General features: G+C 69.6%; 55 protein-coding genes and 1 pseudogene (1 of these 56 only partly in view). 22 read left to right on the top strand and 34 right to left on the bottom strand.

The features are described from left to right. A protein-coding gene (locus tag ABZ215_RS19030; protein WP_354950502.1) for a hypothetical protein crosses the window boundary here: on the top strand, positions 1-223 show its end. Its footprint begins 569 nt before the window's first position; the window shows 223 of its 792 coding nt (coding positions 570-792); its start codon lies beyond the left edge, outside the window; the stop codon is at positions 221-223. After that, positions 220-2,319, top strand: coding sequence for a cell division protein FtsK (locus tag ABZ215_RS19025; protein WP_354950500.1), 2,100 nt, complete (start codon positions 220-222; stop codon positions 2,317-2,319). The genes ABZ215_RS19030 and ABZ215_RS19025 overlap by 4 nt, the downstream gene beginning before the upstream one ends. A gap of 25 nt (positions 2,320-2,344) precedes the next feature. On the opposite strand, the gene ABZ215_RS19020 is transcribed toward ABZ215_RS19025, so the two are convergent. After that, a complete protein-coding gene (locus tag ABZ215_RS19020; protein WP_354950498.1) occupies positions 2,345-2,728 on the bottom strand; it encodes a winged helix-turn-helix domain-containing protein in 384 nt (127 codons plus the stop codon). Continuing rightward, positions 2,721-3,092, bottom strand: coding sequence for a hypothetical protein (locus ABZ215_RS19015; RefSeq protein WP_354950496.1), 372 nt, complete (start codon positions 3,090-3,092; stop codon positions 2,721-2,723). Before ABZ215_RS19015 ends, ABZ215_RS19020 begins: the two co-directional genes overlap by 8 nt. 211 nt (positions 3,093-3,303) lie before the next feature. Between ABZ215_RS19015 and ABZ215_RS19010 the strand changes: the two genes are divergently transcribed. Then, the gene (locus ABZ215_RS19010; protein WP_354950494.1) at positions 3,304-4,431 is read left to right on the top strand and encodes a hypothetical protein; all 1,128 of its coding nucleotides are present in this window, start codon (positions 3,304-3,306) and stop codon (positions 4,429-4,431) included. A gap of 155 nt (positions 4,432-4,586) precedes the next feature. Then, on the top strand, positions 4,587-4,841 hold the full coding sequence (locus ABZ215_RS19005; RefSeq protein WP_354950492.1) for an SDR family oxidoreductase: 255 nt from the start codon (positions 4,587-4,589) through the stop codon (positions 4,839-4,841). Between the two features lie 156 nt (positions 4,842-4,997). Here the strand turns inward: ABZ215_RS19005 and ABZ215_RS19000 are convergent, their stop codons facing one another. After that, complete coding sequence (locus ABZ215_RS19000) at positions 4,998-5,747, bottom strand: hypothetical protein (RefSeq protein WP_354950490.1); 750 nt, start codon at positions 5,745-5,747, stop codon at positions 4,998-5,000. 249 nt (positions 5,748-5,996) lie between these two features. Beyond that, the gene (locus tag ABZ215_RS18995; RefSeq protein ID WP_354950488.1) at positions 5,997-6,359 is read right to left on the bottom strand and encodes an FCD domain-containing protein; all 363 of its coding nucleotides are present in this window, start codon (positions 6,357-6,359) and stop codon (positions 5,997-5,999) included. A 178-nt stretch (positions 6,360-6,537) separates the two neighbouring features. Between ABZ215_RS18995 and ABZ215_RS18990 the strand changes: the two genes are divergently transcribed. The 3 genes from ABZ215_RS18990 to ABZ215_RS18980 are packed head-to-tail and all read left to right on the top strand — an operon-like array spanning position 6,538 to position 8,989. Next, entirely contained in the window at positions 6,538-7,485 is a 948-nt protein-coding gene (locus ABZ215_RS18990) for a hypothetical protein (protein WP_354950486.1), read from the top strand. A gap of 12 nt (positions 7,486-7,497) precedes the next feature. Beyond that, a complete protein-coding gene (locus ABZ215_RS18985) occupies positions 7,498-8,346 on the top strand; it encodes an amidohydrolase family protein (protein ID WP_354950484.1) in 849 nt (282 codons plus the stop codon). Between the two features lie 4 nt (positions 8,347-8,350). Beyond that, complete coding sequence (locus ABZ215_RS18980; RefSeq protein ID WP_354950482.1) at positions 8,351-8,989, top strand: GntR family transcriptional regulator; 639 nt, start codon at positions 8,351-8,353, stop codon at positions 8,987-8,989. A gap of 306 nt (positions 8,990-9,295) precedes the next feature. On the opposite strand, the gene ABZ215_RS18975 is transcribed toward ABZ215_RS18980, so the two are convergent. From ABZ215_RS18975 to ABZ215_RS18965, 3 genes are all read right to left on the bottom strand, one after another. After that, complete coding sequence (locus ABZ215_RS18975; RefSeq protein WP_354950480.1) at positions 9,296-10,126, bottom strand: alpha/beta hydrolase; 831 nt, start codon at positions 10,124-10,126, stop codon at positions 9,296-9,298. Between the two features lie 98 nt (positions 10,127-10,224). Then, complete coding sequence (locus tag ABZ215_RS18970) at positions 10,225-11,415, bottom strand: FAD-dependent monooxygenase (RefSeq protein WP_354950478.1); 1,191 nt, start codon at positions 11,413-11,415, stop codon at positions 10,225-10,227. Beyond that, the gene (locus tag ABZ215_RS18965) at positions 11,408-12,442 is read right to left on the bottom strand and encodes an amidohydrolase family protein (protein ID WP_354950476.1); all 1,035 of its coding nucleotides are present in this window, start codon (positions 12,440-12,442) and stop codon (positions 11,408-11,410) included. The genes ABZ215_RS18970 and ABZ215_RS18965 overlap by 8 nt, the downstream gene beginning before the upstream one ends. Positions 12,443-12,620: 178 nt before the next feature. Here ABZ215_RS18965 and ABZ215_RS18960 point away from each other — a divergent pair, with 178 nt between their 5' ends. Continuing rightward, a complete protein-coding gene (locus ABZ215_RS18960) occupies positions 12,621-13,430 on the top strand; it encodes an IclR family transcriptional regulator (RefSeq protein ID WP_354950474.1) in 810 nt (269 codons plus the stop codon). Positions 13,431-13,454: 24 nt separating this feature from the next. On the opposite strand, the gene ABZ215_RS18955 is transcribed toward ABZ215_RS18960, so the two are convergent. From ABZ215_RS18955 to ABZ215_RS18945, 3 genes are read right to left on the bottom strand one after another with little or no spacing between them, the layout of a single operon-like run. Continuing rightward, positions 13,455-14,519, bottom strand: coding sequence for an extradiol ring-cleavage dioxygenase (locus tag ABZ215_RS18955; RefSeq protein WP_354950472.1), 1,065 nt, complete (start codon positions 14,517-14,519; stop codon positions 13,455-13,457). Between the two features lie 29 nt (positions 14,520-14,548). Further along, positions 14,549-15,745, bottom strand: coding sequence for an FAD-dependent oxidoreductase (locus tag ABZ215_RS18950; RefSeq protein ID WP_354950470.1), 1,197 nt, complete (start codon positions 15,743-15,745; stop codon positions 14,549-14,551). Between the two features lie 25 nt (positions 15,746-15,770). Beyond that, positions 15,771-16,100 (bottom strand): non-heme iron oxygenase ferredoxin subunit, encoded by a 330-nt coding sequence (locus ABZ215_RS18945; protein WP_354950468.1) that lies wholly within the window; start codon positions 16,098-16,100, stop codon positions 15,771-15,773. A gap of 229 nt (positions 16,101-16,329) precedes the next feature. On the opposite strand from ABZ215_RS18945, the gene ABZ215_RS18940 reads away from it, so the two are divergent. Continuing rightward, positions 16,330-17,646 carry an aromatic ring-hydroxylating dioxygenase subunit alpha gene (locus ABZ215_RS18940; RefSeq protein WP_354950466.1) on the top strand — a complete coding sequence of 439 codons (1,317 nt, stop codon included), beginning with the start codon at positions 16,330-16,332 and terminating at the stop codon, positions 17,644-17,646. A gap of 72 nt (positions 17,647-17,718) precedes the next feature. On the opposite strand, the gene ABZ215_RS18935 is transcribed toward ABZ215_RS18940, so the two are convergent. The 19 genes from ABZ215_RS18935 to ABZ215_RS18845 form a co-directional block, all read right to left on the bottom strand. Next, positions 17,719-18,381: a dienelactone hydrolase family protein gene (locus tag ABZ215_RS18935; RefSeq protein ID WP_354950465.1), complete on the bottom strand. Its 663-nt coding sequence runs from the start codon at positions 18,379-18,381 to the stop codon at positions 17,719-17,721. 10 nt (positions 18,382-18,391) lie between these two features. Continuing rightward, positions 18,392-19,195 (bottom strand): SDR family oxidoreductase, encoded by an 804-nt coding sequence (locus ABZ215_RS18930; RefSeq protein WP_354950464.1) that lies wholly within the window; start codon positions 19,193-19,195, stop codon positions 18,392-18,394. After that, a complete protein-coding gene (locus ABZ215_RS18925; RefSeq protein ID WP_354950462.1) occupies positions 19,192-19,710 on the bottom strand; it encodes an aromatic-ring-hydroxylating dioxygenase subunit beta in 519 nt (172 codons plus the stop codon). The genes ABZ215_RS18930 and ABZ215_RS18925 overlap by 4 nt, the downstream gene beginning before the upstream one ends. 497 nt (positions 19,711-20,207) lie before the next feature. Then, positions 20,208-21,653 carry an aldehyde dehydrogenase gene (locus ABZ215_RS18920; protein WP_354950460.1) on the bottom strand — a complete coding sequence of 482 codons (1,446 nt, stop codon included), beginning with the start codon at positions 21,651-21,653 and terminating at the stop codon, positions 20,208-20,210. 32 nt (positions 21,654-21,685) lie between these two features. Continuing rightward, complete coding sequence (locus ABZ215_RS18915) at positions 21,686-21,886, bottom strand: hypothetical protein (protein WP_354950458.1); 201 nt, start codon at positions 21,884-21,886, stop codon at positions 21,686-21,688. A gap of 9 nt (positions 21,887-21,895) precedes the next feature. After that, the gene (locus ABZ215_RS18910; protein ID WP_354950528.1) at positions 21,896-23,113 is read right to left on the bottom strand and encodes a peptidyl-prolyl cis-trans isomerase; all 1,218 of its coding nucleotides are present in this window, start codon (positions 23,111-23,113) and stop codon (positions 21,896-21,898) included. Between the two features lie 2 nt (positions 23,114-23,115). Beyond that, positions 23,116-25,467, bottom strand: coding sequence for an RND transporter (locus tag ABZ215_RS18905; protein WP_354950456.1), 2,352 nt, complete (start codon positions 25,465-25,467; stop codon positions 23,116-23,118). Beyond that, positions 25,464-26,762, bottom strand: a complete 1,299-nt coding sequence (locus tag ABZ215_RS18900; RefSeq protein ID WP_354950454.1) for an MlaD family protein — start codon at positions 26,760-26,762, stop codon at positions 25,464-25,466. The genes ABZ215_RS18905 and ABZ215_RS18900 overlap by 4 nt, the downstream gene beginning before the upstream one ends. A gap of 10 nt (positions 26,763-26,772) precedes the next feature. Then, the gene (locus ABZ215_RS18895; protein ID WP_354950453.1) at positions 26,773-28,053 is read right to left on the bottom strand and encodes an MlaD family protein; all 1,281 of its coding nucleotides are present in this window, start codon (positions 28,051-28,053) and stop codon (positions 26,773-26,775) included. Beyond that, on the bottom strand, positions 28,050-29,399 hold the full coding sequence (locus ABZ215_RS18890; protein ID WP_354950452.1) for an MlaD family protein: 1,350 nt from the start codon (positions 29,397-29,399) through the stop codon (positions 28,050-28,052). The genes ABZ215_RS18895 and ABZ215_RS18890 overlap by 4 nt, the downstream gene beginning before the upstream one ends. Beyond that, a complete protein-coding gene (locus ABZ215_RS18885) occupies positions 29,396-30,649 on the bottom strand; it encodes an MlaD family protein (protein WP_354950526.1) in 1,254 nt (417 codons plus the stop codon). Before ABZ215_RS18885 ends, ABZ215_RS18890 begins: the two co-directional genes overlap by 4 nt. 48 nt (positions 30,650-30,697) lie before the next feature. Continuing rightward, positions 30,698-32,071: an MlaD family protein gene (locus ABZ215_RS18880; protein WP_354950451.1), complete on the bottom strand. Its 1,374-nt coding sequence runs from the start codon at positions 32,069-32,071 to the stop codon at positions 30,698-30,700. Between the two features lie 23 nt (positions 32,072-32,094). Further along, positions 32,095-33,321: an MlaD family protein gene (locus ABZ215_RS18875; protein WP_354950450.1), complete on the bottom strand. Its 1,227-nt coding sequence runs from the start codon at positions 33,319-33,321 to the stop codon at positions 32,095-32,097. 4 nt (positions 33,322-33,325) lie between these two features. Next, a complete protein-coding gene (locus ABZ215_RS18870) occupies positions 33,326-34,132 on the bottom strand; it encodes an ABC transporter ATP-binding protein (RefSeq protein ID WP_354950524.1) in 807 nt (268 codons plus the stop codon). A gap of 97 nt (positions 34,133-34,229) precedes the next feature. After that, the gene (locus ABZ215_RS18865; RefSeq protein WP_354950449.1) at positions 34,230-35,093 is read right to left on the bottom strand and encodes an ABC transporter permease; all 864 of its coding nucleotides are present in this window, start codon (positions 35,091-35,093) and stop codon (positions 34,230-34,232) included. Positions 35,094-35,101: 8 nt separating this feature from the next. After that, the gene (locus ABZ215_RS18860; protein ID WP_354950448.1) at positions 35,102-35,947 is read right to left on the bottom strand and encodes an ABC transporter permease; all 846 of its coding nucleotides are present in this window, start codon (positions 35,945-35,947) and stop codon (positions 35,102-35,104) included. Then, on the bottom strand, positions 35,944-36,345 hold the full coding sequence (locus tag ABZ215_RS18855) for a hypothetical protein (RefSeq protein WP_354950447.1): 402 nt from the start codon (positions 36,343-36,345) through the stop codon (positions 35,944-35,946). The genes ABZ215_RS18860 and ABZ215_RS18855 overlap by 4 nt, the downstream gene beginning before the upstream one ends. A gap of 17 nt (positions 36,346-36,362) precedes the next feature. Continuing rightward, positions 36,363-36,929, bottom strand: a complete 567-nt coding sequence (locus tag ABZ215_RS18850) for a sigma-70 family RNA polymerase sigma factor (RefSeq protein ID WP_354950446.1) — start codon at positions 36,927-36,929, stop codon at positions 36,363-36,365. A 4-nt stretch (positions 36,930-36,933) separates the two neighbouring features. Further along, entirely contained in the window at positions 36,934-38,040 is a 1,107-nt protein-coding gene (locus tag ABZ215_RS18845; RefSeq protein ID WP_354950445.1) for an NDMA-dependent alcohol dehydrogenase, read from the bottom strand. Between the two features lie 242 nt (positions 38,041-38,282). On the opposite strand from ABZ215_RS18845, the gene ABZ215_RS18840 reads away from it, so the two are divergent. Together ABZ215_RS18840 and ABZ215_RS18835 are read left to right on the top strand one after the other, a co-directional pair. Beyond that, positions 38,283-39,590 carry a cytochrome P450 gene (locus tag ABZ215_RS18840; RefSeq protein ID WP_354950444.1) on the top strand — a complete coding sequence of 436 codons (1,308 nt, stop codon included), beginning with the start codon at positions 38,283-38,285 and terminating at the stop codon, positions 39,588-39,590. Positions 39,591-39,838: 248 nt separating this feature from the next. Then, positions 39,839-40,125: pseudogene (locus ABZ215_RS18835) on the top strand (hypothetical protein); the annotation flags it as partial. Positions 40,126-40,194: 69 nt separating this feature from the next. Here the strand turns inward: ABZ215_RS18835 and ABZ215_RS18830 are convergent. From ABZ215_RS18830 to ABZ215_RS18820, 3 genes are all read right to left on the bottom strand, one after another. Continuing rightward, entirely contained in the window at positions 40,195-41,412 is a 1,218-nt protein-coding gene (locus tag ABZ215_RS18830) for an FAD-dependent oxidoreductase (RefSeq protein WP_354950443.1), read from the bottom strand. After that, positions 41,412-41,606 (bottom strand): ferredoxin, encoded by a 195-nt coding sequence (locus ABZ215_RS18825; protein WP_354950442.1) that lies wholly within the window; start codon positions 41,604-41,606, stop codon positions 41,412-41,414. The genes ABZ215_RS18830 and ABZ215_RS18825 overlap by 1 nt, the downstream gene beginning before the upstream one ends. 138 nt (positions 41,607-41,744) lie before the next feature. Next, positions 41,745-42,977, bottom strand: a complete 1,233-nt coding sequence (locus tag ABZ215_RS18820; protein ID WP_354950441.1) for a LuxR C-terminal-related transcriptional regulator — start codon at positions 42,975-42,977, stop codon at positions 41,745-41,747. A 501-nt stretch (positions 42,978-43,478) separates the two neighbouring features. Here ABZ215_RS18820 and ABZ215_RS18815 point away from each other — a divergent pair. Continuing rightward, positions 43,479-44,192, top strand: coding sequence for an FCD domain-containing protein (locus tag ABZ215_RS18815; protein WP_354950440.1), 714 nt, complete (start codon positions 43,479-43,481; stop codon positions 44,190-44,192). Positions 44,193-44,296: 104 nt separating this feature from the next. Here the strand turns inward: ABZ215_RS18815 and ABZ215_RS18810 are convergent, their stop codons facing one another. Then, positions 44,297-44,503, bottom strand: a complete 207-nt coding sequence (locus ABZ215_RS18810; protein WP_354950439.1) for a hypothetical protein — start codon at positions 44,501-44,503, stop codon at positions 44,297-44,299. Continuing rightward, positions 44,500-44,802 carry an NmrA family NAD(P)-binding protein gene (locus ABZ215_RS18805; protein WP_354950522.1) on the bottom strand — a complete coding sequence of 101 codons (303 nt, stop codon included), beginning with the start codon at positions 44,800-44,802 and terminating at the stop codon, positions 44,500-44,502. The genes ABZ215_RS18810 and ABZ215_RS18805 overlap by 4 nt, the downstream gene beginning before the upstream one ends. A 208-nt stretch (positions 44,803-45,010) precedes the next feature. Here ABZ215_RS18805 and ABZ215_RS18800 point away from each other — a divergent pair, with 208 nt between their 5' ends. From ABZ215_RS18800 to ABZ215_RS18755, 10 genes are all read left to right on the top strand, one after another. Next, the gene (locus ABZ215_RS18800) at positions 45,011-45,505 is read left to right on the top strand and encodes a hypothetical protein (RefSeq protein ID WP_354950438.1); all 495 of its coding nucleotides are present in this window, start codon (positions 45,011-45,013) and stop codon (positions 45,503-45,505) included. 581 nt (positions 45,506-46,086) lie between these two features. Then, the gene (locus ABZ215_RS18795) at positions 46,087-47,181 is read left to right on the top strand and encodes a LuxR C-terminal-related transcriptional regulator (protein ID WP_354950437.1); all 1,095 of its coding nucleotides are present in this window, start codon (positions 46,087-46,089) and stop codon (positions 47,179-47,181) included. A 121-nt stretch (positions 47,182-47,302) separates the two neighbouring features. After that, positions 47,303-48,628: a cytochrome P450 gene (locus ABZ215_RS18790; RefSeq protein WP_354950436.1), complete on the top strand. Its 1,326-nt coding sequence runs from the start codon at positions 47,303-47,305 to the stop codon at positions 48,626-48,628. Continuing rightward, entirely contained in the window at positions 48,625-49,833 is a 1,209-nt protein-coding gene (locus ABZ215_RS18785; RefSeq protein ID WP_354950435.1) for an FAD-dependent oxidoreductase, read from the top strand. The genes ABZ215_RS18790 and ABZ215_RS18785 overlap by 4 nt, the downstream gene beginning before the upstream one ends. Before the next feature lie 15 nt (positions 49,834-49,848). After that, the gene (locus ABZ215_RS18780; RefSeq protein WP_354950434.1) at positions 49,849-50,166 is read left to right on the top strand and encodes a 2Fe-2S iron-sulfur cluster-binding protein; all 318 of its coding nucleotides are present in this window, start codon (positions 49,849-49,851) and stop codon (positions 50,164-50,166) included. Positions 50,167-50,196: 30 nt separating this feature from the next. Next, positions 50,197-51,309, top strand: coding sequence for an NAD(P)-dependent alcohol dehydrogenase (locus ABZ215_RS18775; protein ID WP_354950433.1), 1,113 nt, complete (start codon positions 50,197-50,199; stop codon positions 51,307-51,309). Beyond that, positions 51,306-52,760 (top strand): aldehyde dehydrogenase, encoded by a 1,455-nt coding sequence (locus tag ABZ215_RS18770; RefSeq protein ID WP_354950432.1) that lies wholly within the window; start codon positions 51,306-51,308, stop codon positions 52,758-52,760. Before ABZ215_RS18775 ends, ABZ215_RS18770 begins: the two co-directional genes overlap by 4 nt. A 156-nt stretch (positions 52,761-52,916) precedes the next feature. Further along, positions 52,917-53,711: an enoyl-CoA hydratase-related protein gene (locus ABZ215_RS18765; protein ID WP_354950431.1), complete on the top strand. Its 795-nt coding sequence runs from the start codon at positions 52,917-52,919 to the stop codon at positions 53,709-53,711. 15 nt (positions 53,712-53,726) lie between these two features. Next, positions 53,727-54,863, top strand: a complete 1,137-nt coding sequence (locus ABZ215_RS18760; protein WP_354950430.1) for an acyl-CoA dehydrogenase family protein — start codon at positions 53,727-53,729, stop codon at positions 54,861-54,863. A 14-nt stretch (positions 54,864-54,877) separates the two neighbouring features. Beyond that, positions 54,878-55,777 (top strand): SDR family oxidoreductase, encoded by a 900-nt coding sequence (locus ABZ215_RS18755; RefSeq protein ID WP_354950429.1) that lies wholly within the window; start codon positions 54,878-54,880, stop codon positions 55,775-55,777. Positions 55,778-55,863 lie beyond the last annotated feature (86 nt).

Genomic DNA, 55,863 nt, shown 5'->3' with positions numbered 1-55,863 from the left:
CGAGCGGCGCCCCCGCACCGTTCACAAGCCGTCCTCCGCGCCGCGTCCGAAACGGACTTCGAGCAAGCACCGGAAGTCCTTTGACGACTATCTCGAGCAGGCCCGAGCAGCGTGGACACCCGACGTGACGATCAGTCCGGCATGGATCCGGGAGGTGACGGGCTGTTCGCGCGGCCTGTCGCCCCAGCTCGCCAACGCTCTGGCTCGTGAGGTGCGGCCATGAACGATCAGCAGCGTTCACAAGCGGTCGAGAAGGCCGAGCCCGTGTACGACGCCGAACTGGTCGACGACACGCTGCCCCAACCGCGGCCGCGTTCACGGTGGCATCGGCTCAGGCGCTGGTGGCTGATCTCGCCACGGGTCCCCGCGACACTCAAGTCCAAGGCGCAGGCCCGTCAAGCGCTGAAAGATCTGATCGTCGCACTGCTGAAGTCCCCTTGGCGCTACGTGGGCGCCGTCGTTCGAGGTGCCATCGCTGGCCTGCGGTGGTGGCGGCGGTGGGTCACGGTGCGCGAGTACCGGGAAGCCGCTGAGCACCAGGAGAAGCTGGCGGACAAGTTCATCGAGATCCGCGCGCTGACTCTCTTCCGCTGGCGCGTGACCGGGGCGGTGATCGCCACCGCGATGCTGGCCGGCTTGGCGATCGTGCTGATCTGGGGTCCGGGTCCGCTCTGGCTCACGATGGCTGCCGGCTCTGTGGGGCTCGCGGTCCTCGGCCGGAGGAAGGAGGGCAGCCCTGGTCGCAAACCAGCGCTTGCCGGTCCGCGGACCCTGACCTGGACGATGGATCCGCAGGTTCTGGTCGACGCCTTCCGCGACGCCAAGCTGATCGGCAAGGATGAGATGCTGCGATTGGTCGAGCGGGCCACCCGGGTCGGCGACGGCTGGGCCGTCACGGTCGACCTTCCCGCCACTCGCAAGGCCGCCGACGTGATCAAGAATCGAGAGGCCCTGGCGTCGGCGCTGGCGGTGGACGAGGTCCAGCTGATCGTCGAACGTGTCCGCGGCAACGGCGGGCACGCGGGCCGGGTAGCGCTGTGGGTCGCCGACACGGACCCCTACGCCTCCCCTCCCCTGCGAACACCGCTGCTGCAAGCGGAGCGATGGGACGCCTGGCAGCCAGTCCCGTTCGGACGCGACGCCCGCAACCGGCGGATCGACCTGCCGCTGGTGTGGACCTCGCTGCTGGTCGGAGCCATCCCTCGCCAGGGCAAGACGTTCGCCGCCCGCCTCGCCGCCGCCGGTCTGATCCTCGACCCGTGGACGCGCCTGTACATCGCGGACTTCAAGGCCGGCAAGGACTGGGACGCCGCCGCGCAGGTCGCCCACCGCTTCATGTCCGGAGACGAACCCGAGCACGTCCTCGCGCTCAAGAACTGGCTGGTCGAACTGGTCGGCGAGGTCCAGGGTCGGTACCGGCGAATGCGGCAGCTCGACGACGAGATCTGCCCCGAATCGAAGATCACCCGGGTGATCTCCCGCGATCCCGCGCTCGACATGCCGATCACCGCGATCTTCATCGACGAGGTTCAAGTTCCGCTGGAGGATCGCACCCCGGTTGACGTGCAGGGCAAGAAGCTCACGGCCGGTGAGTACGTCGGCGAACTGCTGACGTGGCTGGCGAAGAAGGGACCTGCCGCGGGCATAGTGCTGGTCCTGGCCACCCAGCGGCCGGACTCGAAAACCATCCCGTCCGGGCTGCGTGCCGTCCTCGGCTCTCGCTTCGCGCTGCGGGTCATGGACTGGCGGGACAGCAACATCGTGCTCGGCGAACAGATGAACACCCGAGGCTACGACAGCAGCAGGCTGCTCCCCTCGCACAAAGGTGTCGGGATCCTGCGACCCGACGGCGAAACGCAGTCCTCTGGAGACACCCTGGCCATGACCGTTCGGACCTACTACATGCCGAACGAGGACTGGCAGGCCATCTGCCGCCGGGGCAGGACGCTGCGCGAACAGGCCGGCACGTTGACCGGCCACGCTGCGGGACAGGACGCGATCCCGATCCTCGACTACGCGCGCGTAGCCCGCGCGGTCGGAGGCGCGCAGCCCCGGCCGCAAGCCGAGCTGCCCGAGCCTCTCGCCGCCGTCGTCGAGTACCTCGGTCGCGATCTGGACGAGCGCGACTTCGTCCCGACGGCCGAACTGGTCGAGGCACTGGACGTGGAACCGACTGCGTTCGGGCGCCAGATGGGCGAGCTCGGGTGCCCGCCGGAACGAGGACGGGTCACGGATGACAGCGGGACCGTCCGGCAGGTCCGCGGCTACACCACTCGCGCGATCCGCGCGGCAATCGAGTCGTGGAACGAGGACACCTGACCCGTCTCGGCAACCCGTCACGGTGTCACACCGCTCGTGACGGGTTGCCACCCCCATTGACCTGCTCAAACTGTCCATGTGACGGCTGTGACGGCACCTGCCCAACCTCGTCACCACGAACAGAATCCTGCCGATCCTCGCGGAGAACAGCCTCGCCCCGAGAACCCGACACGAACGTCCCCTTCGACGGCACCGTTACCACGAGACCGCGCTCGCGGAGCAGCTCGGTGGCATGCCGGGCTGTGCCCAGCGACACGCCGTACATCTGAGCGAACCGCCGCTCCGAGGGCAGCGGGGCCTCCGGAGGGAGTCGTCCGGCCTCGATCAGCCGAGCGACGTAGTCCGCCAACTGCTGATACAGGTACCCGGGCGGACAAGCTGAGGGATCGAACGGCTCGAGCTCAGCCATCTCGGTTGTCCTCGTGGTCAGCCTTGCGATCCGGTCTGGCAACCAGCTCGAGGACGGAAGCGAGCTGAGTGGAGAACGACTCCAGTCGCGACTCGATCGCTGCCAGCCTCGCCAAGATCCCCGGGCCGAGCTGGTCCAACCCCGGGCTCTCGACTCTTGGAGCCTTCACCAGGCACGGCTCGCAGGGCATGCCGGCGATCTGATCCAGCAACTCCAGCTCGCCCGGCCCGAACCGTGCTCCACAGCAGGCATGCAAGTAAGCAGGACTCCCGGGTTCCTGCGGCAACGGAATCAAATGCGCCACCCGCTCGCGTTCTCCCACCGAACCCGCGACCGGCCTCGCCAAGAGCAACTCAGTGGGCATGTCCACCTCCCCTCCAGCAACTCCCTTCGAGCTGATGAGATCGCTGGATGAATATCAGCTCGATCAGGAGAAACAGCTGTGCCAAACTCGATATCAGCTTTGCATCAGCTGATCGGCGGCAGGGTGCTATCAGGAGGCCACTAGCGGGCCATATCGCGCCAAGGCGCGGCAGGAGGACGAAATGAGAGCGCATCGCGAACCGGCTCGGACGGTGCTCGAACTGAAGATTCGAGAACGCGGCGAGACACTGACGGAGTTCCTCGACTACGCCAGCCGGTTCGCCCGGCGAACAGGCGAGAGCGGCACCCTCAGCGAGCGCAACCTCAAGCGGCTGATCAGCGGTCGCAAAAGCGATGGATCGCCGATCGGCCTCCCCCGGCCGGCGACCGCCCGGCTGCTCGAACGGATCTTCGACCTCCCCATCGAACAGCTGCTGTCACCACGCGACGAGGGCCACCTTCCCGAGAGCGGCACCGAGGACGAACTACGGCAACGCCTCCGATCGTCCAGCCGAGTCGACCCCCAGGTGATCGCCATCCTCAAACGACAGCTCGACGAGATCCGCCGGCTCGACCGCCAACTTGGCGCAATCGTGGTCCGCGACGAGGTGAGTATCAAGGTCGGCCAGGTCTCCCGGCTGCTCACCCACAGCCTGTCACCAAGCACACGACAGCAACTCGCCGGTTTGCTCGCCGAGCTGTGCACCCTGCTCGGCTGGCAGACCCTCGACACCGGCAACCCCGACCACGCCTGGCGACACTACGAGCAGGCCAAAACGGCAGCCCTGGAGTCGAACGATCCCCAACGGCTCGCACACGCATCAGCCGAGCAAGCCTTCGCGCTGCTGGACATCGGCGAGATCGACGCTGCCGTCGATACCCTCGCCGCCGCCCGGCGTACCGCCGAGCGCACCGCGAGCCGCCACCTCCGCGCCTGGCTCGCAGCCGCACATGGGGAGGCCTTGGCCCGCAGTTCCGATCGCTCACGGGCCCTTCGAGCGTTCGACCAAGCCGCGACACTCCTGCCGCCAAGCGACAACGAGCCCGCAGAACCGTACCTCGCCCTCGACGACGTCCACCTCGCCCGATGGCGCGGTCACGCTCTCGCGCAGGTGGGGGAACCCGAAGCAGTCCAGGTGCTCACCTCGGCGCTCGGCAGACTGGACCCAACGTTCGCCCGAGCCGAAATCGGCCTCCGCGTCGACCTCGGCTTCGCTCTGCTGAAGCACGATGAACGCGAAGAGGCCGCCAATCACCTCGGAAGGGCCGCTTCCATGGCGGCGAGCATTGGCTCAGAACGCCAAATCAGCAGGATCCGGAAGGCTCAGCTGACCCCCTGACCCCCAGCCAAGACGCTGAGCTGGGGAAACAGAGAATCGCCTGCACAAAGGTGGGGCAGTTTCGGCACGTTACGGACAGCTGACCGAACAACAGGAACATCCGCGGCTCCATATTCGCTCCTCGCACCGCCTGGCCCGAAGGGACCGACACCGCCGTGACCACCTCCTTCACCAGCGGCCCCGGCCAGCTCGCCTACGTCGCCTGCAAGGGCGCACTGATCGGCATGACCCGCGTGATGGCGCGCGAGCTCGGCGAACACCACATCACCATCAACGCGGTCATGCCCCCGCAGGTCGCGACCCCCGGCACACGCGCCCGCTCCGGCGAACCAGGTCTTCGCAGGAGCACGTCACCCCTGACGACTTCGCCGGTCTGGTCGCGTTCCTCGACTCCCCCGACGCCGCACTGATGACCGGCCAATGCCTCGTCAACGACGGCGGCGGCCTCCAACACCAGAGCTGTTGCGTCACGTATCTAGGACGAGCCGGCACCGACATCGCAGACGAAGTTCCCCTTGGACGGAATGGTGACGACGAGCCGCCCGATTCCCTGATGCCGCAGGTTGTCACACACCGCGGCCAGCGCGGATTCCGCGATGGCGCAGGAAAACACCGCGGTCACCGTGCCTTCCCGCGGCAGGGAGACGATCGCGGTGTGGCCCGGCGGTGGTGATGGCGCCGCGCACTGCGGTGAGCAACCCACGGTCGCGCTCGCCCCGCCGGAGCACGTCCCTGGGCACCTCCCAGCGAGCACGGACGACGATCGGCACGTACAGCGCGCCGCGCGTGAGCCCGAGTGCCTCGGCGCGCGCCAGGGCTTCGCTGTCGTCGGTGATACGCCCGGCACGCAGATCGTCCAGCAGCCCGCCGTGTGCCTGCCCTACGAGAACATCACGTTCCTGCTGGATCATGCGCTGAAGTCGCAGGGACTGGGCCACGCGTTCGAGGACCATCGTGACGCGCGCGCGATCCCGCACGCGCTCGGGCAGCACGAGCCGCGCCCACCGTTCCGGGCCGAGCCCCACCTCGACGGACGCCCACCCCTCGGCCGCCGGATCCGCCTCCTGCCGTCCCGACCGCTCCGCCCACTGGGCGACCAGGGCGCGGTGGGCATGCCCGCCGGGCAGAGGGCGAGGACATGCGAGCTGAGACGCCTGGGTGACGATGTCCGTGGACGAGGCGCACGCGATGTTCAGCGAGGTGAACACCTCATGTGTGGTCCGGGCGAATTCGACCTCCGCGTAGCGCTCGGCGACGATCCGCTGAAGAACCTCCTGGGTGACCTCGACGAAGCGGATCGCCTTCGACACGGTCACGGCCGGAACGCCCGCGACTCGACGCTGTGGTTGTCCTCCTGCCGCACCGGTGGCGGCCGCCAAGAGGGGCGCCGGGCAGTCACGAGTTGATCTCCGCCACAGGGGTGACGTTCGGGACCAATTCACCCTGCGCGACGTGCTCGACCCGTTGCTCAGCAGAGCGGCCTGATCGTGCAGGTACTCACCCGGCACAGCTCGTCCGAGGCCTTCGTCGCCGGTGATCGGCCGATCATGCCCGATGGTCCGGTGTCAGCGAGGGGCGTCCGGGTGGCGTTCCTTGAGCGTGGACAGCAGCTTCTGCACGCTCCACATGCTGCGTTCGACGTGGGCGCGCATGGCGCGTTCGGCGTCGGCGGGTTCGCGCGCCGCCACGGCCGCCAGGATCTCGTGGTGCTCGGCGATGGTGGCGTCGTGGAAGGCGCCGCTCTCCGGCAGCAGTGCCAGCGCGGGGTGGCAGCACTGACGTGACTCCTCGATGCCGCGTACGAGGAACGGGTTGCCGCTGATGTGGGCCAAGGCGAGGTGGAACACCGCGTCGCTGCGCATGAACGACGCGTCGTCCGGCGCGCTCTGCAGCTCGTCGTGTGCGGCCTGGAGCGTCGCGAGCTCCACAGCCGTCGGGTTCCAGGCGCTGCGCGGGCCCCATTACCGCGGCTGCCCGCTACGCCTACGAGCAGGAGGTGCTGCCGCGGCGGGTCGAGTTCGACGAGCTGGTGGAGGCCACCTGCTCGGCGCTCGGGGTGTCCGCGGACCGGCTCGGCTGAAGTTCTTCGACGCAGAAAGGCAAGAGATGGACAAGCTTTCCGTGGTCCTCGGGGAGTATGCGCACGCCAGTGACCTCGCCGTGGACGGCTGTCAGGTGCAGCCGATCGAGGTGAAACCAGTGATCGGGGCGTACCGGCGGATGATCCGGGACCTGGAGTTCGACGTGTGCGAGTTGGCGCCGACGTCGTATCTGATGGCGTTGCAGGCCGGGGTGCCGTTGACGGCGATCCCGGTGTTCCTCAACCGCCGGTTCCACCATGCCGACGTGCAGTGCGGCGCGGCTTCGGGTATCCGGTTCCCGGCGGATCTGGCGGGCAAGCGGGTCGGTGTGCGCGCCTACACGGTCACGACCGGGGTGTGGGTGCGGGGCATCCTGCGTGACGAGTACGGCGTCGACCCCGCCGCGATCACGTGGGTGACCGATGACGATGACCACGTCGAGGGCCGGGCCCCGTCCAACGTCGAGCGCGTGACAGACGGGCGGTCGTTGGGCGAGTTGTTGCGTGCCGGGGAGGTCGACGCGGCGTTCAGCGGCAACGCCGGCACCGGCCGCGCGGGTGCACCGCGGGCGGGTTGGGCGGCCCCGGCGGAACAACCCGAGGGCGAGGTGTACCCGCTGTTCCCCGACCACGAGGTCCTCGCCACCGACTGGTACCTGCGGACCGGGATCTATCCGCTGCACTCGGTGATCGCGCTGCGGCGCGAGCTGGTCGAGCGTGACCCTGCGCTGCCCAGCAAGCTGTACGCGGCGTTCGTGGACGCCAAGCGGCGGCAGATCGAGGCAGATCCGGAATGGACGGCGCTGCCGCGGCTGGGCAAGCAGGCCAGGCAGATCGGCGGCGACCCGATCCCCTACGGCCTGGCCGCCAACGAGGCCAGTATCCGGGCGCTAGTGAAGTTCTCCCGCGACCAGGGCCTGCTCGACACCGAACCCAAGGCCATCTTCGCCGACGGCGACTACCCCGACGCCTGAAAGGACAACGCAATGGACATCATCGACACGCATTGCCATGTGATTTCGGGAGACCTGGAACGTTACCCGCGGGCTCCGCTGGGCGGGACGCAGTCGGGCTGGGCCTCGACGCGGCCGGTCACCGCCGAGGGCATGGTGCGGGCCATGGACGAGGCCGGAATCAGTCGGTCCGTGCTGGTGCAGGCCACCACCGCCTACGGCTACGACAACTCCTACGTCCTCGACAGCCGCGCGGCCCGGCCGGACCGGTTCATCGCGGTCGGCACAGTGGACCCGCTGCGGCCGGACGCCGCCGACCACCTCGAAACCGTGATCGCTGAACTGGCCGGGGTGCGGTTGTTCACCAGTGGCAGCACGGTGCCGACGCAGGGCGAGTGGTTCGCCGCGCCCGAGTCGTTCCCGTTCTGGGAGAAGGCCGCCGCGCTCGGGGTGACGGTGTGCCTGCAGATGCGGCTCGGCCCGGCGACCGCGCAGCTGCACGCGCTGCTGGACCGGTTCCCCACGGTGCGAGTGCTGCTCGACCACATGGGCTACCCGGACATCGCGGCCTCCCCCGCGGTCGCCGGGGAGGAGGTGGCGAAGCTGGCCGTCCACCCCGGACTACACCTGAAGCTGACGCACCGCAACCTGGAGCGGCTGGCAGACGCGGGCACGGAGGCGGCAGCGTTCCTGGACCCGGTGCTCGCGGCGTTCGGGGCGGAGCGGATCGCGTGGGGCTCCAACCTGCCCGCCGCGGAACAGTCGATGCCTGAACTCGTGGCCCTGGCCCAGGACGTGCTCGCCGAAGTCCCGGAACCGGACCGGCGCGAGCTCTTCGCCGGCACCGCGCGGCGGCTGTATCCGAGTCTGGGTTTTGGCTGAGAAGGTGACCGCGGCCGGTCAGGTCTACGAGGACTTGCGCGGTCTGTTGCTGTCCGGTTCGTTCGAGCCGGGCACGCGGCTCACCGAGGCCGACCTGACCCGCAAGTTCACCGTGTCGCGGGGGACGATCCGGTCGGTGCTGGTGCGGCTGGTGCAGGAGGGCTACGTCACCAGCGAGGTCAACCGGGGAGTGCGGACGCGCAGCTTCACGCTGGAGGAGGCCGCAGACATCCTGGAGGCGCGGGAGACCCTGGAGGCGGCGCTGGCCGGCAAGGCCGCCGAACGCGCCACCGGCGAGGAGATCGCCGAGCTGCGCCGCACGCTGGCCGAGATGGAGCGGGCGCAGGAGCGGGGTGAGGGCGCCCGGTACTCGCAGTGCAACCGGCGCTTCCACCAGCAGGTCAAGGAGGCGGCGCACCAGGCCACGCTGGCGCGCACCTACGACACGCTGCTGTACCCGCTGGTGATGCGGCAGTACCGCAACATCTCGGCACGCCACCCGCGGGCCGGGTCACTGCACGAGCACCAGGCGATCCTCCTGGCGATCGCCACCCGCAACCCGGAGGCAGCCACCGCGGCGATGCGCCACCACGTCGGCTCCGCCCGGCGAGCCCTGCGCCTGGACGAGGAACGCGGACGTTGACCCGCGTGGGTGGGAGGATGCGGTCCCTCCCACCCACGTCGGATGGTTACCCACAACTTGATCCTCGGGTACCCGACGATCTCGGTAACCTCACCGAAGATGAGGAGGAACTCCGGCCGGCGTGCTCGGCGCCGTACCCGGGCGTCCTCTCGTCGCCGTTAGGCTGGGCGACCTCCAAACGCCGAAACCCGGCGTCCGGCGCCGTCTCCCGGCGGGACACCGATGTTCTCCGGCCGCAGCCGAGCGCGCGGGCGCTCACAGGAAGTCCGCACGCCGATTCCTGTGAGCGTCGCCCGGCCGTTCCGCTCAGACCGCGCCGAGCCCGAGGAAGTCGGCGACCACGCGGTTGAATTCGTCGGCGCGCTCGATCTGGGTCCAGTGCCCGCACCGGGAGAAGACGTGCAGGTCGCCGTGTGGGAGCAGGCTCAGCATGTTCCAGGAGATCTCGACCGGGACCACCTTGTCCTCGCGCCCGTGCACCAGCAACGTGGGCACGGTGACGGCCTTGACCTGGTCTTCGGTGATGCCGAGCTCACTGCCGGCGTGGTCGGGGTGGAAGAACATCGTGCGGTATGCCTCGAACGCGCCAGGGGCGGCGCTCGCCTCGTACCGGATCCGGACCAGGTCGTCGGTGATCATGGCCTTGTCGACCGCGAAGTAGTTCTTGAGCAGGTGTTCCATCGCCTCGAGCGAGGGTTCGTAGGCGCGCAGCGCCTTGAGGCCCTCGGTCGGGGTCATCCCCACGCCCGGCGAGCCCATCAGTACGAGACGGTCGAGCCGGCTCTGGTCGTCCTCGGCCATCTGCAACGCGATCCGGCCGCCGAGCGAGTTGCCGACGACGGAAACCTTCTCGATGCCGAGTGCGTCCAGGAAGTTCCAGGCGTGATCGGTCCACGTCCGCAACGAGTAGCGCACATCGGCCGGGCGCTCGGTGTCGCCGAAGCCGACCAGGTCGGGCGCGACGACGCGGGCCGTGCGAGCCAGCGCCGGGATCGCGTGGCGCCAGTTCGCCCAGGCCGAGACTCCGGGGCCGGACCCGTGCAGCATCAGCACCGGCTTGCCCTCCCCCAGATCGTGGTAGCGGGTCGAGATCCCCTTGGCGTCGAGGTAGGCGCCCGCTTCCAGGCTGGCAGTCATCGCTCGTCTCCTTGCGTTCGCGGCGTTTGGGCCGAAGTTAGAGACCTCGACCGGGACGGACAACCCTCGGTTCCAGCGGCTAGAAACCCGTGCCGCCGCTAGCGGGCCGACGGTGGGACGAGTTCGCGGTCTTCCAGTTCGCTGTTGAGCAGCAACACATCCCGAAGCTCGTCAGTGTCCACACTGGTCCGCCGGTAGGACTCCAGCTCGGTCTCGAGCCGCTCGGCATCGCTGATCTGCGAGACGAGGTGCTTGCGCGCCGCGCCGATCGGCGAAACATGCTGGTGGAACATGCGCCGCCGGTCCTCCGCGTAGGCGTCGAGCACGCTCTCGGGCGCCCGTTCGGCGAGCACGGCCGTCAACGCCTCGATGAGGCGGAAGGCGTCGAAGAAGGCACTGGTGGGGCTGTGCCCGATCATGCGGTTGGTCACGTGCGCGGCGTCGCCGGCGAGCAGGACGCGGCCCAGGCGGTACCGTTCGGCACTGCGCTCGTGCATGCGCGCGGCGTGCCAATCGACGATCCGGAACGGCGCTTCGCCGAGCACGGCGCTCAGCACACGGGGAATGCGCACACCCGATCCCTCCTCGTGCCGCGTCAGCGGCTCCGCGAAGGTGTAGCGCCACCGGCGGTCGTTCACCTTCTGCACGACCGCGCCGTGGCGGTCGTCCACCTGCAGTGTGGTGCTCGCGTACCCGAGTGCCGCGAAGTCGGCCTCGACCAGCGCGACCACCGAGCGTTCCGGCCAGGTGTAACCCGGGAAGCCGAGTCCGAGGAGCCGGCGCACCGTGCTGCTCGTGCCGTCGGCGCCCACCACCCACCGAACCCGCACGCGGCGCGCGCCGTCCGCGGTGCCGATTCCCAGGTCCACCCCCGTGGCGTCCTGGACGAGGCCGGTCACGCGGACGTCGCGCTCGACACTCGCGGTCGCCTCGCGCGCGAGGTGGTGCTCGAGGATGCCGCAGAGACGGCTGTGCTCGAGGTGCAGGGTGAAGGGGAAGGGGGTGACCCCGCGCAGTGCCGCCCCGAGGTCGAAGTCGATGCGCTCGCCGGTCCGGAGCACGAACAGGCACCACCTGGGGTCCGCGAAGCCGCTACGGAGGGCGTCGTCGAGGATCCCCAGGCGGTCGAGTCCTGGCAGCACCGACCAGTCGTGCGCGCAGTTCGCGGACGCGATGTCGTCCCGGCCGGTGTCCAGCACGAGAACCTCGATGCCGGCACGGGCCAGTCCGAGAGCGATCAGCAGCCCGGCGGGGTCGGCCCCCACCACGGCCACCTGGACGTCATCCATTCGCAGTTCCCGCCCCGAGGAACGCCATCCCGTTGTCGGCATGGATGCGCGCGGCCTGTCCAGGATCGAGGGCCTCCGCCGAGGCGAGGAAGCCGCGGGCTCCTTCCAGCTGTCCCGGGATGAACGGGTAATCGGTTCCCAACATGACGCGGTCCGGGCCGAACCGGTGGGTCAGCAGGGACAGGTGGCCCGGATCGAACACCAGCGAGTCGACCCAGACGGACCGCACCAGCTGGTCCAGCCTGGCCGGATCGGCGCCGTCGAAGATCTTCGCGCCCAGGCGGAGCCGGGGGTAAGCCCAGCCGAACGTCCCGCAGCCGTGGGCCAGCGCCACCCGCAGGCCCGGGAACCGTTCCAGCACGCCACCGAAGACCAGAGCGGTCGCGGCGATCGCGGTGTCGGTGGTCATGCCGAGGCCGAAATCGTACGGTTGCCCGGCACGCCGGACCACCCCGCCGCCGCCGTCCGTCGGGTGCACGAACAGCGCGGCGCCCAGCGACTGCGCGGCCTCGTAGAACGGTTCGAGCTTCGGGGAGTCCAGATCCTCGCCCGCTATCCGCGTGCCGATCTCCACCCCGGCCAACCCCAGTTCGACGATCACCCGACGCAGTTCCTCGACGGCGGCGCCGACGTGCGGCAGCGGCACGGCTCCGAGTCCGGCGAGCCGGCCGCGTGAACGGCCGACAGCGGCGGCGATGGAGTCGTTGGTCGCTCGCGCGCAGGCGACGCCCACGGTCTCGTCGGCCCAGTCCGCGAGCATCACCGGGACCGGGGAGATCAGCTGCAGCCCGATCCCCGCGGCGTCGAGTTCGGCGATGCGCTCGTCGACGTCCCACAGGACTGAGCGCACGGTCCGGAACAGCAAGTCACCGAGCATGATGCGTCCGGTGCCTTCCGAACCCGGTACCAGGACGGGCCAGCGCTGGTCCGTGACGCCGGACAACGCCCGAACCAGGTCCGTGCCGAAGTAATGGGCATGGGTGTCGACGCCGGCGCCGAACGCCGGGCGGTCGGTGGTCTCCTGCATGTCGTGTCCGGCCCCCACCGCGAAAGGAATGTGCTGGCAGACCGGACGCTAGCCTCCAGCACCGGCAGTGGGCACCCGTCGTTCCGGGGGCCGGAACCACGGGACCGTTCGCCCCGGGACTCGAACCAGGATGTGGGGTATACAAGGATGCACCACCGGAACGTGGCAGAGGTGAACAATGTCGTCCGCCGACCCCAAGTCCCGCGACACCGCCGCGGGCGAGACGCCGTCGATCCTGACGAAGGCGTTCGAGCTGCTGCGTGCCTTCAACCCCCACGAACGTGTTATGACCCTCAGTGAATTGTCGCGCGCGTCCGGGCTGCCGAAGTCCACTGTGCACCGGTTGCTGGCGCGGCTGGTCGAGCTGGAGGCGGTGGAGCACCACCGCTCCGGGTACAAAATCGGTGTCGGCCTGCTGCAGCTCGGCTCGGCCACGCCGGCCGGTTACATGCGCGACCTCGCGATGCCGGAGCTGACCAAACTGCACCAGTGGAGCGGGCAGACCGTGTGCATGGCCGTCCTGCGGCAGTACGACGTGGTCTACCTGGAAAAGCTCGCCACGAGCGACTCGCCGTCCTCGATCGCCGCCATCGGCAACCGGCTGCCGGCGAACTGCACAGCCATCGGCAAGGCGTTACTGGCACACGAGAACCTCGACGATCTCCGTGACTTTCTGCCGAACCCGCTGCCCAGGATGACCACGAACTCGATCACCGACTCCGGCGTCCTCATCGAGCAGCTGCGCGGGGTCCGTGCGGAAGGAATCGCGAGGGAGTCCGAAGAAGCACAGCTCGGGTTGGCCTGCATGGCTGTGCCGATCTGCCTGAACGGCTTCGCGGTGGGCGCGATCTCGGTCGGGTACCCGGCGAAGCTCGCGCCCAGGCCGAACCTGGCGGGCGCGTTGCGGTCGACGGCTGCGCAGATCAGCCGCGAGGTCGAGTCCGGGCTGGCGCGCGGCCGGGCGCACTGGTTCCCGCGGGAGCTGTGACACGCGGGAACCAGTCACACCCGGTCACTCGAAGATCGCGAATGCCTTCGTGGAGTTGAAGATCTCGGTGAGCACGAAGTCCGACCAGGTGAGCTTGAGGCCGAGTTCGGACATCGCGCCGAGCAGGCAGTACCAGTTCAGCATCTCGTGCTGGCCGGAATCGACGATCTGCCGACTGGTGCGGGCGTTCCAGAAGTCGTAGTCGCCGGCGACCATCGCGTCGTAGAGGTCCTGGTCGGAGTCGGTGTCCGGCCGCAAGTGCCAGCCCTTGTCGTGCAGGAAGGCGTGCGACCAGCTCGACGATGCGACCAGCGCCACGCGCTTGCCGCTGTTCCGGGCGAAGCGGCCCACCGCCCGGCCGAACTCGAAGCACCGGACGGGCGACGGGCCCGGCGGGTCGAGGTCTTCGCCGGTCTTGATGTCGGCGAACCGCGCGATGCCGCCCTTGCGGGCGATCACGTGTTCGCCATAGCAGTTCACCGCCATCGGCACGATCGGGTACGGGAACTCCCGGCCGACGTTGTCGTAGTCGAGGAAGAGCTGGGTGTTGCCGAAGGCGTGCGGGAAGTGGATGCCCGCACGAGGCGCGTAGGAGTAGGCGACGTCCACACCGAAGCCCAGCACCTCGGCGGCCGCCTGCTTGGCGAACTCGGGCGCGCCCCGCATGACGAAGGACGTGTCGGAGGGCAGGCCCCACACATTGGGCACCTTGAGCATGTCGAGCACGCCGAAGGGCTTCACCTCGGTGTCTCCGTAGGCGAGTACGCAGAAAGACGGGATGACCTCCTCGCGGAAGTTCTCGTACTGGTCGTCGCCCCACACCATGAGGACGTCCGGGCGGAACTCGTCGATGGCCTCGCGGCACTTCCGCAGGTCGGCGAGCAGGCGGGCCCGGTGCCCGGCCGCGGCGGCCACCCCGCCGTCGTCGCCCCACTCCTTACGGGCCAGCTCACGCCAGGAGGCGGGATCCTTGGCCTCCTCCGGGATGTCCGGGTCCTTCAGCGCGCTCTTCAACAGGTTCGCCATGTGGGTGTCCGCCCCCGCCAGGAGCGGATAATGGGTCAGGCCCACCCCGAGTACCTCTGCCACTGCTTCCTCCTCGATCGTTTGCCGATGTCTCACGCAGCCGGCAGTACGGCCCGCTCGAACTCCTCGGCGTGCCGGGCGGCGATGATCGCCTTGCGGAACTTCATCAACAGCCGTGGGTCGTCCAGGACGAGCGCCCCGACCAGGACGCCGGCATCATCGGCATACCCCGCCACGAGACCGTCGCCGTCCCGGCCGGCACGGAGAATCACCGGGGAACCCAGCGCCGGCCTGCCGATGATCTGGATGCGCCTGCCGTACTGGTCGGACCACACGTACGGAAGCGGAGCCCGTGGTGGTGGCGCACCGAGAACAGCCGCGGCGACGACGGCAGCGTGGTCGTTGGCGTTCGTCCAGTGCTCCACCCGCAGCGGTTCGCGGTAGAACGGGTGCCGCCACCGGGCCACGTCGCCCGCCGCGTACACGTCCGGGAAACCGATCACGCGCAGCGACTCGTCGCAGTCGACGCCATCCGGGACCGGAAGACCGGATCCGGTGAGCCAGTCGGTGGCCGGACGGGCGCCGATTCCCACGACGACGAAATCGGCGGGCAACTCCGTGCCGTCAGACAGGGCGACCGTCGTGGCCCTGCGGGAACCGACGAAGCCGGCGAACCGCACACCGCACCGCAGTGCCACGCCGTTGCGCTCGTGCAGGCGGCTCAACGTGGCGCCGACCTCGGCACCGAGCTGCTGCTCGAGCGGCACCTCCTGCGCCTCCACCAGCGTGACCTCGACGTCGTGCGCTCGGGCCGCGGCGGCGAACTCCGCGCCGATGAACCCGGCGCCGACCACGACGGCGCGCCTGCCAGGTCGCAGTTCCCGCCGCAGCGCCGCGGCGTCCTCGGCCGTCCGCAGGGTGAAGACGTTGCTCAACGACTCGGCTCCGGGCAGGGTCCGCGGAACCACCCCGGTGGCGATGACGAGCGTGTCGTAGCCCAGCTCCGCGCCGTCGCCGCCGGTCACCACACGGCGGGCGGGGTCGAGCCGCACGGCGCGGACGCCGAGCCGCAGATCCACCTCCAGTGCGGTCAGCTCGTCGGCGCCGACCAGCGGCACGCGGCCCCCGTCGGAGGAGGGGTCGAGCATCTCCTTCGACAGTGGAGGCTTGTCGTAGGGCGAATGCGGTTCCTCGCCGATCAGCGTGACCTCGTCACGCCACCCCCGCGCACGCAGAGCCTGGACCGTCCGCACGCCGGCGACCGAAGCGCCGACAACCAGTACGCTCATCCGTTCCTCACCGTTCTCCCCCGCCTCAGGCGAGGACGTAGACCTTGCCGTCCTCGACCTCGACCTCGTACGTTTTGAGCGCGACGGTCGCCGGGAAGCAGAGCGCCTCGCCGCTGCGGATGTCGAACCGCGCCATGTGCAACGGGCACACCACTTCGTTGCCCTCGAGATCGCTGTCCTCGCCGAGCGACCAGTCCTCATGGGTGCACGTGTCCGCCGTGGCGTAGAACTCGCCCTCGTCGTTGCGGTACAGGGCGATCGGGACATCGCCCGGCACGGTCATGGACTCGCCCTTGTCCAGTTCGTCCACGGTGCAGGCGAACCGGCGTTTCGTGGTTCCCGCGCTGCCGTCCATCTCACGCCTTTCAGACAGGTGCTGTTCGGTTCGGCAGGGCCCACCGTGGGCCCCACGCCCCGCAGTGTGAGCCGCGGTCACACCTCGGCCCCAGAGCCGGTTTCACTCGCTGGAACCGCCGGGCGTCCGGCATCGTCCGGTTCCGGAGGCCGGAACCGCACGATGCCCTCATCCGCGGAATCGGGGACCGTCTGCGTCATCCGGAACGGGAGACCGAAGGAGTTCTGTGGTGTCTGAGTACGTGATCGATGACCGGGACATGCCACGCTTCCGGGTCAACCGTCGGGCGATGGTGGATCCCGACGTGTTCGCCAGGGAACGTGACCGCATCTTCGAGCACAGCTGGCTCTACCTCGGCCACGAGACCGAGCTGCGCAAGAAGAACGACTTCAAGACACGGACCGTGGCGGGTCGCCCGCTGATCTTCGCGCGCGACAACAAAGGCCGGATCCGGGTCTGGATCAACTCGTGCCCGCACCGCGGGGCGATGCTGTGCCGCGAGCCCAAGGGCAACGCGCGTTTCCTCACCTGCTTCTACCACGGCTGGAGCTTCAGCACCGCCGGTGACATGGTCTCCATGCCCGGCGACGACTCCTACGGGGAGAACTTCGAGCGACCCGATCTGGCTGCGCCGCCGAAGGTCGACTCCTACCGGGGCTTCGTGTTCGTCAGCTTCGACCCGGACATCGTCGATCTCAAGACCTACCTCGCGGGCGCCACCGAGTACCTCGACCTCGTGTGCGACCAGTCCGAGACGGGAATGGAGGTTCTCGAGGGCACGCACGAGTACTCGGTGAAGGCCAACTGGAAGCTGCTGGTGGAAAACAGCTTCGACGGCTACCACGCCGTCTCCACCCATCAACGGTACTTCGAGATGGTGCTCGCGGCCCGGGGCAAGCTCGACCCGAGCGCACTCGGTGAGTCGCGGGGCATCGACCTCGGCAACGGGCACGCGGTGATCGCGGGGGCGCCGGCCACCGAAGGCCTGTTCGGGCGACCGCTGTCGGAGGCGGGCACAGCCGAACGCGACGCGCGGTTCGAGCGCTTCCGGGAGCGCTACGGGACGGGTTGGGTGAACCGCATGATGGGCAACCGGAACATGGTCATCTTCCCGAACCTGGTCGTGATCGACCTCGTGATGGGCGTGGTGGTCCGCAAGATCGAGCCCATCGCGCCGGACTACATGGAGGTGACCGCCTGGGAGCTGGCACCCCCGGAGGAGGGCGACGAGCTGCGCAAACAGCGGCTGGACAACTTCCTCACGTTCTGGGGGCCCGGTGGGCTGGCCTCGCCGGACGATGTCGAGGCGCTCGAGACGTGCCAGGTCGGCTACGGCGCCCGCAAGGAGCTCGAGTGGTCCGACATCTCGCGCGGCATGAACAAGCAGGTCAACTCCAGCACCGACGAGCTGCAGATGCGCACCTGGTGGCGCCGCTGGAACGAGCTGGTCACCGGGGAGACGTTGCCGCCGGAGGAACAGCTTCCGCTCGACGAGGTGTTCCGTGCCCCCCGGCGCGATCCCGACCACGCGGAGTCGGCGGTCTGACGAGCACCGGACGTGAGCACGAAGAGGGCGGTCGGAAGACACCTTCCGACCGCCCTCTTCGTTCGCGGTGGGTCAGCCGGAGACAGCCGCCCTGCGCCTGCGCCACTGCTCGGCCAGCGGCGTCAACCGGGGAGCCACCCGCAGCTCGAGCCACTCGATCGCACGCTGCCACCCGTCGTAGGAGGCGGCGTAGCTCACCCCATCGCCCTGGCGCCGGTGGAAGTCCGCGCCGACGCCCGGGTACGTCACCACTTGGCTGTAAACGTCGGTCCCGGCCGCGAGCCGGGCGCCGAGCGCGCGGACCTCCTCCGCTGACACCCCGGGGTCCTCGGCGCCGAAGAGCCCCAGCCAGGGCGTGCGAACCGCAGCGACACCGGCCAGCGGGCCGGACGGGGACAGGCTCACCGCGGCGCCGAAGCACCATTCGGCCGCGGCGTCGAGCACCGCCCGGCCGCCACGTCCCAGGCCGAGAAGGCCGATCTGGTCCCCGGTCCAGCCGCGCTCGGCGGCACGCTGGACCAACGGCTCGAGCACGCGCCCCCGGGCCTCGGCCGCCAGCGTCTCATAGCCGTGCTCGGCCAGCCGGTTCATCACCTCGGTCGCGTCGCGGTCGAGGCCGCCGGGGCCGCAGAGCAGCACCACGAGCCCGCGGGGCGCGCCACCGAGCGCGATCTCCAGAACGGGAAGTGTGCCGATCGCCGACCGCGCCGGCCGGATCATCACCACATCGCTCATCGCGTCTCCCTCACACCGGGTGCGGGGTCCATGGCCAGTACTTCGCCGTGGCGCCACCGTCGACGGTGATGTTCGTGCCGGTGACCATGGAACTCTCGTCGGAGGCGAGGTAGACCACGGCCCCGACGTAGTCCTCGGGCGTGGGAAGCCGGGACAGCGGCATCTGGGCCGCGAAGTCCGACCGGTACTCGGCAGACCGGCTGAGAAGGTCCGCCATCTGGGCACGCGCGACCGGGTCCGTGGGCGCGGTCGCGGTCGGCGTGAACCCGTTGACCCGGATCCCGTGCTCCGCCAGCTCCATCGCCACAGAGCGGGTGAAGTTGACGAGCCCGCTCTTGCCCGTGCAGTAGCCGATGTTGCCGGGCTGGCCCTGGAAGGCGGCGGTGGACAGCACGTTCACGATGCTGCCTGCCGTGTTCCTCTCGATCATCGCCCGCGCCACGGCGCGGGTGAACAGGAACGCGCCGCCGAGGATGACGTCGAGCTGCGCGCGGAAGTCGTCGTAGGGCATCGTCAGCAGGCCCTGCTGCTTGAAGAACACCGCGTTGTTAACCAGGATGTCGATCCTGCCCCACCGGGCGACCGCCTGGGCGACGGCGGCGTCCGCGTGCGCCGGGTCCGTCACGTCCCCGGCGCACGACTCGGCTTCCCCGCCGTTCGCGACGATCTTGGCGGCGCAGTCGTCGGCGACCTTGGCGGAGAGGTCGGTGCAGAGCACCCGCGCTCCCTCCGCCGCCAGTCCGAGTGCGAGGGTGCCGCCGATGTTGGGGCTGGTGCCGGTCACGATCGCGACCTTGTCCACGAGGCGGTTCACAGGATGATGCTCACTTTCCCATGCGGCCGCAACGCGTCCAGGTCCAGTACCGAGCGCCGGACGAGGAACCGCAACGCCCCGTCCTCTCCGCGTTCGACGACGTGCTCGTAGTGGCCGACGTAGGTGTCCACGGTCCCCGAACGCATGCGGAACACCGCGAAGTTCGCCGCGATGCCGAGCAGGTCGTCCCCACGGTCGGTGACCCGGACGTTCGAGATCATCCGGCGCGTACGGGAGTGCGGGTACTCGGCGTGCGCCGAACGCTTCATCAGGGAGTTGATTCGCTGCTCGAGCAGGAACCGGTCATCCTGCACCAGGAACAGGTCCCGGCTCGGGTCGCCGTCCGGCTTGTCCGTCGCCGGGATCAGGTAGTGGCCCGACGGGGCGAACAGTTCGAGCCACTCGGGCAGCCGCCAGGTGTCGAGCAGGTCGGCTTCGTGGTACAGGAACCTCTCGACCTCGTGGGTCAGCGCTATCGATTCGCCTGCTTGCAGCGGCGCCTGGACATCAACCACGGTTCCTCCTCTTCTCGGGCGTCGTGCCAGCCTCCCGCCCCGCCGTCCCGCGTTCCACCGGCTGTTCCGGGCTCCGGAACCACACCGTGTTCGCCTACTTGGTGCAGCGACGCGTGGCCGGGGACCGCCTCGGCACCGGGTCCGCGATCGCGGGCCGCAAGATCGGCCTGCTGACGGCGAACCCGCCTCTGAGGGCACCGGCGCGGTCTGTCTCTGCGATCCGCTGAACGCCCTGCTGTGGCTCGCCCGCACCGCACGGGAATTCGGCGATCCGCTGTGCGCGGGCCAGGTGGTGCTGTCGGGGGCGCTCGGCCCTATGGTGCTCCCTGGATGGAGATCGTGGCTTCCCTCGCTTCTCGGTCCGCCTGCCCCGGCACTCGGCCGACATCGAGGGTTCTTCGGTGCGCGACAAGGCGGACCTGGGCAGGTCCGGTCCTGGGACTTGCCGGAGGAGACCACGGTGGCCGGGCGATGGGGGGACCCGGCCACCGTGGTGCTCAACCCGTCAGGTACACCGACTGCAGGTGCTGGTAGGCAGTCAGGCCCTCCGGTCCCAGTTCCCGGCCGAGGCCGCTGGACTTCACCCCGCCGAACGGTGCGGTCGGGTCCGGCAGGTAGGCGTTGATGCCGATCGTGCCGGTGTCGACCCGCTTGGCCACCTCGACGGCCCGGTCCGGATCGGACGTCCACACCGAACCACCCAGACCGTAGTCGGAATCGTTGGCGATGCGCACGGCGTCGTCGACGTCGTCGTAGGGAATCACCGACAGGACGGGGCCGAAGATCTCCTCCTGCGCGATGGTGAAGTTGTTGTCCACGTCGGCGAACACGGTCGGCTGCACGTACCACCCGCGATCGAGCTGCTCGGGCCGCCCCCCGCCGACGGTGATCCGTGCGCCTTCGGCCCGGCCCTTGGCGATGTAGGACTCGACGCGCTCACGGTGCCGTGCGCTGACCATCGGGCCGATCTGGGTCCCGTGGTCCAGCGGATCACCGACGACGACCGCGCCCGCGAGGCCGGTGAAGACGTCGACCACCTCGTCGTACTTCGCCCGTGGCGCGAGAATCCGGCTGCCCAGGTAACAGGTCTGGCCGTTGTTGATGAACGAGGTGGCGAACAGCTGCTCGACACTCGTGGAAAGGTCGGCGTCGTCGAGCACGATCACCGCCGACTTGCCGCCCAGCTCCAGCGTCACCGGCCGCAGCAGCTTGCCGCACGCCTCCCCGATCGCCCGCCCGGCAGCGGTCGACCCGGTGAACGCCACCTTGTCCACGCCCGGATGCGACACCAGGTAGGCGCCGACCTCCCGGCCCCCGGGCACGAAGTTGAGCACCCCCGCGGGAACGCCTGCCTCCTCGACGGCTTCCGCGAGCAGAAAGGTGTCCAGAACCGTTTCCGGAGACGGTTTGACCACCACGGTGCAACCAGCGGCCATCGCCGGAGCGATCTTGAAGAACGCGAGCGCCTGCGGGAAGTTCCACGGCACGATCGCGCCGACGACTCCCATCGGGCGGCGACGGACCAAGGTCGTCCCGCCCAGCAGGCCGGGCCGCTTCTCCTCGGCCGGGCTCTCCCGGAGCAGGTTCGCGTAGTACCTCAGCAGGATGCTGGGAAACGCGCCTTCGAGCTGCTCCGCGATCGAGATCGGCATCCCGTTCTGGGAGCTGATCCGGCGGACCATCTCGTCCTTGCGGGCGTCGATGGCGTCCGCCAGCCGCTCCATGACCTCGGCCCGGCGGGCGGGCTCCCAGGAGGACCACCCGGACGGGTCCTGGAAGGCACGGCGCGCGGCCGCCACCGCATCGTCCACGTCCGCCTCGACGCCCAGAGGCACCGAGCCGAGCACCTCCTCGGTCGAGGCGGACACGACGGGAATGACGTCGTGACCGTGCGGGCTCACCCACTGTCCGCCGATATACAACTTCTCGTAGCTCAGACTCATCGACATTCTCCTTTCACAGCTTGCACTTCGGATCAGAACAGTCCTGGAACGACGGCCAGGGCGAAGAGCAGCGCCACCACCTGGCAGGCGAGCGCGCCTCGCCGGAGGACGGCGATCCGGTGGTCACGGTTCGCGCCCTGCCGGGCCAGCGCCGGGGCGTTGCGCCGGCCCCACCACCCGATCAGGCCGAGGGTGAGGGCGAGAACCAGCTGCGCGACCAGAACCGTCCACATAGATCGCTCTCACTTCCCCGTCGCCGGCGGTGTTGGTTGACCGTTGAGGACGGACGGCGGCGGCGCGTCCGGGTCCTGCGGCCGGTAGTCGTCGGCGTACTGGACAGCGGCGGCGTGGATCTGCTCTGTGAGCCAGTCCTGCCATCGGCTCATCGCCTGTTCTTCGACCAGCTTTTGCCTGAGCGTGCCCTGCACGGCGTCGAACTGGGCCGGCACCGGCGGCACGACCGAAACCACCTGTCCCACGTTCCAGCCGTACTGAGTCTGCACCGGCCCGAACAGTCCGCCGGCGGGCGCGGCGAAGGCCGCCTTGGCGTACCCCTCGTCGAGCTGAGCCGCCGAGAGCAGTCCGAGGGCGCCCCCGGAGGCGCGCGACTGGTCGTCCAGGCTCGTCGTCCTGGCCACGTCCTCGAAGGCGGCGCCCGCGGTCAGCCGCCCCAGTACCTGGTTCGCCTCGTCCTGGGTGCGGACCACGATGTTGCGGATGGCCCGCTTCTCCGGCGTGCCCAGGGACGCCTGGCGCTGGGCGAACGCCTCCCGCACCTGCTGGTCGGTCACCGTGATGCCCTGCGTCTGCTTCTCGAACAGCTGGTTGACGGCGAGCATGTGTTTGATCTCGTCGAGCACGGCCTGCTCGGACGTGCCGGCCGCACCGAGTCCCTGCACGAAGCCGGCGCGGGCGTCGGCGCCGTCGCCGGCCTGCTGCGAGATGTAGCGGTTCAGCACGTCCTGGGCGGTCTTGTCGGCGATGACGATTCCCTGCTCCCGCGCCTGGCCATCGAGGAGGATGCGCACGGCGTCCGCCTTGGCCAGGGCACGCCGAAAACCGTCGAGCTGAGCCGGATCCGTGGGGACCTGCAGGCCGTAGAGGGCTCGTAACCGGTCCGCCTCGGCGTTGAGCTCGTCAACGCTGACCATCGTGTCGCCGATGCGGAACGCCACGCCGTCCGGCAGCTTCCCGGCACTCCACCACAGGTACCCGCCGGACCCCGCGCCGGCGACCAGTACGACCACGAGGGCGAGCACTGCCCGCCCCTTGCGGCCCCGGGGCAGGCGGACCGCGGCACGCAGCCGCGCGGCCAGGGCGCGAACTGCTCCGGCCGGCCGGGGTTCGGTGTCCGGATCGGCGGCGGGCTCCTCCACCACCTCGCCGGTGTCCTCGCCGGGCTCGGCCAGCGTGCCGACCGCACCGGATGTCACGTTCCCGGTCTCGTCGTTGGCGGGCATGGTCAACGCACCTCCTCGAGCGTCTTGCGACAGGTTTCCTCGGCCACCGGCGCCGGCCGGGGTCTCGCCCGGCCGGTGACGGACGCGGCGACCACGCAGGCCGCCGACGCCATTGCCAGCACCACGGATCCGGCGAGCAGCAGCCCGAACTGCCGGATCACCGCCAGCTGTGACGCGGCCAGCGCCGCGTACCCCACCGCCGAGGTGACGGCCGCGAGCACGATCGACCGGCGCAGCGCCGGGTTGCCGGTTCGGACCGAAGCCGCGAGCACAACCGTGAACTCCGCCCCCACCGCGGCGGTCAGCGATCCGAGCGCGACCGTGATCGGGCTCAACGGGATCGCCGTCACCCACAGCACGAACAACCCAAGGCCCGTCGCGATCGTCGCAGCGAACACGGCCCGGACCGCGTCGGAGCGTCGCCGCAGGCCGGCCGCCAGCACCATGCCCGCGGCCACGATGCCCAGCACGTTGGACCACACGCGGTCCGCAGAGATCAGCTCGTCGCCCCGCACCGCCGCCATCGGCAGGCCGGTCAGGTCGGCCCGGTAGCCGGCGGGCGGCACCGGCAATCGCCGGAGGACGTCGTCGCGCAGGTCGCGCAGTGCGCCGAGGTCGTCCATCCGCGTGCCGAACACGAGCACGGCGCTCCGGTGGTCGGCGCGCACGACGGCGGAGCCGAGATACGGCGGCAGCAGCCGCATCCCGGCCTCGATCTGGGCGGTGGTGGGCCGGTCCCCGAGGAACGTCAGCAGCGACGGGAGCGAGATGACCGGCCGCAGCTGGTCACCGTGGGTGATCACGATGTCCTCCTGGGCACGGCGCATCCAGTCCAGCGCCTCCGGGCGCGTGACGTCCGGTCCATCGAGGACCAGGTCCACCTCCCCCGAGGAGCCGAGAGTCCGCTCGACCTTCGCCGCGTCGCCGAGGGCGGGCAGCCCGGCCGCGAAACCGTCCACATCGGCCTGCAGGGGCAACGCGGGCAAAGCGCACCAGCCGAGGACGGCGACACCGGCGGCGAGCACGACCGGCACGGCCGCGAGGCGGGTCCGCCGCGCCGGCGGTGCGCTCTCCCGGTCAGCCGGTTGCGGGTGCGACATCCGCCGCCGCAGCGCAAGGCCCGTCATGGCGGAAAAGAGCACACCGACCGACAGGGTCATGCCCAGATCGCGGACGAAGGGCAACGGCGAGACCACGAGCATCGCGAAGCTCGCCGCGCTCGCGCACGCCACGACGAGCACGGTCCGCTTGCGGGCGCGCTGGGTGAAGTAGGTCGGGTAGTAGCTGCCGACGCCCAGCAGCACCGACAGGAAGGCCACCACGCCGAGCGAGAGCGTCCGGCCCGCCCAGCCGAACACGGCCAGCGTCAGCGTGATCGCGACCAACGTGACGAACAGCGGCCGCAACCGGTACCGCCGACGGGTCCACGGAACGAGCCACAAGGCGAGTCCGACCGCGACCACCGCGATCCCACCGACAAGGGGTACCTCCCGGGCGACCTGATCGCCGATCGAGGACGCGACGACGGGTACCCCGGAGATCGTGACGCGGCTCGATGCCGGTCGCGCGGCGTCGACCGTGTCGCGCACATGCTCGGCCAGGGCGGCGGTGGCGGCGGCATCCATGCCCTCCCGCGGCCGGACCAGCACGGCTACCGCGTTCTGCGACGGCACGACGAAGTGCCACTGCGCCCGCACGCCGCCGTCGGGCGAATACATCAGGGAGTCGACGAACCGCTGGTTGCTCAGGGTGGGCAGCCCGGCAGGCATGCCCTGGACGAGCAACGGCCCATAGCGCCGGTCGAACTCGTCCACGGCCAGTTGCCCGGCGGCCTGCGCCCGAGCGGGCGAGGCGCCTTGTCCCGTCGCCTCCTGGACCGCCTGGTTGCGCACCGCGTCCCGCCGCCCGCTCAGCTCGGCCAGCAGGTCCTGCGCCCGTCCGGCGAGCTGGTTGAGGACCGTCGCCGGTCCGTGCACGCTCGCGACATCGGGCAGCCGCGCGAGACGCCCCTCGAGATCCAGCAACGTGAGCAGGTTCCGGCCGGTCAGGAGGTCCTTTGGCGCGTCCGACTCGATCAGCACCACCACCGGATCGCCGCCGAAGGAGCGGGCCTTCTCCTCCAGCCGCGTGACACTCTGGTCCCCGGCGGGCAGGAACGAATCGATGGTCGTCTCGATCCGCACTTTCGCCAGCCCGGCGACGGCGAGTACCGCCACGCACGCCACGGCCGCAGCAGCGAACCCACCACGGACGGTCCAGGTGCGTGGCGCGGCCCAGCGCAGGCTCGCCCGGCAGACGGGCCCGAGCCGCGCCGCGACGCGGCGCACCACGGCGATCGGCTTCCGGCTGCTCATTTCGGCGGCGTGTCCTGTTGCACGCGCGGGTACTCGCCGGTGAACGGCACCGGATCGACCGCGCCGGGTGCGGGATAGGGGTTGCGCGAGTTGAGCGGCCCGACGTTGGTGTTGAGCGGCAGCCCCGTCACCGCCTGACGGTTGAGGACCGGCAGCAGCCGCAGGGCCTTGCCGTTCTGGTTGCCCGTCATCAGCGAGGCGCCCCAGTTCACGAACAGGTGCGCGATGTCCTGCCCGTACGGCTCCAGGTAGGCGAGCATGGGGTTGAGCTGCAGGAGGTCGTTCTGCAGCGACGGGATCAGCGCGGTGAGGTCCGCGGCGGCGGGGGGCACCCGGTCCAGGGTCGCCGGGGCCTTGCCGAGCACCTCGTCGAGCGCGGGCAGGATGCCGCGCAACCGGGTCGCTGCGGCGGGAAGCTGTTCCAGCGCCACACCGAGATCGGGAGCCGCTGCCCGCAGGTCGTCGGCGACCGGGGTCAGCGCCGCGGACAGCTCAGAGACACTCGACGTGGCGTTGCGCGCGGTGTCCAGCACGCCGGGCAGCTTCCGGACGACGGCCTGCAAGTCTTCGCCGTTGCCTGCGGTCGCTGCGGCGAGCTGGTTGGCGTTGTCGACCAGCTCGGCGATCTCGCCCTGCCGGGTGTCCAGGGCGGCGAGGAGCGTCGCCGCACTGCCCGTCAGCTGCTGAAGGTCGGCCGATTGCGCGGCGAGCGCGTCCAGGGCGGTCTTGCCGTCCCGCCCGAGCACGCCGAGACCCGTCAGGGCCTCCTCGATGGCCTGCCGGCTGCCCGCGGTGGCCAGCCCCAGGGAACGCAGGCTCGAGCCGAGCGCCTGCCGGGTCCCGGCGTCGAGGCTGACGAGCACGTCGTTGAGCTCGACGGCGGGCTCGGCGGAACCGGCCGGTAAGCCGGCTCCGTTGGCCAGCGCGGCCCCGTCGCCGTCGGTGACCTCCAGGAACGTCTCGTCGACAAGCGTCTTCTCACGGACCCGCACGGTGGCGCCCTCGTGCAGCGGCGCGTTGCTGTCCAGCTGCAGGGTCACGCGTGCGACGTCCCCGGTCACCTGCAACTCGGCGACCTTGCCGACGGTGACGCCGGCCATGGTGACATCGGAGTCGGCGACCAGGTTGGACGCCTCGGGAAGGTCGAGGCTCACCCGGTACCCGGTCTTGCTGATCAACGGCACCCGCCCGCCGGAGTGGACCCAGAGGTACCCGAAGATCGCGAGGCAGACCACCAGGAAGGCGGCCAGCGCGGCAAGCCGGAGCTTCGGAAGTGCGGCGTGGGGAATCTTCATCGACGACCACCTAGCGCGGAGTGTGCGGGAACCGGTACGGGTCGGCCGGCGTGGAGAACGGGAGCAGGGCGTTGGTGCCCAGCGTCTGCGGCGTCACCACCAGGAAGCCGCGCAGGATGCCGCCGTTGCCGTCCTTCAGGCTGGTCAGCGACCGGGTGTTGATGAAGAACGCGCCCAGATCGGACAGGCTCGTCACGGCCGCGTTGGTGACGCTGTCGAGTCGCCCGGTGACCGAGCTCAGGTCCGGCATCGCCGCGTTGAGGTCGTCTGCCACCGGACGGAGGTCCTGCACGACCGGCTGGGCCTTCTGGACCACCGGAGCGCCCTTGTCGACGGTGCCGCCCAGGTTGTCGACGGTGTTGCTGAGCCTGTTGAGGGCGCCGGGCAAGGTGCCCGCGGCGTTCTTCAGGCTGTCCAGGGCCGGATCGAGCTGTCCGCTCAGCGACTGCACCGCGTCCGTGGCGTCCTTGAGCTGGCGGGTGAAGTCCGGCAGCTGGTCCAGCACCGATCGGAGGTCGTCACTGTGCGCGCCGAGTGCCTCGAGTGTCGTGTTCAGGTCTCCGGCGAGCCGTGCCAGACGCTCGCCGTCGCCGCCGACGGCGGTCGAGATCTGCGACAGCGCGGTGACCAGCCGCTGGAGGGTGTCCCGGCGCGTTTGCAGAGACTCGACCACCGGCTGCAGCCGCCGGGCGACCTCGTCGGTCATCCGCAGGCCGCCGGGGAGGTTGCCGGGCGCGGCGGCCAGCGCCACGTCGGATTCCTGCAGCAGCGTGGTGAGCGCCTGCCGCGTGTTGACGTCAAGGTGCGCGAGCGCCTCGTCGACCTGGATCGGCCGCTGCGACTGCATCACTGGCAATACGTCATCGGCGTTGAGCCGAGGTGCGGGCGGGCCGCCCGGGCTGAGCTCGACGTACATCTCGTTCAGCGGGCTCTTCGGGCGCAGCACCACGGTGGCGTTGCGGTACACGGCGTACTGACCGTCGATCGACAGCTCGAGCCGGGCGTGACCGTCGTCGTCCACGTCCGCCGACTCGATCTCCCCGACCTGGACGCCGGCGATCCGGACCTCCTGACCGTGCCCCGGGCTGACCCCCGGGGAGTCGGAGAACGTCGCGGAAAACGTGAACCGGTCGTCCCACGGCCAGGTGAAGCGCTGGTTGGCCAGGATGACGCCGCCGACGACCGCGGCGACGACGATCAGCGCGGCAAGCACCACGACGTTGCGCAGCAGGCCCGGCTCGGTTCGGACCCGCTGCCAGCTTCGTCCGATCCGGCCCAGTCGCGCGCTCATCGTCCCTCCCGCTGGTTGCGTTGGATCTGCTGATCGAGCTGGTCGAGGAAGTGCTGCAGGTTGATCGGCAGCCCGCCCGCGGTGCCCAGACCGAACCCGACCTGGATCGCGATCGCGTGCCCGTTGGGGTCGAACAGCGAAGCGGTTTTGTCCAGGTTCGCGACCGCACCGGCGATCTCCTGATACATCGGAACATCCGAATGGGACTGTGCGTACTCGCCACTGCCGTGGTAGGGCGAGTAGAGGAACGTCCGGACGGGGCCGTTCAGGCGGTCGAGCACCGGACCACGGAGGTCGTTCAGCACCGCGGTCGTCTGCCTGCTGACCGGCGTCAGCTGCCGCACCAGCGGCTCGGCGTCCACCAGCAGCGCGTCGGTCTGCCGGAGGAACGGGTCGGTGCGCACCAGGACCGGGTCGAGGTGGTTCAGCGTCTCCGACAGCTGCCGCGCCACCGGCCTGGCATCGTCGGCCGTGTCGCGGAGCTTGCCGAGGCTGGTGTCCAGCCGCCGCAACCCCGCGTCGGCCGAGCGCAACGTATCCGGCAGGTTCGCGATCGCGGCCGCGATCTGACCACTCTCGGCGCCGAGCACCGAGCTGGTGGTGTGCAGGTTCGTCACGATCGAGTCGAGCTGCCCCTGTTGCGCGGACAGCCGCGCGGAGGTCGATTCGAGGCCCGCGACGAGTTCGGTCAGATCGCTGCCCGGATTCTGTCCGCGCGCCGCCTCCAGCACGTCCGCCGCGGGTACCAGAAGGCCCGGGGCGTCGGCGAGGAGCTGATCGATCGCCTGGGCTCCGCCGTCACGCAAGGTCTGGTCGAGGTTGCCCACGGTGTGCTGCAAGCCGGCCAATGCGGACGGTTGCAGCGCGCCGGCGACCTGACCCAGCTCCACCGGAAGCTGAGTGCGTTCCACCGGGATCGTGCCGCCCGCCAGGTCCCCGGCGGCGCCGCCGGGCTGCAGGTCGATGAAGTAGCTGCCGCCGAGCAGGGTGGTCGGGCGGATCACCGCGGTCGGTTTGGACCGGAGCTTGGGCAGCGTGCCGCTGTCCAGCTTGACGGTGACCAGTGCGCTGCCATCGGTCTGCTCCTCGACGCCCGTCACGACGCCGACGGGCGCGAACGCGATCTTGACTTGCGACTGGTAGGGCTGCAGCCGGTAGTTGCGCGCGAAGTGGACGGAGATCGTGTCGCCGGGTTTGAGGGTCGTAAGAATTCGGGACTTGCCGAACAGGGCGGCTCCGACGACGAGCACCAGGACGATGAACGCGACGCCCAGCTTCAGGGAGGAGACCCCGCGATGCGCGCCGTCCGCGTCCTTGCGGCCGAGCAGCTTGCGCAGCACGGTCATCGTCCACCTCCCTGGTTGCCGAGCAGCGACGTGCGCCGGTGGTTCTGAGCCTCGCCGGGTGCGGAGTACGGGTCGCGAGTCACGGTCGGGTCCTTCAGCCCCACCAGCCCGGTCACCGATTCGGTGCCGATCGGCGGGTAGATCCGGAGGTAGTGCCCGGCCGCGTCGCCGTACTGCATCGCGTCGGCGAAGTCGGTGAAGAACATCGAGATCTCCGGCGAGTACGGGGCGATCTGGGACAGCGGCCGCTGTGCCGTGGCAACCGCCCGGGTGAGCATCGGAGCGAGCGGCCGCGCGTCGGCGAGCGTGGTGGTGAGCGCGTCGACGGCGGGCTGCGCCTGGTCGGCGACGCCAGTCAGGTGCTGCAACGGCGGGATGCCTTCGCGCAGGACACCGCGGACGTCGGGAGTCGCCGAGCCGAGGGCGTCCGCACCGGGAGCCAGGATGGTCAGGGCCGATTCGGCGCTGATCAGCGGCTGCCGTAGGTCCCGCAGCGCGCCGCGGGCCTGCACCAGCGTGTCCGGCGCGCGGTCCAGTGCGGCGCGCAGTGGCTCCCCGCCACCGGGGTCGAGCGCCCGTAGCGTGGTGTCCAGGCGGCCGGCCAGCTCGCCGAGCTGCTGCTGACGCCCGTCGAACGCGGTCGCGAACCGGTTCGCCGCCTGCAACAGGCGGCTCAGGTCATGCCCGGATCCCGCGGTCAGGGCACGCGACACCGTCCCCAGGTCGGGCAGCATCGTGGGCAGGGCGCCCACGGCGTCGGCGAAGTCCGGCACGTGGCCGCCCGCGCCGCCACCGACCTCGCGGATGGTCGATCCGAGCGCCTGCCGGGTCGGTGCGTCGAGCACCGCGAGCACATCGGACAGCTCCTGGGCGCCCACTGTCGCCGTCACCGGGATGACTGCTCCGGGGTCGAGCCGCCCGGCCTCCGGCGCACCCGGTTCGAGGTCGACGTACTTCTGTCCCAGGGCCGATCGCGCCCCGACCGAGGCGGCCGCGGCCGAGGCGTTCCGGTAGATCGGCCGGTCGTCGTCGAGCCGCATGGTGACCTGCGGCGTGCCGTCGACCAGGTCGATCGCGGTCACCTGTCCCACCCGGACGTTGGCGATCCGCACGTCGTCTCCCGCACGCAAGCCGCCGACGTCGGTGAAGGCGGCCCGCACCACGGTCCCCGACTGCCCGGGAAGCCCAGCGCTGGCGGTGAGTGCGACGTAGAGCGCACCCGCGAACACCACCGCGACGGCCGCCCCCATCAGCACGGCGCGACGATGCGCCCACTTCCTGCTACGCCTGGCCATCGGTCAGTTACCTCCCAGGAGGAATTGCAGTGCGCCGCTCTCTTGGCTCTGTGACAAGCCGGTCACGCTGCCGTCCGGCGCCGTCTGCGGGGACAGCAACCCGCCCAGCAGCCCGCCCGGGCCGTCCGGGGCCTGCTGCTCGGCCGGTGCGCCGGGGAGCGGCAACGGCAACGGCAGGGGGTCGGCGCCGCCCGCGGCCGGGGTGACCGGGCCGGCGGGCAACAAGCCGGTGAGGATCTTCGGGTCGATGATCGTGAGGGCCCGGAAGTAGTGGGCGATCCCGTCGCTGCCATTGGTGCTCAGCGCCCAGCCGCGCACGAAGTTCATGACCTCACCGATGTTGCCGGCCAGCTCGTTCACGATGGGCCGTAGCGACGCGGCGTCCGCCTTGAGGGGCCCGCCCGCCTTCAGCAGCTCCTGGGTGACCGGACGCGCCGCGTCGAGGAGTGCCTGAGCCTTGTCGAGCACCGGCTGCGCGTGGGTCAGCGCGGGGTCGGCGGCATCGGCGAAACGGATGATCTCGTCGCTGATCGCCTGGAGGTTGTCGGTTACCGGCCGAATGTCGCCCAGCACCGGCGTCGCGGCGTTCGCCGTCCCGGCGAGCTGGGACAGGGTGGCCCGCGCCTCGGCCAGGGTCGCGGGCAGCTCAGCGAGGGTGTCGCGCAGCTGTTGCTGCCGTCCGGCGGTCGTGGCCAGCAGGTCGTGCGCGGACCCGACCAGGCTGTCGAGGGTGCGGCCGTTGTCCATGGCCAGCGACCCCGCGACCGGCTCGATCCTGTCCACCAGCTGACTGAGCGTCGTGTTCTGTTCGTCGAGGACCTTCGCGAGACCGGCCGCGTCGGTCATCGCCGGGGCCAGTGCCTTGATCGTGTCGGCGACATTGGTCCCGTTGCCCTGCATGCCCTGCCCGAGCATGGTGACCAGGGCGGCGAGGGCGTCGCCGGTGTCGTTGTCCAGGACGTTGAGGACCTGGTCGAGGTCGGTGTTCTGGGACGTCCGGGCCAGCGGGATCACCTCACCCGGTGGCAGCGGCGGGGCAGACGGCGAGCCGCGCTCGAGGTCCAGGAATCGCTCACCGAGGAGGCTGACCGGACGGACGGCGACGGTCGCGTCGTCGTGCAGCGGAAGCGCACGGTTGTCCACGGTGAACGCGACCTCGGCGTGCCCGTCGACCACGGACATCGCGGTGACCCGCCCTACCACCACACCGTCGACCTTCACGTCGTTGCCCACCAGCAGCGGACTCGCGTCCGCGAACTGCGCCACCACCGTCCGCTGAGGACTGTCGTCGGCACTCCAGGATCCCGCGATCGACCATCCGAGGCCGATCAGCGCGACGACGACGACACTCGTAACACGCAGCCGGTGTCGCCACACACGGACTCCAGCACTCGTCCCGTTCATCGCACTCCACTCCCCCACGCGTCCTGCCAGGGCTGGTTGGCGTTCGCACCGGGCAGGGGGTAGGGCTCGTTCTCGGTACCGGGAAGGAGGATTCCCGGGCTGTTGCCGAACGTGGTCGCGCCTTCCTGGAGGTAGAAGCGGACGAAGTGTCCGTTGGCGTCGTAGTTGCCACCATTGGAGGTCCACTCCGAGACCCAGCCGGCCAGCTCGGGCGTGTACGGCCGCAGATAGTTCAGTACCGGGCCGAGGTAGCCCGCCGTCTCACTGACTCCGGGCACGGTCTGGTGCACGGCGTCGAGCAGTCCGGGGGTGAACTCCAGAAGCTGCTTCGCGCTCGTGAGCGTCGGGGCGAGCTTGTCGAGCAGCGGGGGCACCTGCCGCAGTACCGGTGACAGATGCTGAGCGGCCGAGGGCAGCTGCTGGGTCGCCGGACGAAGATCCCTCAGCAGCGGCACGGCCTTGTCCGCCGTGCCCGGCACGTTGCCCAGCACCGTGTTCGCGGTGTCCAGGGTGCCGGGCAGGAGCTGCAGCGCGGTCGCCAGCTGCTGCCGCTGGCCGACGGTTGCGGAGGTGGTCCGGGACAGCGCGTCGATGACTGCGCGGACATCCGAGTCGTGTGCGGCCAGCGTGCTGACCATCGCGTTCAGCTGCGTCACGAGATCACGAATGGCCGGGCCGTCGTGGCCGATCGAGCCCAGCACCTGCCCCAGCGCGGCCAGCGCGGGCCCCGCGGCGCGCAGGGTCGCGTTCGCGTCCTGCTCGTTCCCTTCCAGCGTCGTGTCGAGCTGCTTCACCAGCGACGACAGGTGGTCGCGGGTGGGCTTGTCCAGCGCGGCCAGCACCTGGTCCAGGTTCATCGGCTCCGCCTGCGTGCCGGGAATCATCCCGCCGTCCGGGATCACCGCGTTGCCGGGAGCCCCGTCGGCGATCTCGATCCAGCGTTCACCCAGCAGCGCCTTCCATTCCACGGTCAGCTTCGCCCCGTCGTGCAACGGACCTCTGTCCGAGTCCAGCGCCAGCCGGATCATGGCCTTGCCGTCCTGGACGGAGATGGACTCGATGGTGCCCGCCGGAAAGCCGTTCATCGTCACCACGCCGCCCTCGTGCAGGTTCGTCGCCGATCCCAGCAGCACGCCGACGCGGTAGGAACGACCACCCGCCGCCCACGCCGCGCCGGCGACCACCGCGACCGCCACCGCGGCGATGACAAGAATCCTTCGCATGCCCTCAGTCCATTCCCAGCGGGCCGGCCGACTCGCCGGCGAGGAACTGCCGGACGAAGGGATCCTGTGAGGCGAAGGCCTCCTCGGCCTCTCCGTAGTGGACGACCTTGCCCTTCCAGATCAGACCGACGTAGTCGCTGACCTTGCGGGCACTGCGGATGTCGTGGGTGACGACGAGGTAGGTGCCCTTGTGCCGCTCGTGCATCTCGAGGATCAGGTCGCACAGCAGGCTCGTGCGCACCGGGTCCAGTCCCGAGTCCGGTTCGTCGAACAGCACGATCTCCGGATTCATGACCAGTGCCCGGGCGAATCCCGCGCGCTTGCGCATGCCGCCGGATATCTCGTTGGGATGCTTGGTCAGGGCGGCTTCCAGGCCCACCTCGATCAGCCGCTCCATGACGATCTCCTCGATCTCCGCCTCGTCCAGCGCCGTGTGCTTGCGCAGCGGGAACGCGACGTTGTCGTAGATGTTCATGGACCCGAACAGGGCTCCGTCCTGGAACAGCACGCCGAACCGCTTGCGCAGCTCGTAGCGCTCGTGCTCGGAGATCCGCCAGATGTCCTTGCCGAAGATCAGCACCTCACCGTCGTCCGGTTCGAGCAAACCGACGAGGTGCTTGATCAGCACGCTCTTACCGGTTCCCGACGGGCCCAGCACGGTGGTGATCGCGTCGTTGGCGAACTCCAGGTTGAGCCCGTTGAGGACACGGAAGTCGCCGAACGCCTTGTGCACGTCGCGCACCTGCATCGTGTGCGCCGGCCTGCCCGCGATCGGGCCCGTTGTCCCGCCGGGTACCGGCGGTACGGTCAGGGGTACCGAAATCCGTGTTGTGGTCTCCGCGTTTCCGGCTTCCACCGGGCCTCCTCGTCATCGGCACGAACTCGTCGGACTTCGTCGGGAAAGGGGGTCAGTTCGCGATCGGCGCGTTCGGGCTCAGGCCCCAGAACAGCTGGGTGCCGAGCAGACCCACGACGTGGATCAGCACCATCGACAGCATCATCGACTTGGCCGTGTTCCGGCCGACCCCCACCGGGCCACCGCCTGCCGTGTAGCCGTAATAGCAGCCGACGAACACCACCACCGTCCCCATCGCCATCGCCTTGGCGAGCGAGTACAGGAAGTCCAGCGGGTTCTGGAAAAGCCAGAACGTGTAGAGGTACCCGCCAGGGGACACACCGGCCAGCTGCACCACGGTCACGAGGTACATCGACAGGTACATCAGCCCGAGTCCCACCGTGAACAGCAATGGCATCGCGATCCAGGTGGCGACCACCCGCGTTCCCACGAGGTAGCTGCGCGACCTGATGCCCATCACCTCCATCGCGTCGATCTCTTCGGCGATGCGCATGGAACCGATCTCGGCGACCAGGCCGCAGCCGACCTTGGCCGCGAAGATGTAGCCCCACATGTAGGGCGCCATCTCCCGGGTGCCGCAGTAGGTGTTGAAGATCCCGCTGTAGATCGGCGCGCCGATCTGTTTGAGGGTGTAGCTCGCCTCGAGCCCGCACACCGATCCCATGACGAACTGCATCGCCCAGATGATCAGTCCACTCGAGATGATGAGAATGCCCGCCTGGTGGAAGATCTCCGAGAAGTACCGGCGCACCTGGGGCAGCGCCCGCACGGTCTGGCCGGAGAACCGGGCGATGTCGCCGCCGGTCGCGATCGCATTCCGGACCCTGGCTCCGATGTGCGCGGCGGAAATCTCGATGTCGGGAGGTTTTGGTGCCCGGGACACACCCACCCGCTGGGCGTCCTGTTCGGTCTGCATGGGTTTCCCTACTTGTAGACCTGCATCTGCGGGTTGAGCCCGAGCAGGATGGTGGTGAACACGTAGTTGATGACCCAGATCGCGGCGAACGCGCTCACCACCGCCTGGTTCACCGCGCGGCCGACGCCGATCGGACCGCCCTTGACGTGGATTCCCTTGTAACAGCAGACGACACCGATGATGAAACCGAAGACGGTGGTCTTGGCGACGCTGCCCCAGATGTCGGTGGTGGTCGCGTTGTCGAAGAAACTCGCGAAGAACGACGCCTGGTTCGCACCGAAGATGACGACGCCGGCGATGTAGCCGCCGATCACGCCGAACACCAGCGCGACCAGATCCATCAGCCCGGTCATGAACGTGACCGCGATGACGCGGGGAAGCACCAGGTCGCGGATCGGATCGACACCGAGCACTTCCATCGCATCGATTTCCTCGCGGATCCGCCGCGCCCCGAGGTCCGCCGTCATCGCGGTGCCCACCACCCCCGCGACCACCATCGCGTTGATCCACGGCGCGAACTCGCGGACGCTCGCCATGATGAAGAAGGATCCGAGCCGTTCCGGAATCCCGAACAACAGGAAGATGTTGCCGCCCTGCAGCCCGGGTGCGCCCAGGCCGAACGCCGTCGTGGACACGGCCATCGGCAGCCAGCAGAGCTTCAGCACGTTGAACATCTGGTCCCGTACCGAACCCCAGTAGCCGAACGGATGCCGGATCGCCGACCAGAGGACGTCGCCGGCCAGCCGCAGCATCTCACCGGCCTGCGCGAACGGCGATCCCACCCGTCCGGTGAGACGCCGTACCGCGACCGTGGACTTCGCGGGCGCCGCCTTCGGCGCTGCCGCCGTCGTCATGCCCCCGCCTTTCGCCGGCGGATCCCCGCGACGAGGCCACAGCCACCGCCCATGGCCGCCGCGGCGAGCAGGGCCGAGACGACCTGGCCGGCGCCGGCGAGGCCGTTGCCCGCCACCACCAGGGGCAGCACCAGAACGTACGAGCCCACTGCTGCGCACACGCCCTGCAGCGCCGGCCGGGACGTCTGTCCGATCCGAACGCCGGCAACGCCGAAGGCGACCAGCGCGACCAGCCCCAGCCAGTACTGGCCGGCCACCGGGACCCGTGCCGCCAGCGGCGCCGCCAGCCCGCCGAGCACGAGGACGGTGAACCCCCCTGAGCAACCCCGGATCAGCGCCTCGGCGTCGAGCCGGTCCAGACCTGTGAACCACGAGCGCGGCGACCACCCAATCCGCATCGGGTTGTCTCCCTTCCTCATGCCGCGATCTCCCGCCACGCGAGAAGACCCTCGAGTTTTCGTATCGCCCGCAGTTGCAACTGGCGGACGGCCGCCTCGCCCCGGCCGAGCAGAAGCGCGGTCTCCGCGACCGACCGGTCCTCCAGGAACCGCAGACGCAGGCACTCCCGTTGGTCCGGTCCCAGCCGGGCGAGGCCGTCCCGCACCTCCTCGCGCAGCTGGCGCCGCAGAACCAGCTGTTCCGCGCTGAGTTCGAAACGGCCGTCCTCGGGGAGAACGTCGACCGGGATCTCGGCCTGGTTGTACCTGGACTTGAAATGGTCGATCACGATGTTGCGGCCGATGGTGATCAGCCAGCCGCGGAACTTGCCGTCCTGCCTGCGCACGGACCGCGCCCGCATCACCCGCACGAACACCTCACTGGTGAAGTCCTCGGCGAGGTGCCGGTTGGGCACTCTCGCCTGGATGTAGCGCCGGACCTCGCCGACGTGCGCGCGGTAGAGGACGGCCAGCGACTCCCGGTCGCCGCGCCGGGCGGCCTCGAGCAGGGCCCACGACTCTGAGTCGGCCAGTACGGCGAACACCGCGTCAGAACCGGATGAGACCGCGGATGTTGCGGCCGGACAACAGGTCATCATAACCCTCGTTGATGTCCTCGAGCCGGTACTCGGTAGTCACCAGCTCGTCGAGTTTGAGCAGGCCCGCGTTGTACAACTCCAGGTACCGGGGAATGTCGAACCGGGGGTTGGAGGAGCCGAAGAGCGCGCCCCTGATCGACTTCTCGAACAGGGTCAGCTCGAACAGCGACGCCGTCACCGACGTGTCGGTGGGGTGCCCCAGCGCCGTCACGACGACGCGGCCGCGCTTGCCGACCAATGTCAGCGCCTCACCGACCTGGTGACCTTCGGCGTTGTCGGTGGTGATGATGCAGGCGTCCGCGAGCCGGCCGCGGGTGATGTCCGTGATCACGGGCAGGGCCTCGGCGACCGAGGCGAATGTGTGCGTCGCGCCGAACGTCCTGGCCTTGTCCCGTTTGAACTCCACGGGATCGATGGCGATCACGTAGGCCGCGCCTGCGTTGCGCGCGCCCTGGATCGCGTTGACGCCGATGCCACCGGCGCCCATCACCACGGCGCAGTCACCGTGCCGGATCTCTCCGCTGTTGACCGCGCTGCCGTAACCGGTCGGAACCCCGCACCCGACCAGCGCCGCCTTGTCCAGGGCAGTGCCCTCGTCGACCTTGACGACCGAGGCCTGGGGAACGACCGTGTACTCCGAGAACGTCCCCAGCAGGCACATCTGCCCGACACCCTGGCCCCGTGCGTGGAATCGGTGCGTACCGTCCAGCTGCGGCCCGAGGATGACCGAGCCGCCGAGATCGCACAGGTTGGTCATCCCTCGCGCACAGTAGGCGCACTGTCCGCAGGCGGGCAGGAAGCTCAGCACGACGGGGTCGCCCTCGGCCAGACCGGTGACGCCCGGGCCGAGGCCGGCGACCACACCGGCGCCCTCGTGCCCGCCGACCACCGGATAGGGCATCGGCATGTCCCCGGTGACGAGGTGGTAGTCCGAATGGCACAAACCACTGGCTGTCAGCTTGACCAGCACCTCACCTTCGCGAGGCGGATCCAGCTCGACTTCCTCGACCTGCCATTTTTCGTTTGGTGCCCAGATGACCGCGGCTTTGGTCTTCATCGTCGAATTTCTCCTAACCGTTGCCGGGTCCTCCCCGGGCGGCGTCCACTGGGCACTGATGATTCACGAGCGAGATCCGGGCCACATCTTCCGAAGGGGGTGGTTTCGCCCTTCTCATCGGGAGATGCCTGCTCACTGCGACGGAAGAGGGACACAAGCCTCTCGTTGGGGAGATGGCACGACGCCCGGGGATTCCTAGGCTCGGGCAGGACACGGTCGACCGATGACCCTCAGGAGGAACGATGACCAGCGCGACCAGCGCGGAGCAGGACACCCGCGTCCCGGACGAGATAGCACGGGCAGTGGTACTGCCGGAGTCCTATGGCGACGAGAAGAACATCACCTATCCCGCGTTCGCCTGGCTGCGTAAGAACATGCCGGTCGGCCAGGCGTTTGTGGACGGCTACGACCCACTGTGGCTGATCACCAAGTTCGACGACATCATGACCGTCGAAAAGAATCACTCGCTGTTCAACGCGACGATGAACAACCCCATCCTCAACACCCAGGCGGGTGACGCTTTCCTCCGTTCGCTCACCCCGGACGGTTCGATCCGCTACCTCGACTCGCTGCCGTTCCTCGACCCGCCGGAGCACACCCAGGTCAAGGCGGCCACGAGCAACTGGTTCACCCCGAAGAACGTCGCCAGGTACGCGGACCGCATCCGGGAGATCGCGCGGGAGGACGTCGAAAACCTGCTGAGCTACGACGGCGAGTGCGACTGGGCCACCGACTTCGCGCTGTACTACCCCCTCCGGGTGATCCTGGGCCTCTTCGGTATCCCGCAGGAGGACCTGCCGCTCATGCTCAAACTCACCCAGGAATTCTTCGGCGCCAACGACCCGGACGAGAAACGCGACGACGTCGAGGCAAGCCCGGAGGCGGCGGCACGGCAGTTCCAGGCCGCGTTCGCCGACTTCTTCGCCTACTTCGACCAGTTCACCGCCGACCGGCGGGCGAACCCGCGTGACGACCTCATGTCCGTCATCGCGAACGCCAAGATCGACGGGGAGTTCCTCCCCCAGAGCACCGTCAACGGCAGCTACCTCCAGGTGGCCACCGCGGGGCACGACACGACGTCGTCGGCCATATCTGGCGTCGCTGTGGCGATGGCGGAACAGCCCGACCAGTGGCAGCGGGTGCGCGAGGACCACTCGCTGATCCCGAACATGGTCAACGAGGTCGTACGGTGGGTCTCCCCGGTCAAGCACTTCATGCGCTCGGCTTCGGAGGACACCGAGCTGCACGGGGTGCGGATCAAGAAGGGCGACCGGCTGATGCTGAACTACCCGTCCGGAAACCGCGACGAGGACTACTTCGTCGACGCGGACAGGTTCGACCTGGACCGCTCGCCGAACAAGCACCTCGGGTTCGGGTTCGGCGGCCACATGTGCATCGGCCAGCACATCGCGAAGCTGGAGATGGAGATCCTGTTCCAGGAGCTGGCGCCGAAGATCAAGACGATCGAGCTGGCCGGCGAGCCCAAGCCGATCAAGACGAACTTCGTGTCGAGCTTCAAGAGCGTGCCGGTGAGGTTCACCAAGGCGTGAGCCAAAGATGACAAATGGGCCCCGCGTTGCACTCGGGTTCTAGCGATCCCCGCAACACCCTGGATTTCAGGGTGTTGCGGGGATCGTACTGTCGGCGGAGTTCAGGGGAAGGTTCTCCGACGCGCTGGACCGGGAGAACGGCAGTCTTTCGGCCGCTGACCGCGCGCTCGGGGTGAACCGGGAAACGGACCTGCGTCGCCAGCGTACGTCGCTGCGGCCCGGTCGCGGTCGGGCCCGCCAGGACCGGGGACCGAGCCGTGCCCGGCCATTAGGACGGTGACCTGATCGTGGGCACCCGCAGCCAGAACACGATCGTGACGCTGGTCGAGCGCAACGCTCGCTACGTCATCCTCGGGCACCTGTCCGGCGGGCACACCGCCCGGCCTGCTGCGCCACTACTTCCACAAGGCGCCGACCTGTCCGTTCACGGCGCCGCAGACCCTCGAACACGGCGCCCGGCAACAAAAGCCGACCACGCAAGACGCTCGACCGGGCAACCCCGGCCGAGCGGCTGCGTGATCTACTGACGACCATATATGCCGTCAGGTGCTGCGAGGACCCCAGAATCCGCCCCCTGCGGTGCGGGCCCTCTTGTTCGCCACCATCAGGTCCTTGTCTTCTCGCGGGCGAACTCGACCGCCTCCCGCCAGCCCGCACGTGTGGCGATCATGCGCCGGAGCTTCATGATCAGGGTGGGCCGGTCGACCGTGAGCGCGCCGATCAGCCGGTCGCCCTTGCGGTACAGGGCGAGCAGCGTGCCCTCCTCCCAGCACCGGTCGACGACCTCGATCTCGTCGCCAGCCGGCTCGCCCACGAATTGGATCCGGCTGTCGTACCAGTCCGACCAGAAGTACGGAACCGTGTCGTAGGGCTTTGCCGCGCCGGGGGCAAGCGCGTTCCGCGCCGCCAGTGCGCCCTGCTCGGCGGCGCTGGTCCAGTGTTCCAGGCGGAGCCGTCCACCGAACAGCTCACTGCGCCAGTGGCAGACGTCGCCGGCGGCGTAGACGCCGGACGCCGGGGTCGCGAGCGTCGCGTCGCACAGTACGCCGCCGTCCCGGGCGTCGAGCTCGATCCCACTGTCGCGCAACCACTCCGTGGCCGGGCTCGCTCCGATCCCGACCACCACGAGATCGGCCGGAATCCGCGTGCCGTCGGTGAGCACGACACCGCGGACCACCTCGTCGCCCTCGATGCTCGCCACCCCCACGCCCAGGCGGAGATCCGTGCCCGCCCGGAGGTGGAGCTCGGCAAGCAACTTGCCCATCTCGGGTCCGACCGAGCGGGTCAACGGCACCGGGGCGGCCTCCACGACGGTGACGGCGAGCCCGCGGGCACGGGCCGAAGACGCCACCTCGGAGCCGATGAAGCCCGCGCCGATCACGACCGTGCGGGCACCGGAATCCAGTGCCCCCCGTACCGCCAGGGCGTCGTCGAGTGTGCGGAGCGTATGGACACCGCCGAGGTACGGGGCGTCCGGCAGCATCCGTGCCGTCGCTCCGGTCGCGATGACCACGGCGTCGAACCGGATTTCGTCGCCGCCCACGAGTACCGTTCGGCGGCCGGCGTCCAGCCCCGTGGCGGATCTGCCGAGCCGGAGATCCACGCCGAGTTCGTCGCGCAGGACACGCTCCTCCCGAAAGATCACGTCACCGGGATCGGCGGCCCCGAGGAACTGCTTCGACAGGGGCGGACGGTCGTAGGGAAGGTGTTCTTCGGCGCCGATGAGGGTGATCCTGCCGGTATAGCCCGACTTGCGCGCCGCTTCGACCGCGCGCAACCCGGCGAGGGACGCCCCGACGACAACCAGGCCATCGTCAGCCATCATTCCTCTTCGATGGACAGCGCTTCGGTCGGGCAGCCCTCGACCGCTTCGCGCGCGGCATCGCACAGGCCGCCGTCCGGCCGGTCGTTGAGGATGACGAGCGAACCGTCCTGTTGAACCTCGAACAGATCCGGCGCCAGCGACTCGCAGATGCCCAGCGCGGTGCACTTGTTCCGGTCGACAGTGATCTTCATGGCGGAATCTCCACTACCTCGGGGAAGTCGGGCCGCCCACACGGGGCGATCCGTCTCCACGGTAGGAGCCGGAGCCCTTTGGATCATCGCTCGCCGGTGGTGTTTCCTCTCTCTCGACCGGAAGATGCCCGCCGCGAACTACGCCTTCCGCATCAGCCGGTAGTAACGGGACACAGCTTCGGCCCGGTTCGCCGCGCCCAGCTTGCGCAGGATGTGCTTGGCGTGCGTCTTGACCGTCCCTTCCGAGACGAAGAGCCTGGAGGCGATCTGCGCGTTCGTCTCACCGAGGGCCATGTGCCGCAGCACCTCGACTTCCCGGCGCGTCAGGCTCGGGGCGCCATAGGCGTTCTGGTCAGTGCGCGGCTCCGGGTGGAGCACATCCTGCACCGGCTCCTCCGCGGCAGGTACGGGTGCGAGCTCGTCGAACCGTGGTGACATCTCCGCATCGCTGTCGACGAAGGAGTCGATGAGCTCGTTGACACTGCGGTGGTGTTGGTCCAGCTGCCTGCGCAGCCCTCGCAGGCGCTCCTGGAACAGGGTGCGCTCGATCGCGAAGCCGAGTCCCTCCGCAACCGCCCCGATCACGTCCCGGTCGGCCTCGTCCACGGTCCCGGTCTCCACGTTCTGGTCCGCGTGGACCAGGCTGACGACCTTGCCCGACACCATCACCGGCGCCGAAACGTAGGCGTGGCAGTCGATCAGGGATCGGAGCTGCGGGTGCACCCGGGGATTGTCCTTGGCCTCGTGCACGAGGATCGGGGTGCGCCGCCGCACCATCTCGGTCTCGACCATGGCGCCGGCCAACGTGCCCGGGTGCTCGTTGCCGACCCGGATCATGTCCTGCGCCAGGTCAGGCGCACCGATCACCGCCGCGGTACGCGCCGTCCATCTGCCTTCCTCGACACGGGACACCAGCACCCTGCCCAGACCGAGGCGGTTCACCTCCGCCGGTACGCGATCGAGAAGCTCCGCCACGGTGGAACACGCGCGAATGTTGTGCAGAAAGGCGGAGATCCCGAAAACCCGGTGGTCCCGCTGCGCCGACGCCGTGTTCCGCACCGAGGACCGCAGGACACCCAGCTGCAACAGGACCGCGGCGATGCGAGCCGTGTCGGTGTCCCGGTGGCCGCTGGTCCACCGCGACCAGCCGTGGGCGAGCGCGTGCTGTGCCGCTCCCATCGCCCCATCGAGGGTCGCGGGTGTCCGGTCGGAAACCTTGCTGTAGGACACGGAGTCATCGAGCACACGCTCCACTGTCGACAGCAGGTTCAGGACCCGCTCGACTTCGAGCTCGGTCCGCGCGGCCGCCGCGAACGCGGCTTGCCGGTCCGAGACGGGCTCGCGAGCTTCCTCCCACCGATTCTGGACCACTTTGTCCGTCCTCTTTCTCACGCTCGGTCTCACGGCGACGTTCGTCACACGTTACGACAACTGGCGGAAGATGTCTGCCTTCGAACAGGTCCGGTCCAATTTCGTTCGCCTCACACCGACGGCACGCGCGTACACGGCGCGGTCGACCCGTGCCGAACCCGATCCCGGTCGTCCGACCGGTCGCCCCTCACCGGCCGTCCTGTCGAGCCCGTCGAGGCAGGACCGTCCGGCAGCCCTTGCGAAGATCGTCGGCGAACGTGGCCACGGGCGAACGTCACCCACCTTCGCGGTCGCTGGCTCTCCATGCTCCAAGCGTCCTTCCCGCGCCGTTCGCACTGCCCGCCGATCGTAGTGATTCTCGACATAGATCTCAAGCAAAGCCACAGGCGGCCAGACCGCCGCGGGAGCAAAACCGCAGTTTCGGGCCACGCGGCGGCCGCGCTCTCCACCGCAATTGTGTTATCATGATTCGGCGCGATCGAGCTTCGAGAGAGGTGCATCGTGACATCCAGCGCCGCATCCAGTGGCCGAACGCCCGGGCGAAGGTCACGGTCGCAGCAGGTCGCCGCCGAACTCGAGTCGCAGATACTCAGCGAACGGCTGCCCCCTGGAACTCGGCTGGCCCTGCGCACCGAGCTCATCACACGGTTCTCCGCCAGCGCACCGGTGATCAACGAGGCGCTGCGGATCCTGCGCGAGCGCGACCTCGTCACCGTGAAACCCGGCCCGAAGGGTGGTGTGTTCGTCGCCAATCCACCGCCGCAGGTCAGGCTCGGCGGGATCGACTTGTGGTTCCAGGGCCTGAGCGTGGAGCCCGAACAGCTCTTCGAAGCGCGCCGCTACCTGGACCAGGTGTTCGCGACGGTCGCGTTGCAGCGAGCGACACCGGAGGACGTCCGGGCTATGGAATGGTCACTCGACGAAATGCGGTCGGCGGAACACGACCCTCGCTCCTGGCTCGGCGCCACGATGCGCCTGCACCTGAACATCGCCCGGGCCTCGCGCATCGAGGTCCTCGTCGGGCTCTACCAGACCATCGTGACCACCCTGACCGCGACGATGACCAAGGCCGATTTCGTCGCCGGGCTCGACGAACGCCGGCGCCACAACTTCGAGCTGCACGCCGGCATCGTCACCGCCATCCGCGAGCGCGACACCCTCACCCTGGAGAAGCTGATGGCGTTGCACGAAAACGACATGGTTCGAGTCGCCTGATTTCTCGGTCGCCCCCACACCTTCGCTGGGGTAGCGCGACCCGGCGTCGATCCTGCTCTCCGGGATCGAAGCGGGCTCGCCCCCTGCGCGAGCCCGCCCGAAGGTCACCCGAGTTCGCGGCGGGCGTAGCCGGCGAAGGTGGTCGGTTCGCGGCCGAGCAGCCAGCGCAGCACGTTCGGGTTGCCGAGGATTCCGTAGCGGTCGTACTGGTTGATCAGCCGGGTGAAGCCGTCGATCGTGTAGTCGGGCGCGTCCGCCGGCAGCACGGCCTCGATGGGCACCTGTTCGGCGTGCACCGGGGCGCCGCTCACGCTGGTGAGAGTTTCGGCCACATCGTGGCCGGTGAGGATGTCGGCGGCACACGGTTCGAGGTCGCCCACCGGTGCTCCCGCGGCGCGGCCAGAACGGTGGCGACGACGGCGCCCACGTCCGCGAGATCGACGAACGACAGTGGCCTGTCCAGCGAGTAGGGCTGCCGGAACCGGCCGCTCTCCACGCACTCCCGCACGTTCACGTTCTGCATGTAGTGCATGGGCTGCAGAATCGTGAACGGCAACCGCGAGGCCAGCAGGTGCCGCTCGACCGCGAGCTTGGCCTGGTGGTTGAGCAGCGGTTCCAGCTGCGGATGGGTGACCGAGCGGCCGCGTCGATGACATTCTGGCCCATGGTGATCTCGCGTGGGTCCATCGGCGGTCCGATGGACGACCGCGTCGCACCCCTCGACCGCGGCCGGTAGTGCTCGCCAAGGCCGCCCGAAACCCCTACGTCACACACCAGGACGAGTTCTCCACCTCGACGGGGTCCCGATCATCCCGCCGATGCGGCCGGCGACCGGGCGGGCGACCTGGGCGACCGTGATGTCACCGGACTCGGCGGACTGGGCCGGGCAGCGAGGGTACAAGCTGTGCACCGCCTTCTTGCCGACCCCGGCGGCCGCCGGACACACCGTCGACCCGACCATGCTGGGCCTGCGGCGGCGGGTGTTCGTCGCCGCCTCCGACGCCGAAGCGCGGGAGAAGTACGAGGCGAGCGGGGACAAATTCGCCGCCTTCGCCGGCCGGCAGCCCCAGAACCTGGACAGCGAAATCCGCAGCAGGGTCATGCATCCCGACGACTTCGCCATCGGATCACCCTCGACCGTGGCCGAAAAACTGATCGAGCAGTGCCGCGCCGGAGGGTACGGCGCGGTGATCGCCTTCACCGACTTCGCCCAGTTCACCCACGAGGACCTGGTGCGCTCACACGAACTACTCGGCCGCGAGGTCGCGCCACTGCTGCGAGCGGCCGAGGTCGGCCCGGGCGCCACGGTATGACCGACGAGGAGAACCCCACGATGACCGCGACACAAGCCCACGATCGATCCCGCCCTGCCAGCCCTCCCGGAACCGGTCCGCGGACCGGTCTCGGACTCCCCCGCCGCGGCACTCGCCGTCGCCGACCACGCCGGAGCGAGCGGTGACTCACTCGCCGACCTCGCCCGCACCGCTTTCGCCCATGGCAACCAGCAGGCCACGTTGGCGCTCGCCCTCGTCACCGCAGCCGGCGCAGCGGCGGCACTGGCTGCTCCCGGCCCCAGCCGGAAGCAGCGCCGCTCCTGAAGCCGGACATCACCGGGAGGCGCACGACTCCCCAGGCCGGGGCCACGCCTGGCGAGCGCGTGTTCCCCGGACGGATCATTCCGCGTCGCGTGCGTGACCGTGCCGCACCGGGCGCGGGCATCCGTTCCACTCCCTCAAGGGGTATTCCTCTGCCCCTTTGGGGAGGAATACCGCGACCCGGGTGTCAGCCAGGCCACGGGGAGGCGACAATCGGCCGAACAGAGCAGGATGCCGCCCCCTGGGAGACGAGCGAGGAGACGGCTGTGAACAACGGTGTTCCGTCGAGTCCCGTCCGCATGACCCTCGAGCCGGCCGAGGAGGTGCTGCGCCGCGCACGGGAGATCCTGCGCGTGGTGGCGAAGGTGACCGGCGAAGCGGATCTCGCCGGGCACACCCTGACCCGCGATCTGCCCTCCACCGAAGCCGGGCTGCGGGCCGCGGAACAGGTGGTCATCCGGGACCTGGTGGCGGGCGGCGGCACCGACCCGGCGCGGCTCGCCGCGCTGCTGACCCAGCTCGGGGGCACTCTGGCCTCGGTACGGGACAGCAGGCTCGCGGTGCGGACCGCGGCCATGGCCGACCTGCACCACAGCCTCGCCAGGCTGCGAGCGACGACCTCGCTGCAGGAACTCGCCCAGCGGGTGCCGGCCGAGCTGAACCGCCTCGGGTACCGGCGCGCGTTGTTCTCCCGCCTGTCCGGGCCGGCGTGGAGCCCGCGCTCGGCCTACACGCACGACGACCCGCAACTGGCCGAGGATCTCGTGCGCATCGGGACCGCCATCCCTGGGCAGATCGGCCGTGAACTGCCGGAGACCGAGGTGGTGCGCACCCGCACCCCGGTCCTGGTGGACGACGCCCAGCACAATCCACGGGTGCACCACCGGCTGATCAACCTGGCCCGCACGCTGGACTACGTCGTCGCCCCCCTCGTGACGCGGGGCGAGGTGGTCGGGCTGGTGCACGCGGACCAGCACGTGGAGCACGACCACGTCGACGAGTTCGACCTGCGCCTGCTCGGTCTGTTCGCCGAGGGGCTGGGATGCGTGTTCGAGCGGGTCGTGTTCGCCGAGCAGCTGCGGTTGATGCGGGAGCGGATGCGTGAGGTCGACGACCTGCTCGACGGGTACCCGGTCACGCCTCAGCCGGAGCGGTCACGCCCGGCGGATCCGCTCGAGCAGTACGAGGGACCCTTCGCCGAGCTGACGCGCCGGGAACTGGACGTCTTGCGGCACCTCGTGCTCGGCGAGAGCAACAGCCAGATCGCCGCCGAGCTGTTCATCTCCCCCGGCACCGTGAAGACCCACGTCAAGAACGTGCTGCGCAAGCTCGGCGCCGCCAACCGCGCCGAGGCGACCGCGCGCTACCACGAGCTGATGCAGCGGCACCGGTAGACGCGAACCAGGGGGAGAACCGGGGAGAGAAAACTCTTCCTCCGGGGTGATGCACGACACGTCCCGTTGGCCCAAAGATTGGACCGAACGTGCAACGCTGCCGTCTTCCCTGGAGGGATACATGACCACCACGCCCGAGCTGTCCACCCGCCCGATCCCGGACGAGATCGCCAGGCAGGTCGTCCTGCCGGAGGGTCACCGACACGACGGGCCGCTGTTCGAGGCCTACCGGTGGCTGCGGGAGAATAACCCGCTGGGCCAGGTGAAGGTCGAGGGTTACGACCCGGTCTGGCTGGTGACCAAACACGCCGACATCATGGAAATCGAGCGCCAGCCGCACGTGTTCACCAGCGGCGGCGGTGACGAGCCCGGTTCGCACAACCCGATCCTGCAGAACCAGGCCGGGGACGCCTTCACCAAGCAGCTCACCGGCGGCAGTCTGCGCATCCTGGACACGCTGACCTACCTGGACCCGCCCGAGCACACCGAGATCAAGGACATCGCCAACAACTGGTTCCGCCCCGCGAACCTGAAGAAGTGGGAGGACCGGATCCGGACCCTGGCGAAGGAGGCGATCGCCAAGTACCTCCACAGCGGCGCCAACGACATCGACTTCGTCCAGGAGTTCGCGCTCTACTACCCCCTGCACGTGATCATGAGCCTGTTCGGTGTGCCCGAAGAGGACGAGCCGCGAATGATGACGCTGACGCAGGAGTTCTTCGGCACCGCCGACCCGGACGCCCAGCGCGCGGACGTCGAGCCGCTCACCCCGGAGGCCGCCGCGAAGCAGTGGTCGGCCGCGATCGCCGACTTCTACGCCTACTTCGACAAGCTGGTCGAGGACCGGCGTGCGAATCCGCGCGACGACCTGGCGACGATCATCGCGCAGGCGAAGGACGGCAACGGTGAGTACTACCGCAAGGAGTTCGCCTACGGCTGGTTCATCGCGATCGCGACGGCCGGCCACGACACGACGTCCAGCACGATGGCCGGCACCATCGAGGCGCTGGCCCAGTTCCCCGATCAGCTCGCCAAGGTCCAGCAGAACTCCGCCCTGATCCCGGACCTGGTGAACGAGGGCCTGCGGTGGGTGTCGCCGGTCAAGCAGTTCACCCGGCAGGCCACCCAGGACTACGTGCTGCGCGGGCAGCAGATCCGCACCGGCGACCGGTTCATGCTGCTGTACCAGTCGGCCAACCGCGACGCCGACGTCTTCGACGAGCCGGACACCTTCCGCCTGGACCGCAAACCCAACAAGCACATCGCCTTCGGCTACGGCCCGCACATGTGCATCGGCCAGCACCTGGCCAAGCTCGAGCTGCGGATCATGTTCGAGGAGCTGCTGCCGCTGATCAAGAGCGTCCAGGTGACCGGCGAGCGCAAGTCGGTGGTGACCAACTTCGTCGGGGGGCTCAAGAAGCTGCCCGTGCGCCTGGAGCTGACGTGAGCCGCGTCCTGATCGTCGGCGCCGGTCACGCCGGCGCCACCCTGGCCGGCCTGCTGCGTCAGGCCGGCCACCGGGGGCCGATCGAACTCTTCGGCGACGAGCTGGACCTGCCCTACCACCGGCCGCCGCTGTCGAAGAAGTTCGCCGAGGGCGAGCTCGAACAATGGCTGCGGCCGGCGGAGTTCTACCGGGAGCAGGACATCACGGTCCGGCTCGGTGAGCACGTCGTGACGATCGACGGGGACGGCCGCCGGGTGCGGACCGCCTCGGGCGAGTTCCACAACTACGACCACCTCGTCCTGGCGACCGGGGCCGAGCCACGGGCCCTGCCGGTGCCCGGCGCGGACCTCGCCGGCGTCGTGTCGCTGCGGACGCTGGCCGACGCCCGGGTGTTGCGCAAATGCCTCGAAGAGCGGCTCGGGCTGGCCGTCGTCGGCGGCGGTTACATCGGACTGGAGGTCGCCGCGGTCGCCCGGTCCCGCGGGGTCGACGTGACGGTCGTCGAACGGGAGGAGCGGGTGCTCGCCCGCGTCGCCAGCCCGCGGCTGTCGGAGATCCTCGCCGCACACCACCGGCGGCAGGGCACGCGGATCATCACCGGAGCCGAGGTCACCCGGATCGACGGAGCCGACGGGCGGGTCCGGGCGGTCGTCCTCGGTGACGGCACGGAGATCCCGTGCGAGGCGGTGCTGGTCGGCGTCGGCGCGGTGCCACGCGACCGGCTGGCCGCCGACGCGGGACTGCTGTGCGCGCAGGGTGTCGTCGTCGACGAACACGCCCGCACCAGCGACCCGCGCATCCTGGCGATCGGGGACGTCACCCGGCGGCCGCTGGGCACGGGCGCGCTGGTGCGCCTGGAAAGCATCCCGAGCGCGACCGAGCAGGCCAAGCAGGCCGTCGCCACCATCACCGGGGCGCCGCCGGTCGCCGCCGAGGTGCCCTGGTTCTGGTCCGACCAGTTCGACCTCAAGCTCAAGATCGCCGGGCTCGTCCCGGCCACCCCGCACACGGTCGTCCGCGGGGATCCCGCCACCGGCCGCTTCGCCCTGTTCCACCACCACGGCGGCATGGTCACCGCCGTCGAATCGGCCAACTCCCCCGCCGAGTTCATGGCGGGCAAGAAGTTCATCGCGTCCCGCACCCGGATCGACCCGGCAAGGCTGGCCGACGGGGCGGTCCCGTTGCGCGACGCCATCGTCCACTAACTACGGAGCACCACCATGCCCAAGGTCACCTACGAGCTGCCCGACGGAACCACACACGCGCTCGACGTCCCGAGTGGACAGAGCGTGATGGACGGCTCCGTGCGCAACAACCTGCCCGGCATCGTCGCCGAATGCGGCGGCAGCTGCTCGTGCGCCACCTGCCACGTGTTCGTCGAGGAGGGCGCGTCCTGCTTCGACGAACCCACCGACGAAGAGCGCGAGCTCCTCGAATACGCCGAGGGCGCGCGGCCGAACTCGCGCCTCTCCTGCCAGCTGGTCCTCACCGACGTCTGCGAGCACGTGCGCGTCACGGTCCCCGACACCAACGGCTGAGCCCCCTCTCCCCGGACAAAGGAGTTCGACATGGACATCACCGCCGCGGTGGCCACCGAGATCGGTGGCTCGTTCACCCTGCAACAGCTGACCCTGGCCGATCCCCGGCCCGACGAAGTCGTGGTGGAGATCGCCGGCGTCGGGCTGTGCCACACCGACCTCGCCGCCAAGGACGGCCACCTCCCGTTCCCGCTGCCCGGTGTCTTCGGCCACGAAGGCAGCGGCGTCGTGACGGCGGTGGGCAGCGCCGTCACCAAGGTCGGCGTGGGCGACAAGGTGGTGCTCAGCTTCGACAGCTGCGGCGACTGCCGCGAGTGCCGCCGCAACGAGCCCGCCTACTGCCAGAACTTCATGGCGTACAACTTCGGCGGCGCCCGCCAGGACGGCAGCAGCCCGCTCAGCCGCGACGGCGAGCCGGTCGGGTCGGCGTTCTTCGGCCAGTCCTCCTTCGCCACGCACGCCCTGGCCCGGGAGCGCAACGTGGTGAAAGTGCCCGACGACGCACCGCTGGCGGTGCTCGGCCCGCTCGGCTGCGGGGTCCAAACGGGCGCGGGTGCGGTGCTCAACTCCCTGGACTGCCGGCCCGGCTCGTCACTGCTCGTGCTGGGCGGCGGTTCCGTCGGGCTGTCGGCGGTGCTGGCCGGCGTGGTCCGGGAGCTGAGCCGCATCATCGTCGTCGAGCCGCACGCCGGACGACGGGACCTCGCGCTGTCCCTGGGCGCCACCGACGTGATCGACCCCGCGGCCGGCCCGCTGCCCGAGCAGGTGCGGGCGATCGTCCCCGACGGCGCGGACCACGCGATCGACACCACCGGGATCGCCGACGTCCTCCAGCAGGCCATGCTGGCGCTGGCCCACCGCGCCAAGGTCGGCATCATCGGGGTGCCCTCCGACCCCGAGGCCGCGCTCGCCCTGAACCTCATCCAGGCGCAGGTGCTGGGCGTGCGGGTGATGGGCATCGTCGAGGGCGACAGCGATCCCGACGTGTTCGTTCCCGAACTGCTCGAGCTGCACCGGACCGGGCGGTTCCCGTTCGACAAGCTCGTCACCACCATGCCGTTCGCCCAGATCAACGAGGCCGTCGCCGCCCAGCACCGGGGCGACGCGGTCAAGATCGTGCTCGTCCCCGAGGAGTCCCGATGACCATCGACTACGACCGCCTCTACCTGGCCGGACAGTGGACCGCGCCCGCTACGCGGGGACGCATCGACGTGCACTCGGCGAGCACCGAGGAGCTGCTCGGCAGCGTGCCCGAAGGCGCGGAGGCGGATGTCGACGCGGCGGTCGCCGCCGCGCGCCGCGCCTTCGACGACCCCGCCGGCTGGTCCCGCTGGGATCCGCAACAACGCGCCGAGGTGCTCGAACGGTTCGCCGTGGCCCTGGAGAAGCGCGCGGCGGAGACCGCCCGGCGGGTGACGATCCAGAACGGCATGCCGATCTCCCTGGCGCAGCAGTTCGAAGGCGGGTTCCCGCCGGTGCTGCTGCGCTACTTCGCCGGCCTGGTCACGGGGAACCCGCAGGAAGAGACCCGGCCGGGCATGCTCGGCGGCAGCTCACGGGTGATCCGGGAGCCGATCGGGGTCGTCGCCGCCATCGTGCCGTGGAACGTCCCGCAGGCGATCACCTTCCTCAAGCTGGCGCCCGCGCTGGCCGCGGGATGCACGGTGGTGCTCAAGCCCGCGCCGGAGACGGTGCTCGACGCGATGCTGATGGCCGAGGCCGCCGCGGAGGCCGGACTGCCCGAGGGCGTGCTGAGCGTCATCCCGGGCGGGCGCGAGCTGGGCGCGTACCTCATCGGGCACCCGGGTGTGGACAAGGTGTCGTTCACCGGGTCCACCGCGGCGGGACGGTCGATCGCCGAGACCTGCGGGCGGTTGCTGCGGCCGGTGACGCTGGAACTGGGCGGGAAGTCGGCCGCGATCGTCCTGGACGACGCCAGGTTGTCCGAGACCATCGAGAGCTTCTTCGCCGCCACGCTGCTGAACAACGGCCAGATCTGCTGGCTGGGCACCCGGGTGCTGGCCCCGCGGGCGCGCTACGGGGAAGTCGTGGACACCATCACCGACCTGGCCCGCTCGCTCGCCGTCGGCGATCCGCTGGACGAGGGCACCCAGGTCGGGCCGCTCGTGTCCGCCCGCCAGCGGGACCGGGTCGAGTCCTACATCGCCAAGGGCCTGGGTGAGGGCGCGCGCCTGACGGCGGGTGGCGGGCGGCCATCCGGGCTCGACCGCGGCTGGTTCGTGGAACCGACGGTGTTCGCCGACGTGGACAACCAGCACACCATCGCGCAGGAGGAGATCTTCGGGCCGGTGCTGTCGGTGATCCCGTACGGGGACGAGGACGAGGCCGTCGCGATCGCCAACGCGAGCGAGTACGGGCTCGGCGGCACCGTGTGGACGGCGGATCCGGACCGCGGCGAAGCCGTGGCCCGGCGGGTGGCGTCGGGAACGATCGGTATCAACGCCTACGCCAACGATCCGACCGCGCCCTTCGGCGGCATCAAGTCCAGCGGCATCGGCCGCGAGCTCGGCCCCGAGGGCCTGCACTCCTACCAGGTCTCCAAGACCATCTACCTGGACTCCACGAAGGGGTAGGCAGGCTCCCCACAAAGGGGTAAATCCCGCTTCCCCGCACCGTCCACGGCGGCGGCACCCTTGATAACGCTCGTTCACACCCCTACATTCGGGGCAGCAGCGGGCGCCCAGGGTGCCGCCGCAGTTCTTCTTCGATGACGAAAGGATCTCGGGTCCATGGACGACTTCACCGACATCACGTACAAGGTCGACAACGGCCTCGCGTGGATCACGATCAACCGGCCCGAGCGGTACAACTCCTTCCGCGCGCGGACCGTCGACGAGCTGGTCAAGGCGTTCAAGCAGGCCTGGAACAGCAACGAGGTCGGCGTCATCTGCCTGACCGGCGCCGGCGAGAAGGCGTTCTGCACCGGTGGTGACCAGAAACAGCGTGCCGAAACCGGCGACTACGGCCCATCGGACTCCGGCCTGTTCGAGATCGACGCGCTGCACCACGTCATCCGCGACGTGCCCAAGCCGGTGATCGCGGCGGTGAACGGCTTCGCCATCGGCGGCGGGCACGTGCTGCACGTGCTGTGCGATCTCACCATCGCCGCGGACACCGCGGTTTTCGGCCAGAACGGGCCGCGCGTGGGCTCGTTCGACGCCGGGTTCGGCACCGGCTACCTCGCCCGCATCCTCGGCGAGAAGCGGGCGCGCGAGGTCTGGTTCCTGTGCCGCCGCTACACCGCCGCGCAGATGGAGAACTGGGGCCTGGTCAACAAGGTCGTCCCCGCGGCCGACCTGCACGCCGAGGTGCGGGCGTGGGCCGACGAGATCCTGGCCCTGTCCCCCACCGCACTGAAGGTGCTCAAGCAGTCGTTCAACACCGACACCGAGCAGTTCGCCAGTGTCGGGCAGATGGCGTACTCGCACCTGAAGATCTTCGGCGAGTCCGCGGAGGCGCAGGAGGGCATCAAGGCGTTCAACGAGAAGCGGAAGCCGGACTTCTCCGCCTTCCGCGGCAACTGATAACGGTCGTTCACAATGCGGTTCACCCAAGAACAAGAGGAGTTCGCCGCCGCGGTGCGCGCGTTCTGCGACCGCGAGTGCCGCACACTCGCGCAGCGGGACGCGCTCACCGAGGGCGGCACCCTCGCCAACAGCCCGGAAATCCTGCGCAAGCTGGCCGCGCACGGCTGGCTCGGGGTGTCGATCCCCGAGGTCTACGGCGGGGCCGGGGCGGGCATGGTCGAGGAGTGCCTGTTCCTCGAGGAGACCTCACGCGGCCTGGCGCCGATCACGGCGTACTCGACCGGTCTGACCGCGGCGCAGACGTACCTGCGCTACGGCACGGAGGAGCAGAAGAAGGAGATCCTCGGCGGCCTGTGCGCGGGCGAGGTCGAGGCGATCGCGCTGTCCGAACCGGGCGCGGGCTCGGACCTGGGCTCGGTGCGCATCAAGGCGGCTCTCGACGGCGACCACTACGTGGTCAACGGCCAGAAGACGTGGACGTCGGCCGCGCACATCGCCAAGCACATCCTGCTGCTGGCCCGCACCGACTCGAGCGGGCCGAAGCACCAGGGGCTGACGCTGCTGATCGTGCCCACCGACGTGCCGGGCCTGGAGATCCGCGGCATCCAGACGATGGAGCCGCGGACGGTCAACGACCTGTTCTTCACCGATGTGCGGGTCCCGGTCTCTAGCGTCGTGGGCGAGGCGGGACAGGCGTGGAAACACCTGATGCGCGGCCTTTCCGTCGAGCGGCTCATCATCGCGACCATGTCGCTGGGCGCGGCGGAGCGGTCGCTGGACGACGTGCTCGCCTATGTCAAGGAGCGGGAACAGTTCGGCCGCCCGATCGGCAGCTTCCAGGCCATCCGGCATCGCATCGCCGACCTGGCCACCGAAATCGCCTACGCGAAGGCGTTCGTCTACGACGTCGCCGCGCGGATCGACGCCGGCGAGGAGGACCAGCTGGCGCGGGAAGGGTCGATGGCGAAGCTCAAGTGCACCGAGATCGCCAAGAACACTGCCCTGGAGGCGATGCAGATGATGGGCGGCTACGGCTACGCCCGCGAGTACGGCATGGAGGGCCAGGTGCGCAAGGCGCTGGCGCCGCCGATCTACGGGGGCACCAACGAAATCCAGCGCGAGATCATCAGCAAGAGCTTCGGTCTGTAGGAGAGGGACATCGCATGGCATCGACGAGGAAGTCCGTGTTCGCCCCCGATCTGCTGGAGGGCAAGCGGGTCCTGATCACCGGTGGCGGTACCGGTCTCGGCCGTGGTGTCGCCCGCCACCTCGCCGACCACGGGGCGCAGGTGCACCTGTGGGGCCGGCGGGAGTCGGTGCTGGCGGAGGCCGCCGCCGAGGCCGGCAAGCCGGGCGCGGTGCACTACCAGACCGTGGACGTGCGCAAGGCCGACCTGGTCGACGCGGCGATGGACGAAATCTGGTCCGCGCACGGCCCGCTGACGGGCGTGATCAACAACGCCGCGGCCAACTTCATCGCGCCGACGAAGACGCTGAGCGCGCGTGGCTTCGAGGCGGTCAGTTCGACGGTGATGAACGGGTCGTTCAACACCACGCACGCCGCGGGCCGGCGTTGGATCGAGCAAGGCCTGCCGGGGGTGGTGCTGTCGACGCTGACGACGTGGGTGTGGAGCGGTTCGGCGTTCGTGGTGCCCTCGGCGATGGCCAAGGCGGCGGTGCACGCGATGACCATGTCGCTGGCCGTCGAATGGGCCAAATACGGAATCCGGCTCAACGCCCTGGCCCCGGGGCCCATCCCGACGGACTACGCGTGGGAGATGCTGAACCCGACGGACAAGAGCGCGGTGGGCGCGACGCAGGCGGACCAGGTGCCGATGGGCCGCATGGGCACGGTCGAGGAGCTGGCGAACCTGACGATCTTCCTGCTGTCCGACGCCTGCGACTACCTGACCGGCGAAACGATCGCGATGGACGGAGGGCAGCGGCTGGCGGGCCCCGGCACGTTCGCCGGACTGACGTCGCTGTCCGACGAGGACTGGGCGGAGATCCGGGAGAAGAGCCAGGCGGCGAGCGCGGCGGCGAAGGCGCAGCGGACCGTCTGATCGGTACGGAAACAGGGGGCCACCTCGGCGACAACATCTCGAACATCGCCACCACCGCCTACAACCCGTACCGCGCCGAGATCGAC

Origin of the sequence: Amycolatopsis sp. NPDC006131, from assembly GCF_040614175.1 — a bacterium.
GTDB classification, from domain to species: Bacteria; Actinomycetota; Actinomycetes; order Mycobacteriales; family Pseudonocardiaceae; genus Amycolatopsis_E; species Amycolatopsis_E tucumanensis.
The sequence above is the reverse complement of the archived record's forward strand: the minus strand, read 5'-3'. Positions and strand labels throughout refer to the sequence as shown.

Excerpts from the sequence above, each read along its gene's own strand:
- ABZ215_RS19025 (WP_354950500.1), top strand. The coding sequence starts at position 220 with ATGAACGATCAGCAGCGTTCACAAGCGGTCGAGAAGGCCGAGCCCGTG.
- ABZ215_RS19020 (WP_354950498.1), bottom strand. The coding sequence starts at position 2,728 with ATGGCTGAGCTCGAGCCGTTCGATCCCTCAGCTTGTCCGCCCGGGTAC.
- ABZ215_RS19015 (WP_354950496.1), bottom strand. The coding sequence starts at position 3,092 with ATGCCCACTGAGTTGCTCTTGGCGAGGCCGGTCGCGGGTTCGGTGGGA.
- ABZ215_RS18990 (WP_354950486.1), top strand. The coding sequence starts at position 6,538 with ATGGACAAGCTTTCCGTGGTCCTCGGGGAGTATGCGCACGCCAGTGAC.
- ABZ215_RS18985 (WP_354950484.1), top strand. The coding sequence starts at position 7,498 with ATGGACATCATCGACACGCATTGCCATGTGATTTCGGGAGACCTGGAA.
- ABZ215_RS18975 (WP_354950480.1), bottom strand. The coding sequence starts at position 10,126 with ATGACTGCCAGCCTGGAAGCGGGCGCCTACCTCGACGCCAAGGGGATC.
- ABZ215_RS18970 (WP_354950478.1), bottom strand. The coding sequence starts at position 11,415 with ATGGATGACGTCCAGGTGGCCGTGGTGGGGGCCGACCCCGCCGGGCTG.
- ABZ215_RS18965 (WP_354950476.1), bottom strand. The coding sequence starts at position 12,442 with ATGCAGGAGACCACCGACCGCCCGGCGTTCGGCGCCGGCGTCGACACC.
- ABZ215_RS18960 (WP_354950474.1), top strand. The coding sequence starts at position 12,621 with ATGTCGTCCGCCGACCCCAAGTCCCGCGACACCGCCGCGGGCGAGACG.
- ABZ215_RS18950 (WP_354950470.1), bottom strand. The coding sequence starts at position 15,745 with ATGAGCGTACTGGTTGTCGGCGCTTCGGTCGCCGGCGTGCGGACGGTC.
- ABZ215_RS18945 (WP_354950468.1), bottom strand. The coding sequence starts at position 16,100 with ATGGACGGCAGCGCGGGAACCACGAAACGCCGGTTCGCCTGCACCGTG.
- ABZ215_RS18935 (WP_354950465.1), bottom strand. The coding sequence starts at position 18,381 with ATGAGCGATGTGGTGATGATCCGGCCGGCGCGGTCGGCGATCGGCACA.
- ABZ215_RS18920 (WP_354950460.1), bottom strand. The coding sequence starts at position 21,653 with ATGAGTCTGAGCTACGAGAAGTTGTATATCGGCGGACAGTGGGTGAGC.
- ABZ215_RS18915 (WP_354950458.1), bottom strand. The coding sequence starts at position 21,886 with ATGTGGACGGTTCTGGTCGCGCAGCTGGTTCTCGCCCTCACCCTCGGC.
- ABZ215_RS18910 (WP_354950528.1), bottom strand. The coding sequence starts at position 23,113 with ATGCCCGCCAACGACGAGACCGGGAACGTGACATCCGGTGCGGTCGGC.
- ABZ215_RS18905 (WP_354950456.1), bottom strand. The coding sequence starts at position 25,467 with ATGAGCAGCCGGAAGCCGATCGCCGTGGTGCGCCGCGTCGCGGCGCGG.
- ABZ215_RS18900 (WP_354950454.1), bottom strand. The coding sequence starts at position 26,762 with ATGAAGATTCCCCACGCCGCACTTCCGAAGCTCCGGCTTGCCGCGCTG.
- ABZ215_RS18895 (WP_354950453.1), bottom strand. The coding sequence starts at position 28,053 with ATGAGCGCGCGACTGGGCCGGATCGGACGAAGCTGGCAGCGGGTCCGA.
- ABZ215_RS18890 (WP_354950452.1), bottom strand. The coding sequence starts at position 29,399 with ATGACCGTGCTGCGCAAGCTGCTCGGCCGCAAGGACGCGGACGGCGCG.
- ABZ215_RS18885 (WP_354950526.1), bottom strand. The coding sequence starts at position 30,649 with ATGGGGGCGGCCGTCGCGGTGGTGTTCGCGGGTGCGCTCTACGTCGCA.
- ABZ215_RS18875 (WP_354950450.1), bottom strand. The coding sequence starts at position 33,321 with ATGCGAAGGATTCTTGTCATCGCCGCGGTGGCGGTCGCGGTGGTCGCC.
- ABZ215_RS18865 (WP_354950449.1), bottom strand. The coding sequence starts at position 35,093 with ATGCAGACCGAACAGGACGCCCAGCGGGTGGGTGTGTCCCGGGCACCA.
- ABZ215_RS18860 (WP_354950448.1), bottom strand. The coding sequence starts at position 35,947 with ATGACGACGGCGGCAGCGCCGAAGGCGGCGCCCGCGAAGTCCACGGTC.
- ABZ215_RS18855 (WP_354950447.1), bottom strand. The coding sequence starts at position 36,345 with ATGCGGATTGGGTGGTCGCCGCGCTCGTGGTTCACAGGTCTGGACCGG.
- ABZ215_RS18845 (WP_354950445.1), bottom strand. The coding sequence starts at position 38,040 with ATGAAGACCAAAGCCGCGGTCATCTGGGCACCAAACGAAAAATGGCAG.
- ABZ215_RS18840 (WP_354950444.1), top strand. The coding sequence starts at position 38,283 with ATGACCAGCGCGACCAGCGCGGAGCAGGACACCCGCGTCCCGGACGAG.
- ABZ215_RS18830 (WP_354950443.1), bottom strand. The coding sequence starts at position 41,412 with ATGGCTGACGATGGCCTGGTTGTCGTCGGGGCGTCCCTCGCCGGGTTG.
- ABZ215_RS18825 (WP_354950442.1), bottom strand. The coding sequence starts at position 41,606 with ATGAAGATCACTGTCGACCGGAACAAGTGCACCGCGCTGGGCATCTGC.
- ABZ215_RS18800 (WP_354950438.1), top strand. The coding sequence starts at position 45,011 with ATGCGGCCGGCGACCGGGCGGGCGACCTGGGCGACCGTGATGTCACCG.
- ABZ215_RS18795 (WP_354950437.1), top strand. The coding sequence starts at position 46,087 with ATGACCCTCGAGCCGGCCGAGGAGGTGCTGCGCCGCGCACGGGAGATC.
- ABZ215_RS18790 (WP_354950436.1), top strand. The coding sequence starts at position 47,303 with ATGACCACCACGCCCGAGCTGTCCACCCGCCCGATCCCGGACGAGATC.
- ABZ215_RS18780 (WP_354950434.1), top strand. The coding sequence starts at position 49,849 with ATGCCCAAGGTCACCTACGAGCTGCCCGACGGAACCACACACGCGCTC.
- ABZ215_RS18775 (WP_354950433.1), top strand. The coding sequence starts at position 50,197 with ATGGACATCACCGCCGCGGTGGCCACCGAGATCGGTGGCTCGTTCACC.
- ABZ215_RS18770 (WP_354950432.1), top strand. The coding sequence starts at position 51,306 with ATGACCATCGACTACGACCGCCTCTACCTGGCCGGACAGTGGACCGCG.
- ABZ215_RS18765 (WP_354950431.1), top strand. The coding sequence starts at position 52,917 with ATGGACGACTTCACCGACATCACGTACAAGGTCGACAACGGCCTCGCG.
- ABZ215_RS18760 (WP_354950430.1), top strand. The coding sequence starts at position 53,727 with ATGCGGTTCACCCAAGAACAAGAGGAGTTCGCCGCCGCGGTGCGCGCG.
- ABZ215_RS18755 (WP_354950429.1), top strand. The coding sequence starts at position 54,878 with ATGGCATCGACGAGGAAGTCCGTGTTCGCCCCCGATCTGCTGGAGGGC.